This window comes from Mycobacteriales bacterium, from assembly GCA_035690485.1.
Classification (GTDB): domain Bacteria; phylum Actinomycetota; class Actinomycetes; order JAFAQI01; family DASSKL01; genus DASSKL01.
In genome coordinates this window covers 1-57,671 of record DASSKL010000043.1, presented here as the reverse complement: position 1 = coordinate 57,671, position 57,671 = coordinate 1, and the positions used below count along the sequence as shown (strand labels likewise).

The following is a 57,671-nucleotide window of genomic DNA, read 5'->3' as shown; positions in this document are numbered from 1 at the left end:
CGCGGCCTTCGCGGGTGCCTTGGCCGGACTCACGCCGGACGACTTCGCCGCCTTTGCCGCCTTTGCCGCCTTGGCGGGAGCCTTGCCCGCCGCCTTCGCGGTCTTGGCTGACGTGGCCGCCTTCGCCGCCGCGCTCGTGGCCGGCGCCTTCTTCGCAGCCTTGTTCGCAGCCTTGCCGGCCGGCGCCTTGACCGCCTTGGCGGCGCTCTTCCCGGCCGCGGCGGGCGTCTTGGCCGCGGACTTCGCCGGAGCCTTCGTCGCAACCTTCGCGGTGCCTGACGACGACGCGGCCGGCGCAGCGGCCTTGACCGCGGCCGGGCGGGCGGGCGCGCCGAGTTCGGGCGTCGCCTTGCGTGGCGCCGCGGGCGCGTCGTCCTTGCGGCGGCGTACCAACCGCCGGATCTTGCCGCCGATCCCGCTTTCCCCGGCCATGGCCCCTTCGCCCTCCTGCAGGCGCTCCGCATCGGCGGCGCCCGTGCTCGCGCCTCGTGATCTTGAGTCCGGAAAGGATAAGTGTGCCATCCGGAACCCACAACGACGACGTACGCCGCTCCGCGTGCACGGCGCGTCGATCACGGTTGCCGGACGCACTAGCGTGAAGGACGCCCGGAAACCGCCGACGGAGGACCCTCGTGACCCAGCCGCACCGGCCGATGCGGCCCCTTCCGCAGCAGGTCGACCTGCCCGCCATCGAGCACGAGGTGCTCGCCCGCTGGCGCGAGCGGAAGGTCTTCGAGCGGTCGCTGGAGCAGACCGCCGACGGCCCGTTGTGGACGTTCTACGAGGGGCCACCGACGGCCAACGGTAAGCCCGGCACCCACCACGTCGAGGCCCGCGCGTTCAAGGACCTCTTCCCCCGCTTCCAGACGATGCGGGGACGCCACGTGCCGCGCCGCGCGGGCTGGGACTGCCACGGCCTGCCGGTCGAGCTCGAAGTGGAGAAGGAGCTCGGCTTCAGCGGCAAGGGCGACATCGAGGCCTACGGCGTGGCGGAGTTCAACGCCCGGTGCCGAGAGTCCGTGCAACGCCACGTCGACGAGTTCGCCCGGATGACCGAGCGCATGGGCTACTGGGTCGACTTCGACGACGCCTACTGGACGATGAGCCCCGACTACATCGAGTCGGTCTGGTGGTCGCTCAAGCAGGTCTTCGACGCGGGGCTGCTCGTCCAAGACCATCGCGTCACGCCGTACTGCCCCCGCTGCGGCACCGGCCTGTCCGACCACGAGGTGTCGCAGGGCTACTACGACGTCAAGGACCCGTCGGTCTACGTGCGTTTCCCGCTGACGTCGGGGCCCTACGCCGGGCAGGCCGCGCTCCTCGTCTGGACGACGACGCCCTGGACGCTGATCTCCAACACCGCGGTCGCGGTGCACCCCGACGTCACCTACGTCGTCGCGACCGACGGCGCGGAGCGGCTGATCGTCGCCGAGCCGCTCGTCGCGACGGCGCTCGGCGAGGGCTGGGAGGCCGTCGAGCGCTTCCCGGGGTCGTCGATGGAGCGGTGGACATACCGCCCGCCGTTCGACTTCCTCGACATCCCCGGCGCGCACTTCGTGGGTCTCGCGTCCTACGTCACCGTCGACGACGGCACCGGGCTGGTCCACCAGGCGCCGGCCTTCGGCGCCGAGGACCTCGCGGTCGCCCGCAGCTACGACCTGCCGGTGGTCAACCCGGTGCGGCCCGACGGGCACTTCGAGGAGGGTCTCCCGCTGGTCGGCGGCCGGTTCTTCAAGGCCGCCGACCCGGGCATCGTCGAGGACCTGCGCGACCGCGGCCTGCTGCTACGGGTCGAGTCCTACGAGCACTCCTACCCGCACTGCTGGCGCTGCGACACGCCGCTGCTCTACTACGCGCTGCCGTCCTGGTACATCCGCACCACCGCGATCAAGGACCGGCTGCTCGAGGAGAACGAACGCACCGACTGGCACCCGGCGACGATCAAGCACGGCCGCTACGGCGACTGGCTGCACAACAACATCGACTGGGCGCTGTCGCGCAGCCGCTACTGGGGCACGCCGCTGCCGATCTGGCGCTGCCCCGAGGGCCACCTGACCGCGGTCGGCTCCCGCGCGGAGCTGGGCGAGCTGGCCGGCCGCGACCTGTCCGGCCTCGATCCGCACCGGCCCTACGTCGACGACGTGACGCTGCCCTGCGGTGAGTGCGGGGCCGAGTCCCGGCGGGTGCCCGAGGTCATCGACGGCTGGTACGACTCCGGGTCGATGCCGTTCGCGCAGCTCGGCTACCCGCATCTGCCCGGGTCCGCGGACGTGCTGCGGCGCAACTACCCGGCGCAGTTCATCTGCGAGGCGATCGACCAGACCCGCGGCTGGTTCTACACGCTGATGGCCGTCGGCACGCTGGTCTTCGACCGGTCGTCGTACGAGACCGTGCTCTGCCTCGGGCACATCCTCGACGCCGACGGCCGCAAGATGAGCAAGCACCTCGGCAACGTGCTCGACCCGTTCGAGCTGTTCGAGCGGCACGGCGCCGACGCCCTGCGCTGGTACATGCTCGCCGCGGGCAGCCCGTGGAGCGCCCGGCGGGTCGGTCACACCGCGTTGGAAGAGGTCGTCCGCAAGGTCCTGCTGACCTACTGGAACACCGCGTCGTTCCTCGTGCTCTACGCCGACGCCGCGGGTCACGAGCCCGGGGTGCCCGACGCCCGTCCCTGGACGCCGGCCGACGCGGTCGACGCACCGCCGCCCGGGCAGCGACCGCTCATCGACCGCTGGGTGCTCTCCGAGCTGCACGCGACCGCCGCCGAGGTCGGCGAGGCGCTCGAGCACTTCGACTCCGCCCGCGCCGGCCGGCGGTTGGCGGTCTTCGTCGACGACCTGTCCAACTGGTACGTCCGCCGCTCCCGCCGCCGGTTCTGGGCGGGCCCGCGTACGCCGGAGGGCGCGGCCGCCTTCGCGACGTTGCACGAGTGCCTCGACGTGCTCACCAGGCTGATGGCGCCGTTCACGCCGTTCCTCACCGACTACCTGTGGGACGTGCTCGCCGCCGACGGCGCCCCCGACTCCGTGCACCTCGCCCCCTGGCCGGAGCCGGAGGCAGCGCTGATCGACGAGGAGCTCTCGGCGCAGATGGCGCTGGTGCGCCGGTTGGTCGAGCTGGGCCGGGCGGCTCGCGCCGAGTCCGGGGTACGCACCCGTCAGCCCCTCGGGCGGGCACTCGTCGGCGCCGCAGGGTGGGCCGCCGTGCCGGAGGAGCTGCGCGCCGAGGTCGCCGACGAGCTCAACGTGGTGTCGGTCGCCCCGCTCGCGCAGGCCGAGGGGCTCGTCGACTCCACGGTGAAGCCGAACTTTCGCGCGCTGGGCAAGCGGTTCGGCAACCGCACGCCGGCGGTCGCCGCGGCGGTCGGGGCGGCCGACCCCGCGGTGCTTGCGGCCGCGCTGCGCGAGACGGGCAGTGCCACCGTCGAGGTCGACGGGTCGACGGTCGAGCTCGGTGCCGACGACGTCGTCGTCACCGAGACGCCGCGGGCCGGCTGGTCGGTCGCGACCGCAGCCGGGGAGACCGTGGCTCTCGACCTCGAGCTCACGCCCGAGTTGCGCCGCGCCGGGCTGCTGCGCGAGGTCGTGCGCCGGGTGCAGGAGGCCCGCAAGAACGCCGGGCTCGACGTCTCCGACCGCATCGAGCTGTGGTGGACGGCCACCGACGAGGAGACGGCCCGCGCCCTGCGCGAGGGCGGCGCGACGCTGGCCGACGAGGTGCTCGCGGCCTCGCGCGTCGAGGCCGAGCCGGAGGCGCCGGTCAGCCCGCACGCCGAGCCGGACCTCGGTCTCACGTTCTGGTTGCGCGCCGTCGGCTGACATGTCCGGCATGGCCCTTCTGGGTCAGGCCGGAGGGCGCAGTGGAGGAAGCACCCGTTCGGCCCAGCAAGGCTGGCGTACGGCCGAGCCGATACCGCATCCAAGATTCACGAGGCTGTGCGGCCCAGGCAGCCGGGCGAGTGTGGAGGTGCACATGTCCCTGACGCTGCTTCGGGAGCCGACGACGCCCGTGCGTCTCGTGCCCCACGCGGTGGCGGTGCCCGCGCTGACCAGCGCGGTGCGCCCGGCCCTGGTGCTGCCCGAGCGGCAGGCCCGGGCGCTGCTGGAGGCCGCGGACCGCGAGGACGTCGGCCGCGGCGGCTGCTTCGCCGCGGGCCCCGCGGGCGTGCAGGTCTGGAGCGCGCCGTTCGACGGCCCCGGCGGGTTGAAGGGGTCGGCGGTCCACCTCGGCTCCGTCGACTGGACCTACGACACCCCGGTCAAGCACTGGACGATGATCTACCGCGCCATGGTCACGCAGGACGGCGTCGCCCGCGGCGAGACGACCGCGTCGATCCTCGGCCGCGTGCTCGGCCTGACCGGCCTGACCGTCGAGGGTGACCGCGTCCAGCTGGCCGAGGCTCCCCGGCGCGACCCGTTCCACAGCCGCCACCGCGGCTGACGCCGTTCCCCTGGGGCGGCCTTCGCCGAGCCCGCCAAGGCCGCAGGAGTCGGCCCGACCGGGTCCTGACCGAGCATGGCAAGGCCGCAGGAGCCGCCGCGTGCCCGGAGGGCACGCAAGGCGACGAGAACGCAGCCAGGCGAAGGTCAGGAGTCGGCTAGGGCTTGCAGACTCCGCAGGCGGAGTACCCCTGGCGGCGGGCGCCCGTCTTGGTCATCTCACGGGCACCCTCGACGCCACGCACGTAGCGGCACTCCGGCCGGTGGTAGCGCCCGCGCTCGGGGATCACGACGACCGTCTCGCCGCGACTGCGGGCGGGCGCCGGCGCCGCTGCGTCGACCGCGCGCGCGGGCGCGGTCTGCGGCTCGTCGTCGTCGGGGGTCGCCTGACGTGCGGCCACCGCCTCGGCGCTGTCGACCTGCGCGGTGCGGGTCTGCGGCGCCCGGCGGCGCGGAGCAGCAGGAACGGGAGCCGGCGCGGCGGGCTCGGCGGCCGGCGACGCGACCGAGGATGCCTCGTCGGGGCGGCAGACCCCGCAGGCGGCGAAGCCTTCGGCCTGGGCCTCCGCGACCGACCGGGTCTCGGTCTCGCGCCCGCTCAGGTAGCGGCAGCCGGCCGCGTGGTAGCGCGGACGCCCCGGCACGACGAACACCTCACCGGCGGCGGCTTCACCGGGTTGCGACGCGCTGACCGGTGCCGGCTCGGCTGCCACCGGGTCGGCGCCGACGGGCACCGGCGCGGCCGGCTGGCGCGGCGGGACCGTCCGCACGCCCTCGTCCGACGAGGCCGGAGCCGCGGCGGGAGCGGCGGGAGCCGCGGCGACCGCAGGGGCGGCGCCGGCCGCGGCCAGACCCGGTGTCGCTGCGACCCGCGCGCCGTCGTCGTCGCCACGACGCTGGCGTACGCCGAGGAACAGGAACACCGCCGACAGCACGCTGACACCGATCGACGCGTAGACCAGCACCAGCCCGCTGGACACCACGAGCCCAGCGATGAGGAGCCCGAGGGCAACAATGACCAGGGCCCCGCTGATGACGATCACGTCAACTCCTGCCTATCGGTGAAAAGTCGCTGTCGGGCGTGCACCGGCGTACACGCGCCGGAATAGTAATCGGCCAGCCGCCGGCCCCCGACACCAAACGGCAGGAGACGGGTCGGTGACGACCGTCGCGCCGGCCTTGCGGGGGCTCAGCCCTCCCGACCGTAGCGACCGCGGTCGTCGACGTCGGACGAGGCCTCGCGAGGCGGGCCGTCGGCGACGTCGGCACCGGGAGCGAGGTCCTCCTCGAGCGTCGGCACGCCCGGTCGGGTGCCGCGGGCCGGCACCGGTCCGGGACCGGGCGGAGGCGGTCCTTGCGGGACGTTCGGCCCTCCCCCGCCGGGCGGGGCCAGGCCGGGCGTGCCCGCGCCCCCGGCCGGCTGGCCGGAGCCGGCCGGGCCGCCCGAAGCCGGACCACCCGCGGTCGGGCCGCCCGGCCGAGGGGCCGCCCCCGGGGGGGCGGGTGGAGCGAGCGGAGGTGCGGCCTGCAGGTCGCGGAGCTGGCTTTCGAGGTAGCTGCGCAGCCGGGTACGGAACTCCTGCTCGAACCCGCGCAGGCCCTCGACCTGGGCCTCGAGCTGCTGGCGCTCGCGCGACAGCGCGGACACCCGCGCGGCGTGCTGCTCCTGGGCCTGCCGCTCGAGGTCGCCGGCGCGTTGCTTCGCCTCGGACACGATCTGCTCGGCCTCGGACCGCGCCTGGGCGACCGCTTCGTCGGCGGTCTTCTGCGCGAGCAGCAAGGTGCGCAGCGCGGCCTCCTGACCCTCCTCGGGCCGGGCGGGTGCCGGTGCCGGCGGGGCGGCCGGCTGGGGCGCCGGGGCGGCGGGAGCCGGTGCCGGCGGGGCTGCGGGGGCGGACCCGGCGCTCAGCGCGGTCAGCCGCTGCAGCTCGCTGACGATCTCGTCGAGGAAGGCGTCGACCTCTTCCTCGTCGTAACCGGGCCGGAAGCGGGTGACCGTGAACCGCTTGTTCTGCACGTCCTCGGGCGTCAGCGGCATAGGAGCACCTCGTTCTCGGAAGGGTGGGGAGACGACGGGATCGGGCGCGCGGCGCGGGTCATGGGATCACCGACAGCAGGATGATCACGATCAGCAGCAGCACGGTGAAGGCGATGTCGATGCCGAACGACCCGAGCCGCAGCGGCGGGATCGCCCGGCGCAGCAGCCGGTAGGGCGGGTCGGTGACCGTGTAGGCGACCTCGAGCGCCATCGCCATGAACCCCCGCGGCCGGTAGTCGCGGGCGAAGACGAAGACCCACTCCATGACCAGCCGGAAGAGCAGGAACACGAGGAACAGGCCGAGGGCCGCTCGCACGGCCGTGTAGACGATCATCTCGTGGCTCCCCCCAGCACTAGCTCTGGTTGAAGAAGCCACCTTCGGCGATGCGGGACTTGTCCTCGGCGGTGATCTCGACGTTGGCGGGCGTCAGCAGGAAGACCTTGTTGGTCACCCGCTCGATGCTGCCGCGCAACCCGAAGATCAGCCCCGCCGCGAAGTCGACCAACCGCTTGGCGTCGGTGTCGTCCATCTCGGTGAGATTCATGATCACCGGGGTGCCTTCGCGGAAGTGCTCGCCGATCGTCCGCGCCTCGTTGTAGGTGCGGGGGTGCAGGGTCGTGATGCGGTAGATGTCGGCCGGCTCAGCGGCCGGCCCCCGGGCCTGCGGCGGGCTGTAACGCACCGCGCCCGACGGGGCCTCCGGCCGCGCGCTGACCCGGGTCTGGTCGGCCGCCGGGTGCCTCAGCACAGGTGCCTCCCGCTCCTCGTAGGCCTCGCCGTAGCCGCTGTCGTAGCCCTCGTAGCCGTAGTCGTAGTCCTGCCCGGCGTGCTCCTCGTCCTCGACGAGACCGAGGTAGACCGCCATCTTGCGCATCGCGCCGGCCATCGTCGTCCGTCCTCCGCCAGGTCGTGGATTTCTGCGCGCTGACACTACCGGACCTGACGCCCCCGATCCCCGAGCAACGCCGTACCGACACGTACGTGTGTCGCGCCGGCGGCGATCGCCGCTTCCAGGTCGCCGCTCATGCCGGCGGAGACGATCGCGGCGCCCGGGTGCTGCCGGCGTACGCCGGAGGCCACCTCGGCCAGCCGCGCGAACGCCCGGCGCGGGTCGGCGCCGAGCGGGGCCACCGCCATGACGCCCCGCAGCTCGAGACCCGGCGCCGCGGCCACCGCGTCGGCGAGCGACGGAACGTCAGCCGCGCGGGCGCCGCCCCGATCCGGGTCGTCGTCGAGCGCGACCTGCACGAGGCAGCCGAGCCGGTGTCCCGCCGACACGGCGGCGGACAGTGACGCGACCAGGCGCGGTCGGTCGACGGAGTGCACGAGGTGGGCGTAGCCCGCGACCGATCGGCACTTGTTGGTCTGCAGCTGCCCGACGAAGTGCCAACGCAGCGGGAGGTCGGCGAGCTCGTGTGCCTTCGGCGCGGCCTCCTGGTCGCGGTTCTCGCCGACGTCGAGCACGCCGAGGTCGGCGAGCAGCCGGACGTCCGCGGCCGGGAACGTCTTGGTGACCGCGACGATCGTCACCTCTGCGGGGTCGCGACCCGCGGCCGCACAGGCCTCGGCGACCCGCTGCCGGACGCGGGCGAGGTTGGCGGCGATGGCCTCGCGCCTGGTCACGGCTGCAACCACACGACGCCGGCGAACCGGCCGGTGCGCGGCCCGTCGCGGCGGTGCGAGTAGAGCCGCGGCGACTCGGCCGTGCACGCGGGGCTGACCGCCCACGCGCGCAGGCCGCACTGCGCGAGCTGGCCGGCCAGGCCGGCCCGGATGTCGAGGGCGGACCGGCCGTCGGGCGTCGTGGCTGCGGAACCGGGGGCGGCCGTCTCGACCTCGTCGCGCATCTGCGCCGGGACCTCGTAGTGGGCGGCGCAGATGCCGGGGCCGAGCAGCGCGTCGATGCGTTCGGGCCGTGCCCCCAGATCGGTCATGGCGGCGACGGCGGCCGGCAGGACGCCGGCGGCCAGGCCCTTGCGACCGGCGTGCACGGCGGCGACCACGCCGGCGTTGCGGTCCCAGAGCAGGACCGGCGTGCAGTCGGCCACGAGCACGGCGAGGGCGAGCCCGCGATGTCGGGTGACCAGCGCGTCGGCGACCGGTGGTGTGGCCGGGACGCGGTCGACGACGTCGACGTCGGCCCCGTGCACCTGCTGCATCGTGACGACGGGGAGCGGCCGGGCGTCGAGAGCGACGGCGAGGAGCCGCCGGTTCGCGGCGACCGCGGCCGGGTCGTCGCCGACGTGGTCGGCGAGGTTGAACCCGTCGTACGGCGGGGTGCTGGTGCCGCCGTGCCGGTCGGTGACCGCCGCGCCGACACCGTCGCGGATCTCCCGGTGGGCGAACACGCCCCAGGGTCCTACTTCAGGAAGTCGGGGACGTCGAGGTCGTCGTTGTCGTCGAAGACGATCGTGCGACGCGGCCGCTCGGGGGCGGGGGCGGGCCGACGCGCCGGCTCCTCCGCCACGGCCGGCTCGGGAGCCGCGGGAGCAGCGGCCGGCGCGGCAGCCGGCTCCTGGCCTCCGCGCTCGGCGGCGGCGAGATCGACCGTGCGCCGCTGCTCGTCGGTGACCTGCGGCCGGCGTGACGACGTCTCGCGGCGGGCCTTCGGCATGCCGCCGTCGAAGCCGGCGGCGATCACCGTCACGCGCACCTCGTCGCCGAGGGCGTCGTCGATGACCGCGCCGAAGATGATGTTGGCGTCGGGGTGGGCCGAGTCGGCGACCAGCTGCGCCGCCTCGTTGATCTCGAAGAGGCCGAGGTCGGAGCCGCCGGAGACGTTCATGAGGACGCCGTGGGCGCCCTCGATGCTGGCCTCGAGCAGCGGGCTGGCGATCGCCATCTCGGCGGCGACGACCGCGCGGTCCTCTCCGCGCGCCGAACCGATGCCCATCAGTGCCGAGCCGGCGTTGGTCAGCACGGACTTCACGTCGGCGAAGTCGAGGTTGATGAGGCCGGGCGTCGTGATGAGGTCGGTGATGCCCTGGACGCCGGAGAGCAGCACCTGGTCGGCGCTGCGGAAGGCGTCGAGCACGCTGACCTGGCGGTCGCTGATCGACAGCAGCCGGTCGTTGGGGATGACGATGAGGGTGTCGACCTCGTCGCGCAGCTCCTCGATGCCGGTGTCGGCCTGCCCGGCGCGCCGGCGGCCCTCGAACGAGAAGGGCCGGGTGACGACGCCGATGGTGAGCGCGCCGAGCGACTTGGCCATGTTGGCGACGACCGGCGCGCCGCCGGTGCCCGTGCCGCCGCCCTCGCCGGCGGTCACGAAGACCATGTCGGCGCCCTTGAGCACCTCCTCGATCTCCTCGCGGTGGTCCTCGGAGGCCTTGCGGCCGATCGCCGGGTCCGCGCCCGCGCCCAGACCCCGGGTCAGCTCGCGACCGATGTCGAGCTTCACGTCGGCGTCGCTCATCAGCAGCGCCTGGGCATCGGTGTTGACGGCGATGAACTCGACGCCCTTGAGACCGGCTTCGATCATCCGGTTGACGGCGTTGACGCCACCTCCCCCGATGCCGACGACCTTGATGACCGCGAGGTAGTTCTGCGGAGCTGCCACGTGCGCGGGCCTTCCCTGGCTGGTAGGCCGGTAACGCCCGGGCGCGCGCGTCACCGGAGTGGACGGTGTGGGGAAGTCTGCCGCAGGCGCCGGCGACTCGGGGAAGCAGCCACCGGCCCAGCGGGTGGGTGCGGACGGCGGTGGTGCGCCGCCGCTCGCAACCCTCACCCTCAACTAGACGCTTATAGTTATGTCAAGCTGAAGGCTGCAGCGGACAGTAGGCGCGCACCGAGGACGGGTCAAGCCGGTGCGCCGATTCTCGCGTGCGTGTCGCGAAAATGCGCTCGGTCGGGTCACGTCAGCGGGTGACCGCGACGCCCGGCGTGCTGACGTCGTAGACCGTCGGCCGGTGTCCCCCGGGCGGCACCGGCGCGGCGAGCAGGGCGGCCAGCACCGCCGCCTTGCGGGCACCGTGGCTGTCGTCCCCCCAGACCACCTGCACCCCGCCGGCCAGCTGCAGGGTGATGCCGGCGGGCGAGGGCGCGTTGACGGCCACGACGTCACGGCGTACGCCGTCGGGCAGGGTCGCCAGGACCCGCACGGCCGCCCGGACCGCGGCAGCTCCCTCCCCCGGCACCGGCGCGGCGGTGCGCACCGGGGTGAGCAGCAGCGGGCGGGGCGTGACGGTGGCGAAGGCCGTGCCGGTGCGATCGACCAGCCGGTCGGGACCACCGCCGGGGGGCACCAGCACCGCGACCGGCTGCCGCTCGGTCACCTCGATGCGCAGCGTGGACGGCCAGGACCGCAGCACCTGCACGGATGCCACGGGTCCGAGGCGCGCGATGCGCCGTTCGACCGCCCGGGTGTCCACCGTGATCATCGGCTCGTCGCGGTGGACGTCCGCGACAGCCCTGACCTCCCGCGCGGTGAGCCGCGAGACCCCGTCGACGGTGATGTGGCGCACCGCGAGCAGCCCCGACCAGAGCAGGACCCAGGCACCGAGCGCGGCGACGGTGACGACGGTGGCGCCGAGCACGAGACGGCGACGGCGGCGGTGATCGGCGCGTGTGCTGAAGCGCCGGGCGGCGGGGACGATCACGGGACGGGCGCCGGGGCTCAGGGCCGCCCCCCGTCGGCGGCCCGCCGGGCCAGCACGTCGAGAACCTCCGGGCCGATCATCGTCACGTCGCCCGCGCCCAGGGTCAGCAGCAGGTCGCCGGGCGCGGCCCGGTCGGCCAGCCGCTCGGCGACCGCCGACCAGGACGGCTCGTAGCAGACGCGCTCCGCGGGCAACGGCACGGCGGCGGCGACGATCGCGCCGGTCACCCCGGGCACTGGGTCCTCGCGGGCGGCGTAGACGTCCATGACCACGACCTCGTCGGCCAGGCCGAGCGCCTCCCCCAGCTCGGCGGCGAAGGCCTGGGTGCGGCTGTAGAGGTGCGGCTGGAAGGCGACGACCACGCGGCCGGCGCCGGCCACCTCGCGGGCGGCCCGCAGGTCCGCGGCGATCTCGGTCGGGTGGTGCGCGTAGCTGTCGTAGACCCGCACGCCGTCGCGCTCGCCCTTCGGCTCGAACCTGCGCCGGGCGCCGCGGAACCCGCCGAGGCCCTGCCGGATGGGCTCGAACGGCACCCCCAGCTCGAGCGCCGCGGTGATCGCGGCGCCGGCGTCGAGGGCGTAGTGCCGCCCGGGTACGACGAGGGTGACCGCGCCGAGGCGCCGTCCCGAGGCGACCAGCTCGAACGTGGAGCCGCCGTCGACCGCTTGCACGTCGACCAGCCGGACGTCGGCGTCGGCGTCGATGCCGTAGGTCACCGGCCGCAACCCGCGCTCGCGCGCGACGTCGACCAGCCGGGCGGCGCCGGGGTCGTCGGCGCAGGCGACCAGGACCCCGTCGGCCGCGACGCGCCCGACGAAGTCGCTGAAGGCGCGGGCGTAGGCGTCGGGGTCGCCGTAGTGGTCGAGGTGGTCGGCCTCGACGTTGGTGACGACCGCGAGGTGCGGCGCGAGCATGAGGAACGACCCGTCGCTCTCGTCGGCCTCGGCGACGAAGATCTCGCCGGTGCCGTGGTGGGCGTTGGAGCCGGGTTCGTTCAGGTCACCGCCGATCGCGTAGGACGGGTCGGCGCCGGCCTGCTGCAGGACCACCGTCAGCATCGACGTCGTCGTCGTCTTGCCGTGGGTGCCGGCGACGGCGACCGCTTGCCGCCCCGCCATCACGGCGGCCAGGGCCGCCGCGCGCGGCAGCACCCGCAGACCGCGCTCGTGCGCGCCGACGAGCTCGGGATTGCCGGCCCGGATCGCGCTGGAGACGACGACGGTGTCGGCGTCGCCGAGGTGCGCGACGTCGTGGCCGACGTGCACGGTCGCGCCCAGCGCGCGCAGCGCGGTCAGCGCCCGGGAGTCCTTCGCGTCGCTGCCGGACACGGGCAGGCCGCGGCCGAGCAGGATGCGGGCGATGCCGCTCATGCCGGCACCGCCGATGCCGATGAGGTGCACGCGGCCGAGCTCCTCGGCCGCCGGCACGACCGGAGCGGCGTCGGCGGCGGTCACGGGGTCGCCGTCCCCTCGGCACGGCGCGCGGCCGTTGCCGCTGCGCGACGAACGAGGTCGGCGAGCAGCCGGTCGGCGTCGCGCCGGCCGAAGCCGGCGGCGGCTCGCCCCATTGCCGCGAGCCGATCGGGGTCGTCCAGCAGCGGCAGCAGCTGCGCCTCGAGCGACGCGGGGGTGAGCGCCGCGTCGTCGACGAGCAGCCCCCCGCCGCCGCGCACGACGGGTTCGGCGTTGAGCCGCTGCTCGCCGTTGCCGACCGGCAGCGGGACGAAGATCGCTGGGAGGCCGAGCGCGGTCACCTCGCTCACCGTGTTGGCGCCGGCGCGGCAGACCACGACGTCGGCCACGGCGTAGGCGAGCTCCATCCGGTCGAGGTACTCCCGTACGACGTAGGGCGTGGCCACGGACTCCGGGGGCGGGGCGGCCACGGTCTTGCCGGTGCCGCACAGGTGTAGCACCTGGACGCCGCGGCTCGCGAGGGACGGCGCCAGGGCGGGCAGCACCTCGTTGAGGTGCTGCGCCCCGAGGGAGCCACCCATGACGACCAGAGTCCGGCGAGCGGGGTCGAGTCCGAGCGAGGCGCCGGCGCTGGGGCGCAGGGCCTGCCGGTCGAGGGCGAGGATCTCCGGGCGCAGCGGAAGCCCGGTGCGCACGGCGTGCGGCAACGGGGTGTCGGGGAACGTCACCGCGACCCACCGGGTGAGGCGCGCACCGAGCCGGTTGGCGAAGCCGGGGCGGCTGTTCTGCTCGTGCACGACGATGGGGACCCGGGCGCGCCGGGCGGCGAGGTAGGCCGGAGCGGCGACGTAGCCGCCGAACCCCACGACGACGTCGGCATCGACGCGGTCGATCGCGGCGCGAGCGGCGCGCACGGCGGCGCGCAGCCGGCCGGGCAGCCGCAGCACATCGACCGACGGCCGGCGCGGCAGCGGCACCCGCGGGATCTCGTGCAGCTCGTAGCCCCGGCCCGGCACCAGCCGGGCCTCGAGTCCGCTGGCGGTGCCCAGGGCCAGCACCCGGGTCGCCGGGTCGTCAGCGGTCAGCCGGTCGGCCAGCGCCAGCAACGGCGACACGTGCCCGGCGCTACCACCGCCGGCCAGCAGGACGCGCACGCCGGCTACCGCCGAGACCGGCGCCGCAGCAGCCCGGGCCGCGCGGCCAGCGCCTCGGCCGCACCGGGCTCGGCGCGGGCGAACGACGCCAGCATGCCGATCGCGAACAGCGTGGGCACCATCGCCGAGCCGCCGAACGACACCATCGGCAGCGGGATGCCGGTGACGGGCAGCACGCCCACGACGTAGCCGATGTTGACGATCGCCTGGCTGAGCAGCCACGCGGTGACGGCCGCCGCCGCGAGCTGGCTGAACCGGTCGGTGGCCCGCCGGGCGATCCGCAGGCCGCCGTAGCCGAGCAGGCCGAACAGGAGGAGGACGACGAACGCGCCGATGAGCCCTAGCTCCTCGCCGATGATCGCGAAGATGTAGTCGGTGTACTGGTTGGGCAGGTAGGCCCACTTCTCCCGGCTGGCGCCCAGGCCGAGCCCCCACCAGCCGCCGGAGGCGAGGGCGTAGATGCCCTGCACCGCTTGGTAGCCGGCGCCGAGTGGGTCGGCGAACGGGTTGGTGAACGACGTGAGACGGGCCAGCCGGTAGGGCTCGGCGACCGCGAGCACGCCGAGCGCGCCGCCCAGCCCGCCGAACGTGAAGCCGAAGATGCGCGCCGGGGCGCCGACGACCCAGAGCAGCGCGAGCATCACGGTCATCAGCACGATCGTCGTGCCCATGTCGGGCTCGAGCATGAGCAGCCCGCCGAGGAGCAGGCTGACGGGCACCAGGGGCATCACCAGGTGGCGCCAGTCGTCGAGCAGCTTCTCCTTGCGCGCCAGCAGGTCCGCGCCCCACAGGACGAGCGCCAGCTTGGCCGGCTCGCTGGGCTGGATCTGGATGCCGGCCGGCAGGTCGATCCAGCGTCGCGCGCCGTTGACGGTCACCCCGATGTGCGGCACCAGCACGGCCATCAGCCCGACGATGCTGATGATCATGAGGGGGTAGCCGAGGGCGCGGTAGAAGCGCACCGGCATCCGCGCCGCGAACACCATGATCGGCAGCCCGATCGCGACCCACATCGCCTGCTTGGCGACGATCGAGAACGACGAGCCGCTCGACGCGTAGGACTGCACGCTCGACGCCGACAGGACCATGATCAGGCCGAGCGCCACGAGCAGCGAGGCGCTGCCGACGACGAGGTAGTAGGAGGTCAGCGGCCGGTCGAGCCAGCCGCCCTGCGCCCGCGCACCGGCCTCCCGGGCGCGGGCCCGCCGTGCGGCGGCGGGGGTGTCTGCGACCGCCGTCACGGCACCCGGTCCTCGGCAACCTCACGGGCGGCTGCCGCGAACTGCGCGCCGCGGTCGGCGTAGTCGACGAACATGTCCATGCTCGCCGCGGCCGGCGCCATCAGCACGGTGTCGCCCGGCGTGGCCAGGCCCGCCGCCGTCCGCACCGCCGTCCGCATGGCCCCAGTCTCCGTCGCGGCGACCTCGACGACCGGCACATCGGGCGCGTGTCGCGCCAGTGCCGAGGCGAGCTGCGGCCTGTCCCGGCCGATCAGCACCACGGCGCGCAGCCGGCGCGCGTGGGCGGCGACGAGCTCGTCGACCGCCGCGCCCTTGAGCAGGCCGCCGGCGATCCAGACGACGCGGTCGTAGGCCGACAGGCTGGCGGCCGCTGCGTGCGGGTTGGTCGCCTTCGAGTCGTCGACGTACGCCACCCCGCCGGCCGTCGCGACGAGCTGGTTGCGGTGCTCCCCGGGGCGGAACACCCGCAGCCCCTCGCGGACCGCGGCCGGCGGCACCTCGAAGTCGGACCGCAGCGACAGCAGCCGGGCCAGCCCCGCGGCCGCGAGTGCGTTGGCGAGGTTGTGCGGCCCCGGCAGCGCGATGTCGTCGACGGCGGCGAGCTGATGGCCGCTGGTCGTGCGGTCGACGAGGACGCCGTCCTCGATGCAGAAGTCGGCCCGCCTGGTGATCGAGAAGCCGTGCGCGCAGCGGTCGTCACCGCGAGGCGGCAGCAGCGCCTCGGTGGCCGGGTCGTCGGCGTTGAACAGCTGCTCGCGGCTGCCGCGGTAGATCCGCGACTTGGCCGCGGCGTAGGCGTCGAGCGACCCGTGCCAGTCGAGGTGGTCGGGTGCCAGGTTGAGCACGACCGCGGAGTCGAACGACAGCTGCGACGACCAGTGCAGCTGGAAGCTCGACATCTCGACGGCGATGACGTCGTAGGCCGGATCCGCGAGCACCGCGTCGACGAGCGGCGCCCCCACGTTGCCGGCCGCGGTGGTCCGGTAACCCGCCGCCTGCAGGATCGAGGCGAGCATGCCGACGGTCGTCGTCTTGCCGTTGGTGCCGGTGACGCCCAGCCACTCGGTCCTGCGCGCGTCGGGCGTCCGCGGAGGTTCCGGCCGCAGCCGCCAGGCCAGCTCCGGCTCGCCGACGACCTCGATCCCGCGGTCGAGCGCGGCGCGCAGCAGCGGGGCGTCCGGCCGCCAGCCGGGCGAGGTAACGACGAGCTCGACCCCGTCGGGCAGGTCAGCGGTCGCCCCCTTGCCCAGTCGCACGCTCGCACCGAGACGTTCGAGCGCCGCGGCCGCCTCCTGCTCGCGGGGGCCGTCGCGCTCGTCGACGACGGTCACCCGCGCGCTGCCCTCGGCCAGGGCCCGCGCCGCGGCCGCGCCGGAGACGGCGATCCCGGCGACGCAGATCGCGCGGCCGGCGTAGGACTCGGTCATCGCAGCGGGCCGGCCGACAGGAACTCCGCGTAGAAGACGCCCAGGCCGAACGCCACCGCCAACCCGGCGATGATCCAGAACCGCACGATGACGGTGTTCTCGTTCCACCCGGCGAGCTCGAAGTGGTGGTGGATCGGGGCCATGTTGAACACCCGACGCTTCACGCCCTTGAACGCCGCGACCTGGATCATCACCGACAGCGTCTCGATGACGAACAGCCCGCCGAGGATGACCAGCAGCAGCTCGGTGCGGGTGGTCATGGCCAGCCCGGCGAGCGTGCCGCCCAGGGCCAGCGACCCGGTGTCGCCCATGAAGATGCGCGCCGGCGAGGCGTTCCACCACAGGAACCCGAAGCAGGCGCCCATGGCCGCCGCGGCAACCAGCGCGAGGTCGAGTGGATCGCGCACGAGGTAGCAGTTGCCGGCGTGCTGGCCCACCCGGGCGCACTCGTTGCCGAACTGCCAGAAGGCGATGATCACGTAGGCGCCGAAGACCATCACCGCGGCTCCGCTGGCCAGGCCGTCGAGGCCGTCGGTGAGGTTCACGCCGTTGGAGGCTGCCGCGACCATGAAGAACGACCACACGACGAACCCGGCCGCGCCGAACGTGATGGCGTGGTAGTCGCGGACGAACGACAGGTGTTCCGAGGCCGGCGCGAGCCCCTCCGGGTCGGCGAACTGCAGGGCGAGCACGCCGAAGGTCACCGCGACGATCGCCTGGCCGAGGAACTTGGCCTTGCTGTTGAGGCCGAGGCTGCGCTGCTTGCTGATCTTGATGAAGTCGTCGACGAATCCGACGATGCCGAGGCCGGTCATGAGGAACAGCACGAGCAGCCCGGAGGCGGTCGGGCCGCGCCAGAACGCCGCGTGCGCGACGAAGTAGCCGGTCAGCGTCGCCAGGATGATGACCGTGCCACCCATGGTCGGGGTGCCCCGCTTGGTGTGGTGGCTCGTCGGCCCGTCGTCGCGGATCAGCTGCCCGTAGCCGCGGGCCCGGAAGATCCGGATGGCGACCGGGGTGAACAGCAGCGACACGACCAGCGACGTCAGGCTGGCCAGCAGGACGTTCCTCACGAGGCGGCCTCCCGTGCGCCGTCGTCGGCGTCGGCGAGTAGGGCGGCGGCGATGCGTTCGAGACCGGCGGCCCGCGACGCCTTGACCAGCACGACGTCGCCGGGCCGCAGCTCCCGGCGGAGCAGGCGAACGGCGGCCGCGACGTCGTCGACGAGGACGGCAGCAGGCCCGGCACCGGTGCGAATGCCGGCGGCTTCCTGGCCCACCGCAACCACCCGGTCGACACCGGCGCGAGCGGCGTGGTCACCGACGGCGCGGTGCGCCTCGGCCGCGGCCTCGCCGAGCTCGGCCATCAGCCCGAGCACCGCCCAGCTGCGCCGCGACTCGCCGGCGATCGCCACGAGCGCATCGACCGCCGCCCGCGCCGACTCCGGGTTGGCGTTGTAGGCGTCGTTGATCACGGTGACGCCGTCGGGGCGGTCGCTGACCTCCATGCGCCACCGGCTCGCGGGTCGCGCCGCGCTCAGCGCCTGGGCAACGTCACCGAGGGGCATCCCGCAGCGCCGCGCCACCGCGGCGGTGGCGAGGGCGTTGGCGACCATGTGCCGGCCGGACAGCTGCAGCGCGACGTCGGCCGAGTCGCCGTCGACGTGGAGCCGGAACCGGGGGCGGGCGAGAGCATCGAGCTCGACGGCGTCGGCGCGGACGTCGGCGGTCGCCGCCTCCCCGAACGTCGTGACCGGCGCCCGCGTGCGCGTCGCCATGCCGGCGACCAGCGGGTCGTCGGCGGACAGGACGGCGACGCCGTCGGCGGGCAGCGCCTCGACCAGCTCGCCCTTGGCCTCGGCGATCGCCTCGCGGCTGCCGAACTCGCCGAGGTGGGCGCTGCCGACGTTGAGGACCGCTGCCACCCGAGGCGGGGCGATGCCGGTGAGGTAGCGGATGTGGCCGACGCCGCGGGCGCTGTACTCGAGCACGAGGTGTCGCGTGGTCTCGTCGGCGCGCAGAACGGTGAGCGGTAGGCCGATCTCGTTGTTGAACGACCCGGGCGGGGCGATCACCGGCCCGAGGCGGCCGAGCACCTGGGCGACCAGGTCCTTGGTGGTGGTCTTGCCGGCCGAGCCGGTGATCCCGACGACGGTGAGGTCGGGCAGGCGGTCGAGCAGGGCGCGGGCGAGCGAGCCCAGCGCGGCGGTGACGTCGGCCACGACGACGGTCGGCGCGCCCTCGACGGCCCGGGTGCCGAGGACCGCGACCGCGCCGGCGTCGACGGCCGCCGCGGCGAAGTCGTGGCCGTCGGCGTGCTCACCGGCGTAGGCCGCGAAGAGCCCGCCCGGCGTCACCTCGCGGGAGTCGACGGTGACCGGCGCGGTCACCGTGCGGTCCGCGGCCGCCCCGGCCAGCCGCCCGTCGACGAGAGTCGCGAGCTCTCCCAGCGTCAGCCGGATCACGAAGGGGCTCCCGCCCCCGTGAGCAGGTCACGCAGCACCGCGCGGTCGTCGAAGGGAAGCGTGCGGTCGGCGTACTCCTGGCCCTGCTCGTGTCCCTTGCCCGCCACGACGACCGTGTCGCCGGCCCGCGCGGCTCGCACCGCGACGGCGATGGCCTCGCGCCGGTCGGCGACCTCCACGACCTCGCCGCGCACGTCCGGCGGCACGCCACGGGCCCCGGCGAGCACGGCGGCGCGGACCGCGGCGGGGTCCTCGGAGCGCGGGTTGTCGTCGGTGACGACGAGCAGGTCCGCGGCCCGGGCGGCGACCTCGCCCATGAGCGAGCGCTTGGACCGGTCGCGGTCCCCGCCGCACCCGAGCACCGCGATCAGCCGGGCCGGCGGCGCCGGGCGAAGAGCCGCGAGCAGGCTCGCGACGGCGTCGGGGGTGTGCGCGTAGTCGACGACGGCGAGGAAGTCCTGACCGGAGCGCACGCGTTCCATCCGGCCCGGCACCGTCGTGCACTCCGCCACGCCGCGTGCCGCGGCGGCCGGGTCGAGCCCGGCGGTGGCCAGCGCGGCGATCGCGAGCAGCGCGTTGTCGACGTTGAACCGCCCGGGCAGCCGCACCAGCGCCTCGATCTCGACTCCGTCGGGGCCACTCAGGTGGAAGCCCGTCGCCCCGGTCGGTCTCGGCTCGACCGCGCTCGCCCGCCAGTCGGCGGCGGGGTCGCCCGAGGGCGAGACGGTGACGATCGGGACGCCGGCCTCCCGGACCAGCCGCGCGCCGTGGGCGTCGTCGACGTTGACCACTCCTCGCCGCGCCCGGTGGCTGGTGAACAGCGACGCCTTCGCGGCGAAGTAGTCGGCCATGTCGGCGTGGAAGTCGAGGTGGTCCTGGGAGAAGTTCGTGAAGCCGGCGACGTCGAAGACCGTCCCGTCGACGCGGCCCATCGCCAGGGCGATGCTCGACACCTCCATCGCGACCGCGTCGACGCCGCGCTCACGCATCACCGCGAACAGCGACTGCAGGTCCGTGGCCTCGGGCGTGGTGTGCGCGCTCGGCAGCACCTCGTCGCCGATGCGGGTCTCGATCGTGCCGATGAGACCCGTGCGCCGGCCGGCCGCGCGCAGCCCGGCCTCCAGCAGGTAGGCAGTGGTCGTCTTGCCGTTGGTGCCGGTGACGCCGACGAGCAGCAGGTCACGCGCGGGCTCCCCGTAGACCCAGGCGGCCGCAGTCCCGAGCACCGCGCGCGGCAGGTCGACCGCCAGCACCGCGAGCCCCGCGGCCCGGCAATCCTCGGCGCCGGCGGGGTCGGTCAGCGCGGCGACGGCACCGGCCGAGGCGGCCGCCGGCGCGAACTGCGCGCCGTGGGCGTGCGACCCCGGCAGCGCGGCGTAGAGGTCGCCGGGACGGACCGCGCGGGAGTCGTGCGTGATGCCGGTGACCTCGACGTCGTCGAGCCCGTCATCAACCGCGACGACCCGCTCGCCGAGCAGCCCGACGAGCTGCGCGAGGGGCCGCCGGAGCACCCGCTGCGGGCGCGGCGGCGACGGCGGAGGGGGCGCTGGCACGGTGGCTCAGGCTAGCGCTCTCGCTACCACGTCAACTTGGCCGTGGGAGGCGTGGTGCCGGTCGGCGGGATGCGCAGCGATTGCAGCGCGAAGGCCATGACGTCGTGGAAAACCGGCGCGGCGACCTCGCCGCCGAAGTGGCCTTTGACCGGCTTCTGCAGCACCACCTCGACGACCAGCTGGGGATCGTCGGCGGGCGCGAAGCCGACGAATGTGGCGGTGTAGCCGGAGTAGCCGCCGTGCCCGTCGGCGCGGTTGGCGGTGCCGGTCTTGCCCGCGACGCGGTAGCCGGCGATCCGCGCGGCCGGCGCGGTGCCCTGGTCGGAGGTGACCGCCTCGAGCATGTCGCGGATCTCCTGCGCCGTCTGCGGGCTGACCACCCGCACCGGTTTGGGCAGTGGGCGGGCGGTGAAGTGGCCGGAGGGGTCGGTGGTGCCGTCGATGATCGTGGGCTCCATGCGGATGCCGCCGTCGGCGATCGTCGAGTAGACGCTGGCCACCTGCAGAGCGGTCACGGAGATGCCCTGGCCGAACGCCACGGTCGGCAGCGTGGTCGACCACCACTTGTTGACCGGCGGCAGGATGCCCGCGCTCTCGCCGGGCAGCCCGATGCCGGTCCTGGCACCGAAGCCGAAGTTGCGCAGGGCGTCGTACAGGCCCGTCTCACCGAGCCGCTGGGCGACCTGGATCGTGCCGATGTTGCTGGACTGGGCGAGGATGCCGGCGGTCGTGAGGTGCTCGGTGCCGTGGTTCTCCGCGTCGTGGAAGACGTGGTTGGCGACCGTGTAGGTGTTGGGCACGACGAACGGCGTGGTCGGGGTGACCAGGCCGCGCTCGATGGCCGCGGCCATCGTGATGACCTTGTTGACGCTGCCGGGCTCGTAGGGGTCGCTGACCGCCGGGTTGCCGAGCGCCTCCGGGGGCGAGTCACCCGGATGGTTGGGGTCGAATGTCGGCGCGGTGGCGAGGGCGAGGACCCGGCCGGTCTTGGGCTGCATCACGATGACCGTGCCGGACATCGCGCCGGTCTTCTGCACCTGCGCGGCGATGGCCTGCTGCGCCTGCCACTGGATGTCGCGGTCGAGGGTCAGCCGCAGCGACTCCCCCGGCACCGGCGGCTGGTCGACGTGCTGGCCGTCGGGGATCGGCTCCCCGTCGCGGCCGGTCTCGAACGTCCGCTTGCCGTTGGTGCCCGACAGCGACTTGTCGAAGGTGTACTCGAGCCCACCGAGGCCGGTGCCGTCGGTGCCAACGAACCCGAGCACGTTGGCGGCCAGCGCCCCGTCGGGGTAGGACCGCTTCGTGGTCGGCAACGTGCCGAGACCCGCCAGGCCGAGGTCCATCACCTTCGTGCCGACCCGCGGGCTGGCGCCGCGCTGCAGGTAGACGAACGGAGTGTTCTTGGTGCTGAGCTTGCGGACCAGGTCGTCCTGGCTCATGCCGAGGATCGGTGCGAGCTTGGCCGCCGCCGCCTCCGGGTCGACGACCTCGCGCGGGTCGGCGTAAATGTCGCGCGCGTCGACGGTGATCGCGAGCGGGTAGCCGTCGCGGTCGGTGATCGTGCCCCGGGGCGCGGTGAGGGTGACCGTGCGCATCCGCTGCTTCTCGGCCATCTTCGCGTAGGTGCCGCCGTCGAGCCCCTGCAGCTGGATCAGCCGGCCGGCGATCACCAGCAGCCCCACGGCGACCGCCGCCATCGCCAGCCGGAGCCGGCGCTGGGAGGACCCGAGCCTCAGCCGGCGGCGTGGCGCAGGTCGCGGCGGCGCGGGGCGGCGGGGCGGCGGGGTACGCCGGCCGCCACCCGCCGCCTGGCGCGGCGGGGCGCCCGCGGGCCGGGCACGGTAGGCCGGCCGGTGAGTGCCGGCTCGAGGCCCGGCACCGTGCGGGCCGGGCACGCGGGAACCGGTGCCGGGAGGCGACGTACGGGGCACCGGTCCAGGGTGCCGTCGCGGCGCCCCGATGTCCGGGTGCCGCGCCGTCACTCGCCAGGTCTCCCGCGCCCGTCGGCTCACCGGTGCCTCTTCTGCCGCCGTGTGGGGGTCAAACGATCTCCAATCACCCCCACACCGCGGCAGTAGTGCCGGCGGGTGAGAGCTGCGGGAACGGCCGCGCGGCTACGGATGCGTCGGAGCGGCTCAACGCCGCGCGGCTACGGATGCGTCGGAGCGGCCCAGCGCCGCGCGGCTACGGATGGGTCGGGGCGGCGTGCAGTACCACCGGCGCGGGCGCCGGGTGGGTCGCAGGCTTGCTCGCGGTCGTGGCGGCGGCCGTCCCCGGCTTGGCCGCGGCGGCCGGCTTGGTGACCGCCGGTTTGGTGACCGCCGGCTTGCCGACGGCCGCGGGCTTCGGTGCCGGCGGCGGCGGTACGGCGTTGACGGCGCCGATCAGCCGACCGTCGGGCAACCGCAGGAAAGCCGGGACCGAGCCGGGCAGCATGCCGAGCGCGCGAGCACGGGCGGCCAGCGTCGTGGGCGACTGCTCGTGGGCGACCGCCACCTCCAGCGCCTGCTGCTCGTCGGACAGGTGTGCGGACTGCACCTGCAGGTGATGCAACCGGAACGCGTCCTGCGCGGCCAGGGTGTTCAGCAGCAGCAGGCCGAGCAGGCCGGTGACGAGCAGCCCGACGACGACGCCGACGAACGGCAGCCGCCGGGCGCTCCGCGGGATCGGTGCGACCAGGCGCAGCGCCGGCCGGTGCGGGCGGCGCTGCGGCGCAGGGGTGGCGCGTGGGGCCCGGGCGGTCGCCGTACGCGCACTCATGCCGCCTCCCGGATCCGCTCGGCGGCGCGCAACCGGGCGGAGGCGGCACGGGGGTTATCGGCCAGCTCGGCGTCGGACGGCGTCTCGGCCCCGCGGGTGAGCAGCCGCAGTTGCGGGGCGGCCCACTCCGGCTCGACCGGGAGGTCCGCGGGGGCGGTGCTCGTCGAGCCCGCCCTGAGCACCCGCTTGACCAGCCGGTCCTCCAGCGACTGGTAGGACAGCACCACGATCCGGCCCCCGACCCGCAGCGCGGCGACGGCGGCGGGCAGCGCCCGGGCCAGCGCGCCCAGCTCGTCGTTGACCTCGACGCGCAGCGCCTGGAACGTCCGCTTGGCCGGATGGCCGCCGGTGCGCCGGGTGGCCGCGGGCACGGCCTCGCGCACGAGCTCGGCGAGGCGCTGCGAGGAGTGCAGCGGCGTCCGGTCGCGCTCGCGGACGATCGCCTCGGCGATGCGGCGGGCGAACCGCTCCTCGCCGTAGTCGCGCAGCACCGCGGTCAACCGCTCCACGGTGTAGCCGTTGACGACATCAGCGGCGGTGCGCCCGCGAGTCGGGTCCATCCGCATGTCGAGCGGAGCCTCGACGGCATAGGCGAAACCGCGTTCCGCCTCGTCGAGCTGCAGCGAGGAGACGCCGAGGTCGAACAGCACCCCGTCGACGCGCTCGAGGCCGAGGCGGGACAGCACCGCGGGCAGCTCGTCGTAGACCGCGTGCACGAGGGTGATGCGCTCCTCGTAGGGCGAGAGCCGGTCACCGCTGAGCTGCAGGGCCTGCGGATCCCGGTCGAGACCGACCAGCCGCAGGGCGGGGTGGCGGGACAGCAGCGCCTCCGCGTGGCCACCGAGGCCGAGGGTCGCGTCGACGACCACCGCCGGACGGCCCTCGAGTGCGGGGGCGAGCAACGCGACGACCCGGTCGAGCATCACGGGTACGTGGCGCGGCATCGCAGGCCTTTCTCGCGGCGCGGACGGAGGAGGTCGCGGGACGTGCGGCCGGGTCTCCGGCCGCTTCGCGCCTGGCGCCGGGGAAGGTGCGTCAGGAGCGAAGCGGGCGGAGGCCGGGCTCCACGTCGGGCGGGCGGAGCAGTCGGTCGAGAAGGTCAGAAGACGCCGGGCAGCACCTCCTCCTCGAGCTGGGAGAACGCGTCCTCCTGCGACGCGAGGTAGCGGGCCCAGGCGGCGGCGTCCCAGATCTCGACGCGGGTGTTGGCGCCGACGACGGCGAGCTCGCGGTCGAGCCCGGCGTAGTCGCGCAGCGGCGAGGGGATCGTCACCCGTCCCTGCTTGTCGGGCACCTCGTCGGTCGCGCCGGAGAAGAAGACGCGGTTGTAGTCACGGGCCGCCTTGGCGGTGAGCGGCGCGGTGCGCAGCTGCTCGGTGAGCCGGGTGAACTCGGGCATCGCGAAGACGTAGAGGCACCGCTCCTGCCCCTTCGTGATCACGAGTCCCTCCGCCAGCTCGTCCCGGAACTTCGCCGGCAGGATCAGCCGGCCCTTGTCGTCGAGACGGGGCGCGTAGGTGCCGAGGAACACCGGCTTCCTCCACTCCCCGACCACGGTGCGGCGTACGCCGGCGCCCTGCGACACCATCGTCCACCACTGTGCGCCACTTTACTCCACATCACTCCACCGTCAACCATTTCGCGGTGCCCACCGCGAAGCCGCGTCCGCCTGACACACTGGCCAGGAGGCACCCGCCCGGAACGGTGAACCGGGCAGCGTGCGTCGTACGTAGCAAGGCCGACGCCAGCAGCGACCGTGGGAGGACGACGTGACGGTGACCCGCCGGTCGCGCGCCGCCGTCCCCGAGATGCGGCCGGGCGACGTCGCCGGGGCCGCCGGTGAGATCTGCGCCGCCGTGGAGCGGGTGATCGAGGGCAAGCCCGAGGTCGTCCGGCTGGCGGTCACGGCGCTGCTCGCCGAGGGGCATCTGCTGATCGAGGACGTGCCCGGCGTCGGCAAGACGATGCTCGCCAAGGCCCTGGCCCGGTCGATCGACTGCACGGTGCGCCGGATCCAGTTCACCCCCGACCTGCTGCCCAGCGACATCACCGGCGTCTCGGTGTTCAACCAGGAGCGGCGCGACTTCGAGTTCAAGCCGGGCGCGGTCTTCGCCAACATCGTCGTCGGCGACGAGATCAACCGTGCCTCGCCGAAGACCCAGTCCGCGCTGCTCGAGTGCATGGAGGAGCGCCAGGTCACCGTCGACGGTGTGACCTACCTGCTCGACGCGCCGTTCATGGTCGTCGCGACGCAGAACCCGATCGAGATGGAGGGCACCTACCCCCTCCCCGAGGCCCAGCGCGACCGGTTCACCGCGCGGCTCGCCATGGGCTACCCGGCGGCCGACGCCGAGCTCGCCATGCTCGACGCCCACGGCCAGGTGAACCCGCTGCACGACCTCGAGCCGGTCTCCGACGCGGCCGCCGTCGTCGCGATGATCGACGCCGTGCGCGCCGTGCACGTGGCCGACACGGTGCGTCGCTACGCCATCGACCTCGTCACCGCCACCCGCCAATCCCCCGACCTGCGGCTCGGCGCGTCGCCGCGGGCGACCCTGCACCTGCTGCGCACCGCGCGCGCCGCGGCGGCGCTGGAGGACCGCGACTTCGTGCTGCCCGACGACCTGCAAGGGCTGGCCGGCCCGGTGCTCACCCACCGGCTGCTGCCCACCGCCGAGGCCCAGATCAGCGGCCGTACGCCGGAGGCCGTGGTCGCCGAGATCGTCGCCCGCGTCCCGGTGCCCGACAGCGCCCCCCGACGGAGGGCGTCGGGAGCCTGATGGGTGCCGCGCTGTCGGGGCTGACCCTGCGGGGACGGTGCCTGCTGGCGGCGGGCATCGCGGCGTCGCTGAGCGCCGCGGTGCTCGGCGAGGAGGACCTGCTGCGCATCGGGATCTTCCTGGTGGCGCTACCGCTGGTCGCCGTCGCCGCGGTCGCCCGCACCCGCTACCGGCTGACCTGCGAGCGCCGCCTCGACCCGGCGCGGGTCGCGGCCGGCATCCCCGCGACGGTGCGGCTCCGCCTGCACAACGTCTCGCGGCTGCCCACCGGCGTGCTGCTCGTCGAGGACACCCTGCCGTGGGCGCTCGGCGAGCGGCCGCGTTTCGTCGTCGACCGGATGGAGCCGGAAGGGGTTCGCGAGGTCTCCTACCCGGTGCTGTCGCACAGCCGCGGCCGGTTCCGGATCGGCCCGCTGACCGTGCGCCTGACCGACCCGTTCGGCCTGTGCGAGCTGAGCCGGTCGTTCCGCGCGCACGACACGCTGATGGTGACCCCGGCCGTGGTCGCACTGCCCGTCGTACGCATCGGCGGCGACCGGGCCGGCGGCGGCGACGGGCGGGAGCGGTCGGTCGCCGTGCACGGCGAGGACGACGTCGCGGTGCGCGACTACCGGCAGGGCGACGACCTGCGCCGGGTGCACTGGCGGTCGACCGCCCGCACCGGTGAGCTGATGGTGCGGCGCGAGGAGCAGCCGTGGCTGCGCAGCGGTGCGGTGCTGCTCGACACCAGGGCCCACGCGCACCTGGGCGACGGGCCGGGGTCGTCGTTCGAGTGGGCGATCTCGGCCGCGGCATCGGCCGCCGTGCACCTCGCCCGGGGCGGCTACCGGCTGCGGATGGTCACCGACAGCGGCGTCGACGTCGAGGGTGGCGTGGGCTTCGAGGGGCGCGGCGAAGCCGGCCTGCTCGACGCGCTCGCGGTCGTCGAGCCATCGGGCAACCCGACGGTTGAGCCGGCCGTCCGGGCCCTGCGCCGCGCCTCGGTCGAGGGCGTCGTGGTCGCCGTCCTCGGCGCCATGGACTCCGCCGACCTCGACGCCGTCACCCGGTTGCGCAGCGGCCGGCTGACCGGGGTGGCCGTACTGCTCGACACGATCAGCTGGGCCGCCGGCCCCTCGGGGCGCACCCGCGGCGAGGCGGCCTACGACGAGAACGTGTCGGTGCTGCGCCGCGCCGGCTGGCGGGTGCTCGCCGTGCGCCACGGCGACGATCTCGCGCGCATCTGGCCGCAGGCGGCCGGCGGGCGCCGGGCGGGGGTGGGGGTGTGAACGCCCGCCCGAAGATGACGGCCCTCGCCGCGCTGGCGACGCTGCTCGCGACGCTGAGCCTGGCCCCGCTGTTCTCCGACGCCGGCTGGTTCCCCCCGACCCTGATCGTCATCCTGCTGGTCGCGCTCGCCGGCGCCCTGACGCGCCAGTTCCGGCTGCCGGCCCCCGGGGAGGCGCTGCTCGCCGCGGTGTTCGTCCTCGACTTCGTGACGGTCTGGTTCGCACCGCAGCACGCCCAGTGGGGGGTGCTCCCGAGCCGCGACACGTTGCACGACCTGCACGTGCTGCTGCGGGATGCCGGCTCGACGTTCGCGACGATCACCGCACCTGCGCCGAGCCACGACGGGCTGGTCCTGCTGACCGTGCTGTGCGTGGCCGCGCTGGCGTTCGTGGTGGACCTGGCGGCGGTGACGGCGCGGGTGCCGGCGCTCACCGGGTTGCCGTTCATCGCGGCGTACGCCGTCGCCTCGGGCCTCGCCCCGCACGGAGTCGGCGCGTTGCCGTTCCTGGCCGGGGCCGCGGGTTGGCTGACACTGCTGCTGGCCGACCACCGCGACCGGCTGAGCCGCTGGGGTCGGCCGCTACGGCCCGGGGGCACGGAAACGCTGACCGGGCTGGGCCCCGCCGAGGGCGCGCCGCTGTCGGCGGCCGGCCGGCGGATCGGGGCGGCCGCGCTGGGCATCGCCGTCATCGTGCCGCTCGTCCTGCCCGGGATGACGCACGTGCGGTTCGGCCACGGCAACGGGCTCGGCAACGGGGGCTCGAGCAGCGTCACGACGTTCAACCCGTTGGTGAGCATCCGCGACGAGCTCAACCGCAGCAGCACGCAGCGGCTCCTGGTGGTCGGCACCGACGACGCGACGCCCGACTACCTGCGGATGACGACGCTCGACCGCTTCGACGGCACGGTGTGGTCGTCGTCGCAGCTGAAGGAGGGGCCGAAGGCGCGGGTCAGCAACGGGATCCCGGTGTCGAGCGACACCACCGGCACGCCGAGCCGCACGGTCGACACCCACGTCCACGTCGTCGCGCTCGCGGTGCACTGGCTGCCCCTGCCGGCCCCGCCGTCGTCGGTCTCGATCGCGGGCGACTGGCGCTACGACCCGCGCAGCGGCACGGTCTTCTCGGCCCGCGAGGACACCCAGGGCGCGGACTACACCGTCGTCAGCGACCGGCTGATCCCCGACGTCACCGCGCTGCGCGATGCGCCGCCGCCCGGGCCGAACATGCGCGACTACCTGCAGCTGCCCAAGTCGTTGTCGCCCGCGGTCGCGCGGATCGCCCGGCAGCAGACGGCCGGGGCGCACACGGCCTTCGACAAGGCGGTCGCACTGCAGGACTGGCTGCGCGGCCCGCAGTTCACCTACGACACGACGGTCGCGCCGGGCAACAGTGACGACGCGATCCTGGAGTTCCTCGACCGCAGGCACGGATTCTGCGAGCAGTTCGCCGCGACGATGGCCGTGATGGCACGCACGCTGGGCATCCCGGCGCGGGTTGCGGTCGGCTTCACTCCGGGCCAGCTCAACCCCGACGGCACGCGCACGGTCACGACCGACGACGCGCACGCCTGGCCGGAGCTCTACTTCCCGCGGACCGGCTGGTTGCGCTTCGAGCCGACGCCGCGGTCCGACGGGCAGGCCACGACGCCGGCGTACACGCTGCCCGCCTCGGCCGGCGGCCAGGGCAACCAAGAGGACGTCATCCCGACCCCCGGCCCGTCGAGCGGTCCCCAGCCGAGCACGAGCGCCCCGCCGATCACCCTGCCGACCGATCCCGCGGCCGTTTCCACGCGCGGCGGCGGGCTGCCGTGGCGGGCGCTCGCCCTGCTCGCGCTGCTCGGCGTCGTCCTTGCCGTCCCGGGCGCGACGCGCGAGGCCGTACGCCGCCGCCGCTGGCTCGCCGCGGCCGATCCTCGCCGGCGGGCGCACGCCGCCTGGGCCGAGCTACGTGACGACGTCGTGGACCTCGGGTTCCCGTGGTGGCCGTCGGACTCGCCGCGGGGCACCGGGCGGCGGCTCGCCGACCGGGTCGACCTGTCAGCCGCCGGCGCCGCTGCGCTGAGTCGCGTGGTGCGGGCCGAGGAACGCGCCCGTTACGCGCCGGCCGGGCCGGACGCCGACGCGGACGGGTTGGCCACCGACGTGCGGGCCGTGCGGCACGACCTGCGGGCGGCCGTCAGCCGGCGCCGGCGGGTGCTGGCCGTCGTACTTCCGGTGTCGACGCTGCGGCGGGCCGGCTCGGCCGTGGGCGCTGCGGTGGAGCGGGTGTTCGAGGCCTTCGATGCGTTCTGGCCCGCGGTCCTGCGTTGGGGCCGGGCCCGCCTGCGCACCCGCCCGCAGTAACCCGTCGGCGCGATGCCGCCGGCGTGGGCTCGCGGCGGGACCGTCCGTGGCTGCCGGAGGTTCCGCTACCGGCCGCGGTCCTCCCAGCGGCGTTCCCAGCGCTCCTCGAGCCGGTGCCGCCAGGAGCCGTGGTGGTAGCTCGCGGTGGGAACCGGCTTGGGCTCTCGCACGGGTCGGTATCGCCGCCAGATGCCGACGGCGAGTCCGAGTGCGATGAGCGCGACCGCCCCGCCCCCGGCCATCATCGGGACGATCTCGAGGACGGCACCGGCGACCGCCACGCCGACCGCGATGGCGAGAAGGACGCCGGCACGGATCATCCGGCGGCGTTGCAGCGTGCGCAGATCGGTGGTGCGGTAGGCGTTGGCGAACTTGGGGTCCTCGGCATAGAAGGCCTGCTCGATCTGCTCGAGCAGTCGCTGCTCATGATCAGAGAGCGGCACGTGAGCCTCCCGTGGACGCATCCGCAGGAACGGTCCGTCGGCGGGTGCATCGGGGCCGTGACTGCGCAAGTTGAGGATACGAGTCTGCCCCGCCGCGCGGGAAGCCGTGCGGCAAAGTCCAACGGCCCCTCCTGACCGGGACTTCTTGCCGGTCGCCGGTCACGACCCGGAACCGGTCGACGGAGGCTCACCCTCGGGAGCCTCGACGAGAGTCGCGGGTCGCACCGCGCCGGCGCCGAACCGGCGCGAGGCCCGGTCGACGGCGAGCTCGGCCTCGCGCCAACCGGCGGGGCGCTCGTCGAGCAGCAGCTGGCGGGGCGTCGCGTCGGCATCGGCGAGGCCCTCGGCGCGTACGCCGACCAACCGGATGCGGGCGCGTTCGAGCCCGAGCGCGAGGTAGAGGCCGCGGGCAGTGTCGTAGATGTCGCGCGCGACGTCGGTGGGGATCGGGACGGTGCGCGACCGGGTGATGGTCGAGAAGTCGGCGAACCTCACCTTGATGCTGACCGTGCGGGAGACCTGCCCGGCAGAGCGCAGCCGGGCGGCGGTGCGCTCGGCGAGCCGCAGCAGCTCCCGCAGCACGACCTCGGGATCGTCAACGTCGCGCGGGAAGGTCTCCTCCGCACCGATGCTCTTGTCGGGCTCGTGCGGCACGACCCGGCGTTCGTCGCGGCCCCACGCGAGTGCGGCGAGGTGCGTGCCGACCGCGGCGCCGAGGGCCCGCTGCAACGTCGCCACCGGCGTGTGGGCGATGTCGCCGATCGTGCGCAGGCCGAGCCGGGCCAGGACCTCTTCGGTGCGCTCCCCCACACCCCACAGGGCCGCGACCGGCAGCGGGTGCAGGAACGAGACGACGTCGTCGGGCGGCACGACCAGCAGGCCGTCGGGCTTTGCCTGGGTGGTGGCGAGCTTGGCGACGAACTTGGTGCTCGCCACCCCCACCGAGCAGGTGATGCCCTGCTCGTCGGCGACCCGGGCGCGGATCAGCTCGCCGATGTGGAGTGGGGACCCGAGCCGCCGGACGGCGCCGGCGACGTCGAGGAACGCCTCGTCCAGCGCGATCGGCTCCACCAGCGGCGTGACCGAGCGGAAGATCTCCATGACCCCGGCGCTCGTCGCGGCGTAGGCGGCGTGGTCGGGCGGGATCACCGTCGCCTGGGGGCACAGGCGACGGGCCCGGCTCATCGGCATCGCGCTGTGCACACCGCTGGCCCGCGCCTCGTAGGTGGCCGACAGCACGACCGCTCGCGAGCCGAGGCCGCCGACGATGACCGGGCGGCCACGCAGCTCGGGCTGCCGGCGGATCTCGACGCTGGCGTAGAACGCATCCATGTCGACGTGCAGGACGTGCGCCCCGGTGTCGTCGAGGGCTCGACCCTGGACCGCTGGCGCCGCAGAACGCCGAAGCTGGTTGCGGCTCACCGTCGAGCACCGGGCACACAAGGCGACGAGAACGCCGCGAGGCGACGCGGCCGACTCGCCCGACTCGACCGGGCGGCCCTGACCGAGCCTCGCAAGGCCGCAGGAGCCGCCGTGTGCCCGGAGGGCACACAAGGCGACGAGAACGCCGCGAGGCGACGCGTCAGGGACGCCCGGTCAGTGCGGGTGGGCAAGGACATGGAACTGCGTGGCCACGTCGCGGTAGACGGGGATCTCGGCGACCTGCTCCTCCAGCCGCGCCAACCGTTCCGCGGCATCGGGGTCGTCGTCGAGCAGCCCGCCGGGCACGAGGTCGCTGAACACCCGGATGCCGTGCACCCGGTCCGGGTGCAGGCCCGCAGTGGCGACCAGCGAGAGCAGCTGGTCGAGGGTGAACCGGCGGACGAGCGGATCGCCGGGACCGGCGCGGCCGGCGGGGTCGGCGTACAGGGCGGCGGCCTCGTCGATGCGGCCGGCGACCGCGCGGGCGAGGACGGCGGCGGCGCGGTTGGCGGCGAGGATGCTGATGACCCCGTGCGGGCGCAGCGCCCCCGCCAGCGTGGTGAGTGCGAGCAGTGGGTCGTCGACGACCTCGAGGACGCTGTGGCAAAGCACCGCGTCGTAGTTGGCGGAGGGTACGACGTCGAGGATGCCTGCGGCGTCGCCCTGCAGGCCGCGCACGAGGTGGGAGACGCCGGACTCGGCGGCCCGGCGCTCGAGCGCGGCGAGCGAGTCGGGGCTCGGGTCGACAACGGTGACCGTGTGGCCGAGCTCGGCCAACGGCACCGCGAACCCGCCGGTGCCGCCACCCGCGTCGAGGACGTCGAGGCGGCCGGTGCCGTCGCCGCCGGCGCGTTGGCCGAGCTCGACGAACGCCGTGCGCAGCAGCTCGCGAACCACGGCGGTACGCAGGAAGGCGCGGGAACGCACCCTGTCCGGCATAGGGCCCAGCCTAGGGCGTGCCTCTCTATCCCCGGCCGTAACGCAACAGGCCGCGGGCGCAGGAGGACACCCCGTGGGGTGACGCGTCGAAGCGCGGCGCGGGGTTGCCCGGTCATGGACCGGAACTTCCCGGGCTGGCGTGCCACAGCTTGCGCGGCGGGGTGCCGCGGCCGCGGCCGATGCCGGGGCCGGCCGGGCGGATGTCGGCGTAGGGCGAGAGCTGGAACCCGCTGGCAAAGGAGCGCACGGGGACGCCGGTCATCACGGGCCGGGTCGACCGGCTGCCGGCCGCTCCGTGGACCGCCGCCTCGCGGGTCTCCTCGGTGAGCACACCGGGCCGGCGCATCAGCTCGTCGACCGCGACCATGCCCCCGGACTCCCACGCGGCCCGCAGCCCGGTCAGCTCCCAGCAGGCGAGGGCGTTGAGCGAGATCCCGCGCGGGCCGGTGCGTCGCACGAGCCCGCGGATGACGAGCAGCCAGGAGTGGAACAGCGTCGCGGCGTGCCCGGCCTGGGCGTCCTCGAAGAACGTCGCGTCGACCGGGCCGGTCGCGTCGTCGAGGGTCACGAACACCACGCGGCGGCCGGACCGCACCGGCGGGGTCTGCGTCGCGACCTTCACCCCGGCAACGAGCACCTCGGCCTGGCTCCGGCAGCCGAGCAGGTCGCGGGCTCGCGTGACACCGAGCGCGGCGAGGAACGGCTCGTAGCCGGCGAGGACGTGGGCGGTCGCGTCGAGGCCGAGCACGTCGAGCTCGGCCTGCACCCGGTCGAGCAGGGTCATCTCCGGCAGCCCGGCTGCGGGCGCCGAGCCGATCTCCTCGAGGTCGAACGCGAGCTGCACGTCGACCGCCCCCACCGGCTTGGCGGCCTGCGACTGGCTCTTGGCCCGCTCCCGCACGTCATCGCTACCCCGGTCGGCCGGCGGCTTCGTCGCGAAGCCGCTGCGGCGGCGGCCCGGCGTCTGCGACGCGAGCTCAGCCGCCTGGAGCAGCAGGTCGCGGCGGGTGACGCGGCCGCGGCGGCGTAGGGGGATCGTCGAGTCGAGCCCGTAGATCGCGTCGAATGCGCCGGCGACGACGAGCCGCTCGACCACCGGGCGGGAGACCGCCGCCCGGTGCCAGAAGTCGGACAGCGTGGCGAACGGCCGGCCGGCGAGGATGCGGGCGACCTCGGCGTCGGTGATGCCGCGGACGTCGGCGAGCCCCAGCCGGATGCCGTAGCCGGCGGCCGGTCGCGGTGGTTGGTCGAGGATGCCGGGCGGCGGTTCGTCGTAGACGGAGAGCTTCTCGACGCGATAACCGGAGTCGGAGCGGTTGACGTCGAGCGGTAGCACGGTGAGGCCGAACTGGCGGGCGTCGTCGAGGATCAGCCGCTTGGGATACATGCCGGGGTCGTGGGTGAGGACACCGGCGAGGAACGCCGCTGGATGGTGCGCCTTCAGCCACGCCGACTGGTAGGTCGGCACCGCGAACGCCGCGGCGTGCGCCTTGCAGAAACCGAACGACGCGAACGCCCGCAGCACCTCCCACGCCCGCTCCACGGTGGCGCCGTCGTAGCCGTGCGCGAGCGCGGTGGGGATGAACCACGCCTGCGCCTCCGGCTGGCCGTCGGGGTCGCCGAGCGCGCGGCGCACCTCGTCGGCCTCGGCGAGCGAGCAGCCGGTCAGCGTGGCGATGATCTGCAGCACCTGCTCGTGGAAGACGACGACGCCGCCGGTCTCGGCGAGGAACGGCCGCAGGTCGTCGTGCAGGTAGGACGCGGGGCGCCAGCCCTGCCGGGCCTCGAGGAACGGCGTGACCATGTCGCTCTTGACCGGCCCCGGCCGGAACAGCGAGATGTCGATGATGATGTCGCCGAACGTCTCGGGCGCGAACTTGCCGACGAGCTCGCGCTGACCGGGCGACTCGATCTGGAAGCAGCCGAGCGTGCGGGTCGACTGGATCAGCGCGAACGTCTCGGAGTCGTCCCGCGGGACCGCGTCGATGTCGACCTCGACGCCGTCGACCCGGCGGATCTCGTCGAGGGCGTAGGCGATCGAGGACTGCATGCGTACGCCGAGGACGTCGAGCTTGAGCAGGCCCAGCTCCTCGACGTCGTCCTTGTCGAACTGGCTCATCGGAAAGCCGAGCCAGCTGGCCTCGACCGGAGTGCGGTCGAGCAGCGTGCGGTCGGACAGCAGCACACCGCACGGGTGCAGCGCCACGTGGCGCGGCAGCCCGTCGAGCCGCTCGACCAGCCGGAACAGCAGGTCGAACGGGCCGCCGTCGCCGTCGCGACCGGCCAGGCCACTGGCCCGCAGCTCCGGCAGGTCGCGCAGCGCAGCGCGCACCTGGCCGGCCCGGATGTGCGGGAACGCCTTGGCCACCGCGTCGATCTCGCCGGGCGGCAGGCCCAGCGCCGCGCCGACGTCGCGGATGGCGTGGCGCACCCGGTAGGTGTCCATCATCGACACGCAGGTGCAGCGGTCGCCGCCGTAGCGGTCGAGGATCGCCTCGTAGACCTCGGTGCGGCGGGCCGACTCGACGTCGAGGTCGATGTCGGGCAGCGCCTCGCGCAGCGGGGAGAGGAACCGCTCCATGAGCAGGTCGTAGCGCATCGGGTCGACGTCGGAGATGCCGAGCAGGTAGTTGACCAGGCTGCCGGCACCGGAGCCACGGGCGGCGCAGCGCACGCCCATGCCGCGGACGATGTCGACGACGTCGGCGACGGTGAGGAAGTAGGCCGGGTAGCCGAGCTGACGGACGACCCCGAGCTCGTCGTCGAGCCGGCGGCGGGCCGCCGCGTCGGCCGGCATGGCCCGCCGGGCGAACCCTGCCTCGCAGCGGGCCCGCAGCACCGCGTCGGCGTCGGCGGTCGCAGTGTCGAGCTCCGGGAAGTGGACCCGCCCGATGCCGAGGTCGGCCCGCGGGTCGAGCGCGCACCGCTCGGCGACCGCCCGCGTGCGGGCCAGCAACCGCCGGCCCGCGGTCTCGTCGAGGCCCGCGAACCGGGCGATGTCGGCGGCGACCTCCGCCATCTCCTTGCCGGACTTGAGGTAGCCGTCGGCATTGGCCCGGTCGACGTGCCGCGGGTCGAGAGCGACCAGCCGCCGGGCGGCGTCGAGCACGTCGGCGGTCGGCGCGTCGGCGCGGTCGGCGTAGCGGACGGCGTTGGTGAGCACCGCCGGCGCGCCCGCTTCGGCGGCGAACCCCAGCAGCCGGGCCGCCCGCTCGGACTCGCCCGGCCCACGGTGGCTGACCACCTCGACGACCACGTCGGCCGGCTCGACGACCTCGCGCCAGCGGGCGAGCTCGGCGCGGGCGAGGTCGGGCCGGCGGCGGGCGAGCGCCTGGCCGAGCCCGGACTGCGGGCCGAGCAGCACGAACACCGCTCCACCGGACTCGTCGACCGCCCGCGCGACGAGCTCGGGGCTCGTCACCGGCCGGCCCCGCTCACCGGCCAGGTGGGTGGCGCTGATCAGCCGGCAGATCGCGGCCCAGCCACGGGCGTCCCGGGCGAGGAACGTGACCCGGTGGCGTGCGGCCGGGTCGGGTGGCTCGACGAACGCCCCGCCTCGCGCCGGGCTGCGCCGCGGTCGCCGCGGACCACCCTCCCGGCCGGTGGGCGCGACCACCGCGAGATCGACCCCGAGCAACGGGCGGATGCCGGCGGCCGCGCATGCCTTGACGAACTTGACTGCGCCGTAGGCACCGTCGCGATCGGTCAGCGCGAGCGCGTCCATGCCGTGGTCGGCGGCCCGCTCGACCAGCACGTGCGGGTGCGAAGCGCCGTGCCGCAAGGAGTAGCCCGACGCCACGTGCAAGTGCACGAACGGATCGCTCACGCGGCTTCCAGGTGGATGCATCGCAAGGCGGAAGGGAGCGAAGCGTGCCCGGAGGGCACGTGAGCGACCGACAACGCAGCAAGGCGCCGCCTGGGAGCCGCGTTCACGCGGCGGGCACCAGGCCGAGCGCATCCTCCACGACGGCGAGGAACCGGGTCGCGTCACGGAGCAGGTCGTCGGCCTCGCGAGCGGTCACCGCGTGCCGGATGCCCGCCTCGGCCGCGGCGCGCTTGGTCGCCCCGGCGGCGAAGAACGCCGCCCACTCCCCCAGCTCGGGAGCCACCGTGGCGAGCAGCACCCAGGCGCTCGTCGGCCGGCGCCGGGCGTGCTGCTCGTCGGGCCGGGCCCGCGCGGCGAGCACCGCCGCCGCCGTGCGCAACGCGGCCAGGTGCGCGGCGGCGTAGCGGTCGATCGGCACGGTCGCCTCGACGGCGTCGGCGAGCCCGAGCCGTGCCTGCTCGAGCAACGAGAGCGAGGACATCGGTCACCTCCCACGGAGTCAGTCGAGGACCCGGGCGAGCGTCCAGCCGCCGGCCGCCCAGTCGAAGGACAGGTCGTAGAGCCCGGTGCCGGCCGCCGAACCCGCCCCGGCCTCCACACGCCACACCTCGCGCTCCCGGTCGTCGGGCCCGGCGAACCCCGCCGCGCCACCCGATCCGGCCGACCCGACAGCCGCCTCCGCCGGTCCGGCCTGCCACCAGCCGCCGGCCTCCCACCAGCGGGCGAGGACGGCGCGCACGAGATAGAGCCGGCCACGCCACAGGAACTCCGCCGGCTCGTCGTCGCGCCGCCGCACGTCGACCGGCTCGCCGTAACGCCGCCCCACCGCAACGCTCACGCCCGCCTCCCCGGAATCGAACATCTGTTCGAACACCGTAGGCGCGCCGCCCCACCCCGTCAACCGGGTGGAGCCACCCCTGGGGACGGAGCGGGACCTACCCCAGGGGATAGGTCGAGTGGCGGTTCCAACGACCGGTGCCGTCGAGGGCCAGCAGGGTCACCGTCTCCACGCGGGTCGCGATCGGCAGCGCGGGCGCCACCTCGGTCACCACGTGGGCCAGCGAGTCGACGTCGACGTCGTCGGCGACCGTCAGGTGCGGGATGACGCTGTCGAACTCCCCGCCGTAGGGCGGGCACTCCGGCCAGCGCGCACACACCGCCCACGTCAGCGTGATGAACGGGTCGGGTGGCTCCGGCGCCACCCACAGCGTCTGCGGAAAGCGCTGCAGCGACGCGAACCGCACGTCGAACGACGACACGGCGGCCAACACGTCGGCGAGGTCGCGCAGGGTCGCGTCGTCGAGCGCCCCGGTCGGCAGCCACGGGTAGAGCACGGTCACGTGCGCCGGCACACCCTGACCGGCCGACGGGTCGTAGGACGCCCGAAACCGGCCGACGACGGGCTCGGCAGCGGGCACCTCGACGACGAGTGCCGTGCGGGGCCCGGACTGCTGCAGAAGGCGCGACACCCGGACCACCCTAACGATCCGGTTAGATCGGGTAGGCGCATCGTCGAAGGGTAGGAGCCGCGCATGCTCCGTCGTACGACTGTTTCCGCTCGCTCTCTGCTCGCCCGTCGTGCCGGGCGGTTGGCCGCTGCTGCCGGGCTCGCCGCGCTCGCGGTCGCGACCGGCTGCGCCCAGGACATGCCGGCCGAGACCCCCAACCTGTCGACACCGGGCCCGCCGCTGCCTCCGGTCTCCTCGGCACCGAGCAGCCCCGCGACGGTCCCCACCACTCCCCCCGCGTCACCGACGGGCTGACGCGGCACGGATCGCCCGACACGCACCGCCGACGCGCCGCACCGACCACCCGGCACGCGGGGTAGCGTCCGGCGCGATTGGAGGTCCCATGGAGGTCTGGTACAACCCGTCGTGCTCCAAGTGCCGCATCGCCACCGAGGCGCTCGACGAGGCCGGCGTGACCTACACGCTGCGCCGCTACCTCGACGACCCACCGACCGCCGCGGAGATCGAGCAGGCGCTCGACGCGCTGAGCCTGCAGCCCTGGGACATCACCCGCCTCGGCGAGCCGCTGGCCAAGGAGCTCGGGCTCGCCGACCGGCCGCACGACCGGGCCGACTGGATCGACGTGCTCACGACGCACCCGCAGCTGATCCAGCGGCCGATCCTGCTGGCCTCCGACGGCACGGCCTACGTCGGCCGCACACCCGACGCTCTCGACCGGGCGGTCGAGCACGAGCGCTGAGCCGGCGCCCGCCGTGGTGACGTTGCACGTCTGGCAGCTTCCCCTGCCGCGGGTGCCGCGGGCGTTGGTGCGGGTGACCCGTGACCGGGCGGCGCTGCGGCGGCTGCCCGGAGTGCAGTTCGCCAAGGTGCTGGGCACCGGTGACGGCGCGACGATGCGGTTGCGTGACGCGACCCCCGACCGCTGGGCGTTGCTGCTGTCGTGGGAGCGCGCGAGCGATGCCGCCGCATTCGACGGCACCACGGTCGCGCGTCGCTGGGCGTCGCTCGCCACCGGCGGCTGGTCGGCAACGCTGAAACCCTTGTCCAGCAAGGGAATGTGGTCGCGCGGCCTGCCGTTCGGCCGGCCGGTGGCGGATTCGGTTCACACCGGTCCGGTCGCGTCGATCACGCGCGCGCGGCTTCGGCCGCGTACCGCCCCGCGCTTCTGGCGGTCGCTGCCGGCGGTGGCGGGCGAGCTACGTGCGGCACCCGGGCTGCGCTACGCGATGGGCATCGGCGAGGCACCCGTCGGCCTGCAGGGCACGTTCAGCCTCTGGGAGGAGGTCGGCGCGCTGCAGGACTTCGCCTACCGCCGCGACGCGCATCGCGACGTGGTCGCCCGCACCCGCGCCGAAGGCTGGTACGCCGAGGAGCTGTTCGCCCGTTTCGCCGTCCTCGACGTTGCGGGGCTGCCGGGCTGGGGAGAGACTCGCGCATGAGGCTGGAGGTACTCGACGCGGAAGGGTTCGCGGCCTACGCCGACGAGGCGATCGCCGTCTACGCCGAGGCCATGCAACGCCCCCCGCAGATGGCGAGCCAGCGCAAGGCGATGCTGCAGCAGCACCTGAGATACGGCGGTGTCATCGCGGTCCTCGCCGTCGAAGACGACGGCCGGCTGATCGGGTTCGGCTACGGCTACCCTGGACGCAGCGGGCAGTGGTGGCACGACGCGGTCGCGGTCGCGCTCGGTGCCGACGGCGCCGACTGGGTCGCCGACTCCTTCGAGGTCGTCGAGCTGCACGTGCGGCCGGCGTACCAGGCGCAGGGCATCGGCCGGCAACTGCTGTCGACGATGCTCGACCAGGCTCGCCAGCCGACCGCACTTCTGTCGACGCACGACCGCGAGTCGCCGGCCCGGCGGCTCTACCGGTCGCTCGGGTTCGTCGACCTGCTCTGCGACTACCGCTTCCCCGGCGGCGTCGAGCAGTTCTGCATCATGGGCGCGCCGCTGCCCGTCGAGGCACGCTCCCAGGCGGGCTAGTGCGCGACGTCGTCGTCGTGGGCGCCGGGCACAACGCACTGGTCGCCGCCTGCTACCTCGCCCGCGCCGGGCTCGACGTCGAGGTCGTGGAACGCGACACGGTCGTCGGCGGCGCGGTCTCGACCGTCGAGCGCTTTGCCGGATACCGGATGGACCGGGGGTCCAGCGCGCACATCATGATCCGGCAGACCGGCATCGTCGAGGACCTGGCGCTCGACGACTGCGGGCTGGTCTACCAGGACCTCGACCCGTGGGGTTTCGCGCCGTTCGGTCCGCCGGGCGAGCAGCAGGCGCTCACCTTCTGGGCCGACGTCGACCGCACCTGCGCGTCGATCGAGGCGATGTGCGGGCTGCGCGACGCCGATGCCTACGCGCGGTTCGTCGCCGACTGGGGTGCGCGCAACGAGCGCATCTTCGCCGCCTTCGCCGAGCCGCCGACCGGTCGCAACCTCGGCCGCCGGCTCTGGGGCGTCGGCCGTGACACCGGCCTGCCCGGACTGGAGCTGGCGCGGCAGTTCCTCCAGCCGGCCGACGCCCTGCTCGACGCGTGGTTCACCGACGAGCGCCTCAAGACCGCGCTGGCCTGGTTGGGTGCGCAGTCCGGACCGCCGACGCACGAGGTCGCGACCGCCGACCTCGTCGGGTGGGGCACGATGCTGCACCGCTGCCCGCCCGGCCACCCGGTCGGCGGCAGCGGACGGCTGTCGGAGGCGCTGGCGCGGCGCTTCGCGTCGTACGGCGGGGCGCTTCGGCTCGGCGACGGCGCGGCGCGCATCCTGCAGTACGACGGCAGGGTGACCGGCGTGCAGACCGAGTCGGGCGACCTCGTCGCCGCACGCCGGGTCGTCGCCGGCTGCCACGTGCTGACGACGCTGGCGCTGCTCGGCGACCCGCACCTGCTGCGGCACAAGGCGCCGCAGGTGCGCGTGGGCAACGGCATCGGGATGGTCGTGCGGCTGGCCTGCCGCGACCTGCCCCGCTACCCCGCGGCGAGCGACGACAGCTATCGCGCGCTGCAGCTCGTGTGCGGCTCGCGGCAGCAGCTGCGGCGTGCCCACGGCGAGTTCTCCGCCGGCCTGCCGCCGAGCGAGCCGGCAGTGCTGGCCATGACGTTCTCCGCCTTCGACGACACGATCGCGCCGGCCGGGCGGCACAACGTGACCATCTGGGGGCAGTGGCACCCCTACGCCCTGTCCACCGGGGAGCAGTGGGACACGATCGGCCGGCGCGAGGGCGAGAAGCTGGTCGCCGCACTCGACGCGGCCGCCCCCGGGTTCGCCGGCGGGGTCGAGCAGATGCACGTGCAGACCCCTCTCGATCTCGAGCGGGAGCTCGGTCTGCTGCACGGCAACGTCATGCACGTGGAGATGGCGCTCGACGCGATGTTCGCCTGGCGGCCGCTGCCCGAGTGGTCGGGTTACCGCGGCCCCTGCGAGGGGTTGTACCTGTGCGGCGCGTCGACCCATCCCGGCGGCGGCGTGTTCGGCGCCAGCGGCCGCTCGGCGGCGCACGTGCTGCTGCGCGACCTCGGACGCCGTCACCGTCGCTAGGTTGACGTTCGTGAATCCTCGGCTTCCATGGGCGCTCGCCGGTGCGGCGGTGCTGCTGGAAGTGCCCTACCCGCTGGTCGACGGCGAGCTGCGCGACGTGCTCACCATCGCCGCCGTCGTCGCGTTCTTCCTCGCCGTGATCACCCACGCCGTCGCCTGGCGGGGTGCGGCGTACGCCGTGCTGCTGGTGCTCGTCACCGCCGGGGGCGGGCTGCTGGTCGAGGCGATCGGCACCCGCACCGGCCGGCCGTTCGGGCGCTACACCTACAGCGGGACGCTCGGTCCGGCGGTGCTCGGCGTCCCCGCGGTCATCCCGCTGGCCTGGACGATGATGGGCTACCCGGCGCTGCTCGCCGCGCGGCGGATCGCCGCCGGCCGGACCGCCCGGCTGCTGCTGGGTGCGGTCGCGCTGGCGTCCTGGGACCTGTTCCTCGATCCGCAGATGGTGACTGCCGGGCACTGGCGATGGGATGCCGTCGGCGTCGTCCTGCCCGGAGTAGCCGAGATCCCGCTGACGAACTTCGCCGGCTGGGCAGTGGTCGCGCTGGCCATGATGGCGGCGCTGTCACGCCTGCCCGACCGCCCGGACGTCGACGACCGGCCGATGCACGCGCTCTACCTGTGGACCTACGGCTCGTCGGTGCTGCTCAACCTGGCGTGGTTGCGGCGGCGCACGGTCGCCGCATGGGGCGGGGCGGCGATGGGCACGGTGGCGCTGCCGCTTGCCTTCTCGCTGCGGCGCCGATGAGGGTCCTGCTGCGCACCGCTGCGGCAGCCGCTGCGGCCCTGTCGCTGCACAGCGCGGTCAACACGTTGCTGCTGCGCCGGCTGCCACCGGCGTCGGACGTCGACGAACGCGTGTCACTGCTGCTGCCCCTGCGCAACGAGGCGCACCGGCTGCAGCCCTGCCTGCAGTCCCTGCTGCGGCAGGCGCATCTGGCCGACGTCGAGCTGCTGGTGCTCGACGACTGCTCGACCGACGCAACCGCGGCAGCGGTGCAGCAGCTGGCCGGTCGCGCGCCGCTACCGGGTCGACCGCTGCCGCCCGGTTGGCTCGGCAAGCCCCATGCCTGCCGGCAGCTCGCCGACGCGGCGACCGGCAGCGTCCTCGTCTTCGTCGACGCCGACGTCGTGCTGCAGGCGGACGCCGTGGCCCGCGCGGTCGCACTGCTGCGCCGGGCGAACCTCGGCTTCGTCTCGCCGTACCCGCAGCAGCAGGCAGGGTCCGTCGCGGAACGTCTCGTGCAGCCGCTGCTGCAGTGGTCGTGGCTGACGTTCCTCCCGCTACGGCTGTCGGAGTCGTCGCCCCGCCCCTCGCTGTGCGCGGCCAACGGCCAGTTTCTCGTGGTCGATGCAGCCGGCTACCGGCAAGCGGGCGGGCATGCCGCCGTGCGTGACGCGGTGGTCGAGGACGTCGCACTTGCTCGCGTGCTGAGACGGCACGGCGCCCGCGGCGGCTTCGCCGACGGGAGCGACGTCGCGACCTGCCGGATGTACGACGGCGCCGCCGATCTCGTCGACGGCTACGGCAAGTCGCTGTGGGCGGCGTTCGGCTCACCTGCCGGTGCGCTCGGTGTCTGCGCACTGCTGCTCGGGCTCTACGTCGTACCTCCTGCCGCCGCACTGCGCGGGTCGCGCATCGGGCTCGCCGGCTATCTGGCCGCTGTCGCAGGCCGGGTCGTGACCGGCCGGTGCACGGCGTCGCAGGTGCTGCCGGACGCGTTCGCCCACCCACTGTCGGTGCTCACGCTGGTGGCACTCACCGCACGGTCGCTGCAGCAGCACGCCGCGGGGCGGCTGCAGTGGAAGGGCCGGCCGCTGCCGTGAGCCGGGTCGTCGTGGTGGGCGCCGGAGTCGGCGGGCTCGCCGCCGCCGCGCGGCTGGCGGCGCTCGGGCACGACGTCGAGCTGGTGGAGCAGGCGGAGACGGTCGGCGGCAAGCTCGGCCGCTACGAACGTGACGGGTTCGTCTTCGACACGGGACCGTCGCTGCTGACGTTGCCCGCGACGTTCCGGGACCTGTTCATGAAGACCCGCAAGCACCGGCGCGATCCCGCATTCGACGACGCCGTCGAGCTGGTGCCGCTGGACCCGGTGGCACGCTACCGGTTCGCCGACGGCACGCTGCTCGACCTGCCGGGCGGTGACCTGCCGCAGATCCGTGCCGCGATCGACGCCGCGCTCGGCGCCGGCGCGGGCGACGACTGGCTGCACCTCCTGGCCCACGCGGAGAGAGTCTGGGACGTCACCCGCCGACCGTTCGTCGAGTCGGCGCTCGACGGCCCGTCGACGCTGCTGCGGCTGGCCGCCCGGCAACCCGGCGACCTGCTGACCGTCGCGCCCTGGCGGTCGCTGCGCGACGTCGGCCGGCGGCATCTGCGCGACCCGCGGCTGCGTCTGCTGCTCGATCGCTACGCCACCTACACCGGCTCCGACCCGCGACGCGCCCCGGCTGCGCTCGCGGTCGTGCCCTACGTCGAGCAGCGCTTCGGCGCGTGGTACGTCCGCGGTGGCCTGCACCGCATCACCGACGCCCTGCACGAACGTGCGGTGTCCTGCGGCGTACGCATCCGCACCGGCGCCACCGTCACCGTCATCACGACCGCCGGCGGCCGGGTCGACGGCGTGCGGCTCGGCGACCGGGAGCACCTCCCCGCCGATGTCGTGGTGTCGGACGTGGATGCGCGCCGGCTCTACGCCGAGCTGCTGCCGCGGACCGACCAGCTGCGCCGGCTGTCGCGCGCAACCCCCTCGCTGTCGGGCTTCGTGCTGCTGCTGGGCATCCGCGGCCGCACCCCCGGCACGGCACACCACACCGTGCTGTTCCCGGCCGACTACGACGCGGAGTTCGACGCGATCTTCGGCCGGGAGCCGCGCCCCGTCGACGACCCGACCATCTACGTCAGCGCGCCCGACGACGCGTCGCTCGCGCCGCCCGGCGCGCAGGCGTGGTTCGTGCTCGTCAACGCGCCGCGGCACGACCCCGCGCGCGGCGTCGACTGGGACGCGCCCGGCCTGGCCGCCGGCTACGCCGACAGGCTGCTGGCGCTGATGGCCGACCGCGGCCTGGACGTGCGCGACCGGCTGGCCTGCTACGAGTGGCGCACGCCCGCCGACCTGGAGCGCGCCACCTGCTCCCCCGGCGGCTCGATCTACGGCACGTCGTCGAACGGCGCCCGGGCGGCGTTCCTGCGGCCGGCCAACAGATCTCCGGTGCCCGGGCTCTTCCTCGTCGGCGGGTCCGCGCACCCGGGCGGCGGCCTGCCGCTCGTCGCACAGTCCGCGGCGATCGTGGCCGGCCTGATCGGCCCCGCCTGAGGCTGCGAGGCGTCAGCGCAGGGTGCGGCGTACGACGGGGAGCAGCTGTGCCAGCCCGGCGAGGCAGGCGGCGAGGGTTGCGCCCGCGCCCGCGGCAGCGACCGCCTCGTGACCGGGCACGAGGCCGCACACCAGGAATGTCATTGCCGCAAGGACGAGCCGGGTCGGCCGCTCCCCCACCGTCACGATCCCGATCTCGCTCATGCCGGCGAAGCCGGCGCGGGCGCGGGTGTACTCCAGCAGCACCAGCGCGGCACCCGCTCCTATCGCCAGGCCGCCGGGCGCACCGAGCAGCCACAGCGACATCAGGAGCAGGCCGTCGACCACCCGATCGGCCAGCGAGTCGAGCACGAAACCGAACCGGGTGCTCCGGTCGGTCATCGCCGCGACCGCACCGTCGACCCCGTCGAGCACGCCGCCGGCCACGACGAGGAACGCGCCGAGGATCGGCCAGCGCCCTCCGGCGTACGCCGTCGCGACCGCCGCAGCAGCCGGCACCAGGGACGACCACGTCACGGCGTCGGGCGAGACCCGCCGGGCTGCCAGTGGCGTTGCGACTCGGTGGACGACCCGCAGCCAGGCGCCGGTCAGCCGGGCTGCGCGCGGGTCGTAGCCGCCGTGCAGCGCCTGCCAGCGCGCCAGGTAGTCGTCGAGGTCCACCTCAACCGGCGCGCGCGGAGACGCCGGCGACGTCCGGGCGGCCCGGCCCGAGCCCCAGCCGCAGGTAGATCTCCCGGGTCGCGGTCGACCGGTTGAGGGTGATGAAGTGCAGCCCCGGCGCACCTTCGGCGAGCAGCACGTCGCAGAGCTCCGTCGCGAGGTCGATGCCGACCGCGCGCATGGCGGCCGGGTCGTCCTCGACCGCACGCACGCGGTCGACCACGGCAGCGGGCAGCGCCGCACCCGAGAGCTGCGCCATCCGCGCGACCTGACGGATGTTGGTCACCGGCATGACGCCGGGGATGATCGGCACGCTGCAGCCCAGCGCGTCGACCCGGTCGCGCAGCCGCAGGTAGTCGCTCGCGTCGAAGAAGAACTGCGTGATGGCGAAGTCGGCGCCGGCACGGCACTTGGCGACGAAGTGGCGCACGTCGGTGTCGAGGTCGGTCGCCCGCGGGTGCTTCTCCGGGAACGCCGCGACCCCCACGCAGAAGTCGCCGATCGAGCGCACCAGCTCGACCAGCTCGGCCGCGTAGGAGACCCCCTCGGGGTGCGCCTGCCAGTCCGCCTGCGGATCCCCCGGCGGGTCGCCGCGCAAGGCGAGGACGTTGCGTACGCCGGCGTCGGCGTACTGGCCGACGACCCGGCGCAGCTCGGCGACCGAGTGGTTGACCGCGGTCAGGTGCCCGACCGGGGTGAGCGTCGTTTCCGTCGCGATGCGTCCGGTCATCCGCACGGTGCCGTCGCGGGTGGACCCGCCGGCACCGTAGGTCACCGAGACGAAGGTCGGGTGCAGCGCCTCGACCTCGCGGATCGCCTGCCACAGCTGCCGCTCGCCGTCAGGCGTCTTCGGCGGGAAGAACTCGAAGGAGAACGAGCGGGTGCCGCCGGCGAGCAGCTCGCGGATCGTCGGCACGCTGGACATCGGACCAGGCTAACCCGCCCGGACGGTCAACGATCTCTGCATGATCGCCGGCGAAGCGGCTCCGGGCCGCTCGCTCACGCGCTCGCTCCCCTGCTGTGGTCCGTTGCCCCGCTGCTGCCCGCCTCGCACCGGGCTGACCCGATAGCGTCGGCCGCGTGGAGCTGGCCGGCGCAACCGTCCTCGTCACCGGGGGCTCCAGCGGCATCGGCCGGATGACCGCCGAGCGGTTCACGGCGGCCGGCGCGCACGTCGTCGTCACCGGGCGCGACGAGGCTGCACTGCAGGGCGCCTGTGAGCGCACCGGTGGGCGCGCCATCGTCGCGGACCTGGCCGATCCGGCCGGTGCGCAGCGGGTCGCCGAGCAGGCCGGCGACATCGACGTGCTGGTCAACAACGCCGGCATCGGGCACGCCGGCGCCTTCGCCGACATGGACCCGGGCCGCGTCGACGCACTGCTCGACGTCGACCTGCGAGCGGTGCTGCACCTGACCCGGCTGCTGCTGCCCGGCATGCTGACCCGCCGCCGCGGTGCGCTGGTCTTCGTCACCTCGATCGCCGGCCTGACGGGGGTCAAGGACGAAGCGGTCTACGCCGCCACCAAGGCGGCCGTGCACACCTTCGCCGACTCGCTGCGGCCCGAGGTGTCCGGTCACGGCGTCTCGGTGTCGACGGTGGCGCCGGGCGTCATCGACACGCCGTTCTTCGCCCGTCGCGGTGCGGCGTACACCCGCAGCTTCCCCCGGCCGATCGCGGCCGGACGCGTCGCCGACGCGATCGTGCTGGCCGCCCGCACCGGCCGGCCGCACCAGGTGGTGCCGCGCTGGCTCGGCCTGCCGGCGCGGCTGCGCGGTGGGGCGCCCGGCGTCTACCGGTCGCTCGAGCGGCGCTTCGGCCCGTGACCGGCCGGCACGCTTCGCCCGTGACCGGCAGAGGTCGGGCGACCCGGCGGCGAGCTACGCCACGTCGATCATGGCCCGAATCGACTCGCGCAGCGAGCTCATCGTCGCCATCACCGCGGTCGGCTCGTAGCCGCAGTGCGCCATGCAGTTGGCGCAGCGCGGGTCCTTGCCGCGGCCGTAGGCGTCCCAGTCGGTGTCCTCGATGAGCTCCTTGTACGACGACACGTAGCCGTCGTTCATCAGGTAGCACGGCTTCTGCCAGCCGAGCAGCGAGTAGGACGGGATCGCCCAGGCGGTGCAGTCGTAGTCGACCTTGCCCTCGAGGAAGTCGAGGAACAGCGGCGAGTGGTTGAGCCGCCACTTCTTGCGCCGGCCGTTGTCGAACGCCTTGCGGAACAGCTCGCGGGTTTCCTGCACGCCGAGGAAGTGCTCCTGATCGGGCGCCTTCTCGTAGGCGTAGCCGGGCGAGATCTGCATGTGGTCGACGCCGAGCTCGTCGTTGAGGTAGTCGAGCACGTCGATGACGTCCTGCGGCGTGTCGGTGTTGAAGAACGTCGTGTTGGTCATCACGCGGAAGCCGCGCGCCTGCGCCATCTTGATGGCCTCGACCGCCTGGTCGAAGACGCCGTCCTTGCAGACCGACTCGTCGTGCCGCTCGCGCAGCCCGTCGATGTGCACCATCCAGGCGAAGTACGGCGACGGCTCGAACTTGTGCAGGTGCTTGGGCAGCAGCACCGCGTTGGTGCAGAGGAACACGAACTTCTTGCGCGCGATCAGCTGCCGCACGATCTCGTCGATCTGCGGGTGCATGAGCGGCTCACCGCCGGCGATCGAGACCATCGGCGCGCCGCACTCCTCGATGGCACCGACGGCCTGCTCGACCGGCATCCGCTGCTTGAGCACGTCGTGCGGCTGCTGGATCTTGCCGCAGCCGGCGCAGTGCAGGTTGCAGGCGAACAGTGGCTCGAGCTCCACGAGCAGCGGGAACTTGTCGCGCCGCAGCACCTTTTGCTTGAGCAGATATCCCCCGAGTCGCAGGTTCTGCCGAAGAGGCATGCCCACGCTCAGCTCACCTCCTTGGGCAGGTTGAACTTCACGGTCTCGACCGCGACCGAACGTTCGGTGACGGTCACCGGGCCGAGCCCGGACAGCGCCCCGACGACGGCGTCGACGAGGTGCGGTGGTGCGGATGCGCCGGCGGTCACGCCGATGGTGCGTACGCCGTGCAGCCAGGCCGGATCGATGTGGCTGGTGTCGTCGACGAGGTAGGCCGGCACCCCCTCGCGACGCGCGACCTCCGCCAACCGCTGGGAGTTGGAGGAGTTCTCCGAACCCACGACGAGGACGAGGTCGGCGTCGCGGGCCACCTCGCGCACCGCCTGCTGCCGGTTGGACGTCGCGTAGCAGATGTCGTCGGACCGCGGCGCCTGCAGTTGCGGGAACCGCGAGCGCAGGACGTCGGCGACCTCGCTGGCCTCGTCGACGGCCAGCGTGGTCTGCATCAGGTAGGACATGCCGCCGGTCGACGGTGCGTCGACCGTCGCGGCGGCCGCGGCGTCCTCGACGAGCACGACCCGGTCGGGCGCCTCGCCGAGGGTGCCCTCGACCTCCTCGTGGCCGGCATGGCCGATGAGGAAGACCGTGTCGCCCCGGGCGGCGAACCGCCGGGCCTCGCTGTGCACCTTCGTCACCAGCGGGCAGGTGGCGTCGATGACCGACAGGCCGCGCGAGTCGGCCGTGTCGCGCACCGCCGGTGCGACGCCGTGCGCGCTGAACACGACGTTCGCCCCGGCCGGCACGTCCTCGAGCTCGTCGACGAACACCGCGCCGCGGCTCTCGAGGTCGGCGACGACGTGCGCGTTGTGCACGATCTGCTTGCGCACGTAGACCGGTGCGCCGTAGCGCTCCAGCGCGCGCTCCACGATCTGGATGGCCCGCTCGACCCCGGCGCAGAACGACCGCGGCCCGGCGAGCAGCACGGTGCGCTCGGCGGCGGCGTCGGCCCAGTCGACCAGTGCGGCGCCGACCTCCCGCAGGCTGCGCAGCGCGGCCAGGCTGGTGCGCACGGTGTCGCGGCTGACCAGCGGGTGCGCGCCGTTGTCGACGACCGCGCGTACGACGGCGACCGGCCGGCCGCCCGCACCGAGGGCCAGCTCGTAGGACTCCATGTCGACCGCGAGCGCGTCGCGGCCCAGCCGCACTCGCTCCGCACCGGTGACCACATGGTCGGCGGTGAGGATCGGGCCGACGTGCACCCGCAGCCCGCGCCGGCGCAGCGCACCGGCCAGCAGGTCGGCCGACGGGCAGGCGAGCGCCTCCCCCGACTCGCTGCGCACCTCGCTCGCCACGACGAGGTCGCCCGGCTCGAGCTCGTCGCGCAGCCCGCCGCACAGGCCGGTGATGGCCAGCGCGTCGAAGCGGGAGGCGCCGAGGGTGCGGGCGAGCTTCGCGGCCTTGCGCACGCCCATGCCGCTCTTGAGCACCTGGGAGCCCTGGAGGCCGCGGCGTACGGCACGTGCCTCCAACGACAGCGCGGTGGCGACGACCAGCGACGACGGCTCGGGCGCCGAGCGGCGCAGGAGCCGCGACGGCTTGGCTACCGATCGCCGGGACGGGCGCATCATCGGCCCTTCCTCTCCTCGTCGAGCCGCACGCTCTGTTCCTTCGTTCGCGCGCCAAGCCGCACGCTCTGTTCCTTCGTTCGCGCGCCGAGCCGCACGAACCGGCCGAGGGCGTTGATGGGGAAGACCAGCCGGTACAGGTGGTAGTTGATGTAGAAGTCGCCGGGGAACCCGGTGCCGGTGAACTGCGGCTCGTCCCAGGTGCCCTCGCGGGTCTGGTGGTCCGCAAGCCAGCGGATGCCTCGATCGGTCGCCTCGTCGTCGTGCGCACCCGCGGCGAGCAGTGCCAGCAGCGCCCACGCGGTCTGCGAGGCGGTCGAGTCGCCGCGCCCGATCCAGTCGGGGTCGACGTAGGAGCGCATGTCCTCGCCCCAGCCGCCGTCGTCGTTCTGGTGCCGCACCAGCCACTCGACGGCGCGGCGGATCTGCGGCGCGTCGCCGGGCAGGCCCGCGGCGACGAGCGCGGGCACGACTGCGCCGGTGCCGTAGACGTAGTTGGCGCCCCAGCGGCCGAACCACGAGCCGTCGGGCTCCTGGTGGTCGAGCAACCACGCGACGCCGCGGCGTGCCGCCTGGCTGCCGGCGCGCCCTTCGGCCGCGAGCATCTCGACGATGTGCGCGGTGACGTCGGCCGACGGCGGGTCGATGACCTCACCGAAGTCGCAGAACGGCAGCCGGGTCGCGACCTTGCGGGTGTTGTCGGCGTCGAAGGCGCCCCAGCCGCCGTCGCGCGACTGCATGCCGACGGTCCAGCCGATCCCGCGGTCGATGGCGGGACGCAGGTCGGGCGCGTCGACCTGGCGCAGCGCGAGGACGACCTCGGCGGTGTCGTCGGTGTCGGGGTAGAGGTCGTTGGCGAACTCGAACGCCCACCCGCCCGGTGCGAGATCCGGACGCTTGACCGCCCAGTCGCCCGCGACGGTGATCTCCTCGTCGAGGATCCATCGCGCCGCCCGGACCATCGCCGGGTCGTCTCCCGGGACGCCGGCGTCGGCCAGCGCGTTGATCGCCAGCGCGGTGTCCCACACCGGGGACTGGCACGCCTCGAGCCGGACTACCCAGCCCTCGGGCGTTTGCTCGCGGATCGTGAACCCGTCGAGGCCGGCCAGCCCGGCCCGCATCGCCGGGTGGTCGAGCGAGTAGCCCATGAGGTGCAGCGCGAGCAGGGAGTAGACCCACGGCGGCTGGATGCCGCCCCACCCGCCGTCGGCTTCCTGCCGGGCGAGGATCCACTCGGTGGCGCGGCGCATCGCGAGCCGGCGGAACGGGTGCACCGGCAGCCGGTGGTAGGCGTGCAGCAGCCGGTCGAGCGTGCCGAAGGGCCCGGTGGCCGCCGGCCGCTCCTCGCCGGTGAGCAGCTCGTCGATGTCGAACGGCAGCGGCCGCTGGGGGCGCAGTGCGTTGACGATCGTGAGCGGCACGATCGTCTGCCGCGCCCAGCAGGCGAAGTCGTAGACATTGAGCGGGAACCATGACGGCAGGAAGATCATCTCCGGCGGGAGCACCGGCAGGTCGGCCCAGTCCCACCGGCCGACGGTCGCGAGCCAGATGCGGGTGAAGACCCGGCTGCGTTCGACACCGCCGTTGGCCCGGACCCACGACGAGGCCGCCAGCATGTGCGGCTCCTGCGGGCCGTCGCCGGCGAGGCGCAGCGCCACGTAGGCCTCGATCGTCGTCGAGAGCTCGGCCGGCCCGCCGTAGAACGACGCCCAGGTGCCGTCGGGTCGCTGCTGCGAACGGATCCAGCGCGCCGACTCCTCGGTGCGCTGCGGCTCGAGGATGCCGAGGAAGTGGCGCAGCAGCATGTCCTCGGCGTCCATCGTGACGTTGGTCTCGAGCTCGCCCTTCCACCAGCCGGCGGCGTCCTGCAGCGACAGCAGGTGGTCGCGGGCTCGCTCGAGCGTCATCCGCGCGACGTCGAGGGTGTCGGCCTCGACGCGCAGGTCGTCACGGGTGCGCTGCGGTGCGGGGCGGTCTGCAGCGAGGGTCAATTCAGGACTCCCGGGTGGTCACGAATCGGGCGACTGCGCCGAGCTCGTCGCGCACGGGATCGGGCATGTCGAGCAGCCGCAGCCGGGACAGCGCCTCGTCCAGCTGCCGCCGCGCCTCCGTCACGGTCCAGGCGCGACCGCCGGCCTCCTCGACCAGGCCGGCCATGCGCACGAGGTCGTCCTCGTCGTGCGGCCGCTCGTCGCCGAGCATCCGGGCCAGCTCCTGGGCCGCGCTGCCGCCGGCGTTGACGGCGACGACGACCGGCACCGACTTCTTGCGCGAGCGCAGGTCGGACAGCACCGGCTTCCCGGTCACCGACGGGTCACCCCAGATGCCGAGCAGGTCGTCGACCAGCTGGAAGGCGAGGCCGAGGTGCGCGCCGTAGGCCGCCAGCCCGTCGACCAGCGCGGCCGGGGCGCCGGCGAGCTCGGCGCCGATCGACGCGGCGCAGGCGAGCAGGGCGCCGGTCTTGCCGGCCGCCATCGCGAGCACCTCGTCGACGCCGACGTGGCTGCGGCTCTCGAAGGCCAGGTCGTCGACCTGGCCGGTGATGAGGTCCTGGGTGGCGATGCCGAGCCGCCGGGCAGCGGCGAGGCCTCGGTCGTTGCCGACCTCGAGCAGCGCCTGTTGTGCGAGGGCGAGCAGCGCGTCACCGGCGAGGATCGCGAGTGACGGGGAGAACGCCGTCCACGCCGTCGCGCGGTGCCGCCGCTCGGTGTCACCGTCCATCAGGTCGTCGTGCAGCAGCGAGAAGTTGTGCACCAGCTCGACGGCGACACCACCAGGTACGCCGACCTCACCGGGCGCACCGGCGGCCTCGGCCGAGAGCACGGCGAGGGCCGGGCGGACCGCCTTGCCGCCCGAGCCCGGCATCGCACTGCCGTCGGCGGCGAGCCAGCCGAGGTGGTAGCCGCTGACCAGCCGCATCTGCGGCGACAGCCCGTCGACCGCCGCGCGCAGGGCCGGCGTGGTCAGCTCCCGGCCGCGGGCCAGCGACGCCGGGACCTGAGACGGAGCGGGTAGGCCTGGGCCTTCGGAGGACATCGTCGCGGCGGTCATGACGCGACCCGGGCCGGTTCGCGGCGCCGCTGCGCGGCGAGGTGAGCGCGGGCGGCGGCGTGACCGCTGCGCACCGCGCCCTCCATCGTCGCGGGCCAGCCGGTCGCGGTCCATGCGCCCGCCAGGTAGAGGCCGGGCAGCGCGGTGGCCGGACCCGGGCGCAGCGCCGCGCTGCCCGGCGCCTGCCGGAACGTCGCGGCGCGCTCCCGGGTGACGAGGAACGACAACACACGGGCCTCCCGTGCTCGGGGGAACATCTGCTGCAGGGCCGGCTCGAACGCCTCGCGCACCTGCGCGGCCGGCCGGCCGATCCAGTCGTCGGCGGCGGACACCGACACGGCGACGTACTGCCCGGTGGCCGGGTCGAGCCCGGACGCCGCGGTGCGGTCGAACGCCCACTGCACCGGCGTACCGACACCGGCCACGAACGGCGCGTCCATGACCGGGCGGTCGTAGACGACGTGCACGTTGACGATCGGCGAGCTGCCGAGCCGCCGCAGCGCCTCGGGGTCGGGCAACGCGCCGGCGGGCGCGAGGTCGGCGACGCTGTCCGAGGGGACCGCGAGCACGACACCGTCGGCCTCGACCGGGCCCGCGTCGGTGCCGACGACCCAGCCGGCGCCACCGAGGCCGATGCCGGTGACCCGGCGGCGCAGGTAGACGTCGACCCCTGCGGCCTCGAGCGCGCTGGTGGCCGCGTCGCCGTGCAGCCGTTGCAGGGGTACGGCGGCGTAGCCGATGTCGCCGTTGTCCGGCGACTCCAGCAGGCCGATCTGGAAGACCGTCGCGGCGAGCGCCAGCGACGCGCGGTCGGCCCGCGCGTTGAGGGTCGCGACGGTGACCAGCTCCCAGAGCGCGGCCACCGCCTGCGGGCTCTGCCTGCGCGAGGTCAGCCAGTCGCCGAACGACCGCGCGTCGACGGCCGGGTCGGTCGGGTCGACCTTGCCCAGCGCGAGCGCGGCGCGGGCGGCGCTGACCCGCTGGGCCGGCGAGAGCATCCGGTAGCGCAGCAGCGCCGGCGCGAGGTGCAGCGGTGCGGGCAGGTTGCTGCGGGTGAGCCGCCCGGTGCGACCGCGAGCCGGTTCGACGACGGGGATGTCGAGGCGCGGCTGCAGGGTCGTCAGGTGCTCGACGCCGAGCCGCTGCAGCAGCCCGCGGTAGTCGGTGCAGCAGCGCAGGAACACGTGCTGGCCGTTGTCGACGTCGATGCCGCCGAGCTCGGCGCGGCGGAACGAGTGGGTCGCTCCCCCGAGCCGCGGGCGGCCTTCGAGCAGCGTGACCGCGTGGCCGGCGTCGGCGAGGTCCAGCGCGGCGGTGATGCCGGCGAGGCCTCCCCCGACGACGACGACGCGGCTCTGGGGCTGCGCGCCGAGCTGCGGGCTCACGTGCGTGCCCCGGCGAGGCTGCGCGCAGCGACCGTCATCTTCTCCCACGCGGACAGGGACATGCGCTCGCGCAGCACGACCTCCGGGGTCTCCTCGATACGGGCCAGCAGCCGGCGGTAGATGCCGGACATCGCGGCGCAGCACGCGGCGCTGCGCCGGTCGAGCATCGGCAGGAGGCGCAGCCCGTCGGCGTACCAGGTCTCCGCCCGCGCCGCGGCGTCCTCGATGAGGTCGACGAGCCGGTCGCGAGGTCCCTCGACGGTGCCGTCGGCGGCGAGCTGCAGGTCGACGCCGAACCGGCGCAGGTCCTGCTGCGGCAGGTAGATCCGGCCGTTGCCGAGGTCCTCGCGGATGTCGCGCAGGATGTTGGTCTGCTGCAGCGCGACGCCGAGCGCATCGGCGAGCGGCGCGGCCTCGTCGTAGCGGTCGGCGCCGAAGATGGCCAGGCACAGCCGGCCGATGGAGCCGGCGACGCAGCGGCAGTAGTGCACGAGATCGTCGAACGACTCGTAGCGCACGCCGCGCACGTCCATCTCGACGCCCTCGATCAGCTCGCCGAAGGCGGGGAGCGGGATCGGGAAGCGCTTCGCCGCGTCGGCGAGCGCGACGAGCACGAGGTCGTCGGTGCGCTCGCCGACGGTGGCGAGAGCGGCCCGGGCGTCGGCGAGCAGGCGCAGCTTCTCGTCGGCCGGCAGGTCGCCGTCGCCGATGTCGTCGATGCGGCGGGCGAACGCGTAGACCGCGCTCATCGCCTGCCGCTTGTCGGTCGGCAGCAACCGGATGCCGTAGGAGAAGTTGCGCGCCTCGCGGCGGGTGACCTCCTCGCAGTGCCGGTAGGCGGCGGCGAGGTCGACGGTCGGTGCGATAGCGGTCATGCGCCGCTCCTCGCGGGCCGGTGGCGGAGGAGTACGCCGAGGGTCTCGGTCGCCACGACCCGCTTGCGCGGGCTGCGGGTGGCCGACAGCACCTCGTGGTCGGCCCGCCGGATGGCCGCGATCGCCGCGCGCCCGCCGGCGACGAATCCGGCGACGGCCAACCGGGCGGTGCCGGTGAGCGTCGCGACCAGCGGGGTCCCCTCGTCGAGCAGCGCGCCGGCGCGGTCGACCTCGAAGGCCAGGGCGGCACGCAGCCGCGGCCCGGCGACGGCGGCGGTCAGGTCGTCGTCGCTCACCCCGAAGCGGCGCAGGTCCTCCTGCGGCAGGTAGACGCGGCCGTTGCGGCGGTCCTCGCCGACGTCCTGGCAGTGCTCGACGATCTGCAACGCGGTGCACACGCGGTCGGACAGCGCGATGCGCGACGGCGTGGAAACACCGAAGATCTCGAGCACGATGTGGCCCACGGGGTCGGCCGACAGCGCGCAGTAGCCGCGCAGGTCGTCGTAGGTCTCGTAGCGGTGCACGGTGAGGTCGCGCCGGTTTGCCTCGACCAGGCGCAGGAACGGCTCGCGGGACAGGCCGCACTCGCGGACGGTGGGCTGCAGCGCCCGCAGCAACGGGGTCTCCGGCTGGGCGTCCCAGACGCGGATCAGGTCCGCCTCGAACGCGTCGAGCAAGGCGGCCCGGTCGCCGCGGGCCTCGTCGCCGAGGTCGTCGACGAGGCGGGCGAAGCCGTAGACGGCGGTCAGGTGCCGGCGATAGGTCCGGGGCAGGAACCACGGTGCGACCGGGAAGTTCTCCGCACCTGCCTGCTGCAGGATCTCGGCCGGAGTGAACGGCGCCGGGTGGGCCACTCCGGCCTGTCTACTGGGAGGTTGGTCGGCCGCCGGGTCGTCGGCACCGGGCGGGGTGCACGCGGGGTCGTGGGCGACGCACGCCGTGCTGCCCGAGGCGGCCGTCGCGAGCCCGGCCGAGGACCGGTAGGGGTCGGCGGGGGGTTGCACGTGCGTGGACCTCCGATCGCTGCGGCGCCGACGGACCCTCGGCTGTGCGCCGTCTTCTAGTGACGCCATCGGCGGGGAACCCCGATATCGGGGCACGCTAGTAGTGATTCGACCCGAATGCCAAGCCTTTCGTTCGGGTGTCATCACTAGACGCGGCCGTACCCGGCGTCGGAGGGACCAATCGCCATGCGAGAGGTTTTTCGGGTCTGCGGGCCTCGGAGGCCGGCTGCCGGCCCCGGTCATTAGGGTTTCAGGCGTGCGCACGGTCGTCGGCCCGACCGGCCGCGTGGTCGTCGTGGGCGCCGGTCTCGGCGGGCTGTCCGCGGCCCTCCGGCTGCTCGGCGCGGGTCGCGAGGTGACGATCCTCGAGCGCGGCGAGGCGCCGGGCGGGCGGGCCGGTCGGCTGGAGATCGACGGCTACCGGTTCGACACCGGACCGACCGTGTTGACGATGCCGGGGCTCGTCGCCGACGCGCTCGGCTGCGTCGGCGAGCGGCTCGACGACTGGCTGGAGCTGCGCCGGCTGGACCCGGCCTACCGGGCGCACTACCCCGACGGCAGCACGCTCGACGTCCGGGCATCGGTCGAGGAGACGGCCGCCGAGATCGCGCAGCTCTGCGGCCCGAGCGAGGCAAACGGCTTCCGCCGGTTCGTCGACTTCACCCGCCGGCTGTACGACGTGGAGATGCGGACGTTCATCGACCGCAATCTCGACTCGCCGCTGTCCCTGCTGGTGCCGGACCTGGCGCGGCTGGTGGCGCTGGGCGGCTTCCGGCGGCTGGCGCCGAAGGTGGCGTCGTACCTGCACGATCCACGGACCCGGCGGCTGTTCTCGTTCCAGGCGCTGTACGCCGGGGTGTCGCCGTTCGAGGCGCTCGCCCTCTACGCGGTCATCTCCTACATGGACACCGTCGAGGGCGTCTGGTTTCCCGCCGGCGGGATCCACGCGGTGCCCGAGGCGCTGGCCGGTGCGGCGGCCAAGCACGGGGCCGACCTGCACTTCGGCTGTGCCGTGACGCAGGTCGAGGTGCGCGGCGGGCGGGCGGTCGCCGTGCACACGACCGACGGGCGGCGCTTCCCGGCCGACGTCGTGGTGCTGGCGGGCGACCGGCCGGCCGCGGTGCGCGACCTGTTGCCGGCGGCCGCCGAGCGGCCGCGGCGGCTGCGCCACTCCCCCTCCTGCTTCCTGCTGCACGTCGGCTCGTCCGCGGCCTACTCCCGCATCGCGCACCACAACGTGCACTTCGGTCGCGCCTGGCGCTCGACGTTCGACGAGCTCATCCGGCGGCGCCGGCTGCCGGCGGACCCGTCGCTGCTGGTCACCAACCCGACCCGCACCGACCCGTCACTCGCGCCCGCGGGCAGGCAGGCCTACTACGTGCTGGTGCCAGTACCGCACCTCGACGGGCAGGTCGACTGGGACGTCATCGGGCCGCGGTTCCGCGAGGAGGTCGTGGGCCGGCTCGGGGCGCTGGGCTACGTGGGTTTTTCCGACGCCGTCGAGGTTTCTCGTGCGGTGACGCCGGCCGACTGGCAGCGGCAGGGGCTTGCGGCGGGCTCGCCGTTCGGGGCAGCGCACACGTTCCGCCAGACCGGGCCGTTCCGGCCGGGCAACCTGCTGCTCGACAACGTGGTGCTGGCCGGGTCGGGGACCCAGCCGGGCATCGGCGTACCGATGGTGCTCGTCAGCGGCCGGCTCGCCGCCGAGCGGATCGTCGGCGGATGAGCATCTTTCGCTCGACGCGGCCGCGCACGTGAACGCGCTGGACGCGGCCGGCATCGTCGATCCGGCCCTGCGGGCGTCGTACCTCGCCTGCCGGCGCC

51 protein-coding genes and 1 pseudogene (1 of these 52 running past the window's edge) are annotated in these 57,671 nt (G+C 74.4%); 15 read left to right on the top strand and 37 right to left on the bottom strand.

The features are described 5' to 3' along the window. A protein-coding gene (locus VFJ21_05645; GenBank protein HET7406607.1) for a TraR/DksA family transcriptional regulator crosses the window boundary here: on the bottom strand, window positions 1-432 show its 5' end (the start). It extends 774 nt beyond the left edge of the window; 432 of the gene's 1,206 nt are visible here — the first part of the coding sequence; its start codon is at window positions 430-432; its stop codon lies beyond the left edge, outside the window. Between the two features lie 200 nt (window positions 433-632). Between VFJ21_05645 and ileS the strand changes: the two genes are divergently transcribed. Further along, a complete protein-coding gene (ileS, locus tag VFJ21_05640; protein ID HET7406606.1) occupies window positions 633-3,818 on the top strand; it encodes an isoleucine--tRNA ligase in 3,186 nt (1,061 codons plus the stop codon). Between the two features lie 154 nt (window positions 3,819-3,972). Further along, on the top strand, window positions 3,973-4,440 hold the full coding sequence (locus VFJ21_05635) for a hypothetical protein (protein ID HET7406605.1): 468 nt from the start codon (window positions 3,973-3,975) through the stop codon (window positions 4,438-4,440). Window positions 4,441-4,597: 157 nt separating this feature from the next. Here the strand turns inward: VFJ21_05635 and VFJ21_05630 are convergent, their stop codons facing one another. The 19 genes from VFJ21_05630 to mraZ all read right to left on the bottom strand — a co-directional run bounded on the left by VFJ21_05630 (window position 4,598) and on the right by mraZ (window position 24,618). Next, a complete protein-coding gene (locus VFJ21_05630) occupies window positions 4,598-5,482 on the bottom strand; it encodes a hypothetical protein (protein ID HET7406604.1) in 885 nt (294 codons plus the stop codon). A gap of 146 nt (window positions 5,483-5,628) precedes the next feature. Continuing rightward, entirely contained in the window at window positions 5,629-6,477 is an 849-nt protein-coding gene (locus tag VFJ21_05625) for a DivIVA domain-containing protein (protein HET7406603.1), read from the bottom strand. A 58-nt stretch (window positions 6,478-6,535) separates the two neighbouring features. Continuing rightward, window positions 6,536-6,811, bottom strand: a complete 276-nt coding sequence (locus tag VFJ21_05620; protein HET7406602.1) for a YggT family protein — start codon at window positions 6,809-6,811, stop codon at window positions 6,536-6,538. A gap of 19 nt (window positions 6,812-6,830) precedes the next feature. After that, window positions 6,831-7,364, bottom strand: coding sequence for a cell division protein SepF (locus tag VFJ21_05615; protein ID HET7406601.1), 534 nt, complete (start codon window positions 7,362-7,364; stop codon window positions 6,831-6,833). A 44-nt stretch (window positions 7,365-7,408) separates the two neighbouring features. Then, window positions 7,409-8,101: a YggS family pyridoxal phosphate-dependent enzyme gene (locus VFJ21_05610; GenBank protein ID HET7406600.1), complete on the bottom strand. Its 693-nt coding sequence runs from the start codon at window positions 8,099-8,101 to the stop codon at window positions 7,409-7,411. Beyond that, window positions 8,098-8,826 carry a peptidoglycan editing factor PgeF gene (pgeF, locus tag VFJ21_05605; GenBank protein HET7406599.1) on the bottom strand — a complete coding sequence of 243 codons (729 nt, stop codon included), beginning with the start codon at window positions 8,824-8,826 and terminating at the stop codon, window positions 8,098-8,100. Before pgeF ends, VFJ21_05610 begins: the two co-directional genes overlap by 4 nt. Window positions 8,827-8,837: 11 nt before the next feature. Continuing rightward, window positions 8,838-10,037: a cell division protein FtsZ gene (gene ftsZ, locus VFJ21_05600; protein HET7406598.1), complete on the bottom strand. Its 1,200-nt coding sequence runs from the start codon at window positions 10,035-10,037 to the stop codon at window positions 8,838-8,840. Between the two features lie 298 nt (window positions 10,038-10,335). Then, window positions 10,336-11,013, bottom strand: a complete 678-nt coding sequence (locus tag VFJ21_05595; protein HET7406597.1) for an FtsQ-type POTRA domain-containing protein — start codon at window positions 11,011-11,013, stop codon at window positions 10,336-10,338. Window positions 11,014-11,093: 80 nt separating this feature from the next. Continuing rightward, window positions 11,094-12,530, bottom strand: a complete 1,437-nt coding sequence (gene murC, locus VFJ21_05590) for a UDP-N-acetylmuramate--L-alanine ligase (protein ID HET7406596.1) — start codon at window positions 12,528-12,530, stop codon at window positions 11,094-11,096. Further along, on the bottom strand, window positions 12,527-13,642 hold the full coding sequence (murG, locus tag VFJ21_05585) for an undecaprenyldiphospho-muramoylpentapeptide beta-N-acetylglucosaminyltransferase (GenBank protein ID HET7406595.1): 1,116 nt from the start codon (window positions 13,640-13,642) through the stop codon (window positions 12,527-12,529). The genes murC and murG overlap by 4 nt, the downstream gene beginning before the upstream one ends. A 5-nt stretch (window positions 13,643-13,647) precedes the next feature. Continuing rightward, the gene (gene ftsW, locus VFJ21_05580; GenBank protein HET7406594.1) at window positions 13,648-14,883 is read right to left on the bottom strand and encodes a putative lipid II flippase FtsW; all 1,236 of its coding nucleotides are present in this window, start codon (window positions 14,881-14,883) and stop codon (window positions 13,648-13,650) included. Continuing rightward, on the bottom strand, window positions 14,880-16,310 hold the full coding sequence (gene murD, locus VFJ21_05575; GenBank protein ID HET7406593.1) for a UDP-N-acetylmuramoyl-L-alanine--D-glutamate ligase: 1,431 nt from the start codon (window positions 16,308-16,310) through the stop codon (window positions 14,880-14,882). Before murD ends, ftsW begins: the two co-directional genes overlap by 4 nt. Beyond that, window positions 16,307-17,383 (bottom strand): phospho-N-acetylmuramoyl-pentapeptide-transferase, encoded by a 1,077-nt coding sequence (mraY, locus tag VFJ21_05570; protein HET7406592.1) that lies wholly within the window; start codon window positions 17,381-17,383, stop codon window positions 16,307-16,309. Before mraY ends, murD begins: the two co-directional genes overlap by 4 nt. Next, window positions 17,380-18,774, bottom strand: a complete 1,395-nt coding sequence (gene murF, locus VFJ21_05565; GenBank protein HET7406591.1) for a UDP-N-acetylmuramoyl-tripeptide--D-alanyl-D-alanine ligase — start codon at window positions 18,772-18,774, stop codon at window positions 17,380-17,382. Before murF ends, mraY begins: the two co-directional genes overlap by 4 nt. Beyond that, complete coding sequence (locus VFJ21_05560; protein ID HET7406590.1) at window positions 18,771-20,327, bottom strand: UDP-N-acetylmuramoyl-L-alanyl-D-glutamate--2,6-diaminopimelate ligase; 1,557 nt, start codon at window positions 20,325-20,327, stop codon at window positions 18,771-18,773. Before VFJ21_05560 ends, murF begins: the two co-directional genes overlap by 4 nt. Before the next feature lie 23 nt (window positions 20,328-20,350). Beyond that, window positions 20,351-22,024 carry a penicillin-binding protein 2 gene (locus VFJ21_05555; protein ID HET7406589.1) on the bottom strand — a complete coding sequence of 558 codons (1,674 nt, stop codon included), beginning with the start codon at window positions 22,022-22,024 and terminating at the stop codon, window positions 20,351-20,353. A 487-nt stretch (window positions 22,025-22,511) separates the two neighbouring features. Then, window positions 22,512-23,087, bottom strand: coding sequence for a hypothetical protein (locus VFJ21_05550; protein HET7406588.1), 576 nt, complete (start codon window positions 23,085-23,087; stop codon window positions 22,512-22,514). Beyond that, window positions 23,084-24,031, bottom strand: coding sequence for a 16S rRNA (cytosine(1402)-N(4))-methyltransferase RsmH (gene rsmH, locus VFJ21_05545; protein ID HET7406587.1), 948 nt, complete (start codon window positions 24,029-24,031; stop codon window positions 23,084-23,086). Before rsmH ends, VFJ21_05550 begins: the two co-directional genes overlap by 4 nt. A 155-nt stretch (window positions 24,032-24,186) precedes the next feature. Then, window positions 24,187-24,618, bottom strand: coding sequence for a division/cell wall cluster transcriptional repressor MraZ (mraZ, locus tag VFJ21_05540; GenBank protein ID HET7406586.1), 432 nt, complete (start codon window positions 24,616-24,618; stop codon window positions 24,187-24,189). A gap of 238 nt (window positions 24,619-24,856) precedes the next feature. On the opposite strand from mraZ, the gene VFJ21_05535 reads away from it, so the two are divergent. From VFJ21_05535 to VFJ21_05525, 3 genes are read left to right on the top strand one after another with little or no spacing between them, the layout of a single operon-like run. After that, window positions 24,857-25,867 carry an AAA family ATPase gene (locus VFJ21_05535; GenBank protein HET7406585.1) on the top strand — a complete coding sequence of 337 codons (1,011 nt, stop codon included), beginning with the start codon at window positions 24,857-24,859 and terminating at the stop codon, window positions 25,865-25,867. After that, on the top strand, window positions 25,867-27,135 hold the full coding sequence (locus VFJ21_05530) for a DUF58 domain-containing protein (GenBank protein HET7406584.1): 1,269 nt from the start codon (window positions 25,867-25,869) through the stop codon (window positions 27,133-27,135). Before VFJ21_05535 ends, VFJ21_05530 begins: the two co-directional genes overlap by 1 nt. Next, window positions 27,132-29,480 carry a DUF3488 and transglutaminase-like domain-containing protein gene (locus tag VFJ21_05525; GenBank protein HET7406583.1) on the top strand — a complete coding sequence of 783 codons (2,349 nt, stop codon included), beginning with the start codon at window positions 27,132-27,134 and terminating at the stop codon, window positions 29,478-29,480. The genes VFJ21_05530 and VFJ21_05525 overlap by 4 nt, the downstream gene beginning before the upstream one ends. Before the next feature lie 65 nt (window positions 29,481-29,545). Here the strand turns inward: VFJ21_05525 and VFJ21_05520 are convergent, their stop codons facing one another. The 7 genes from VFJ21_05520 to VFJ21_05490 all read right to left on the bottom strand — a co-directional run bounded on the left by VFJ21_05520 (window position 29,546) and on the right by VFJ21_05490 (window position 37,579). After that, window positions 29,546-29,923, bottom strand: coding sequence for a DUF3040 domain-containing protein (locus VFJ21_05520; GenBank protein ID HET7406582.1), 378 nt, complete (start codon window positions 29,921-29,923; stop codon window positions 29,546-29,548). A gap of 159 nt (window positions 29,924-30,082) precedes the next feature. Then, window positions 30,083-31,345, bottom strand: coding sequence for a DNA polymerase IV (dinB, locus tag VFJ21_05515; GenBank protein HET7406581.1), 1,263 nt, complete (start codon window positions 31,343-31,345; stop codon window positions 30,083-30,085). Window positions 31,346-31,519: 174 nt separating this feature from the next. Beyond that, window positions 31,520-32,284: a methyltransferase domain-containing protein gene (locus VFJ21_05510; GenBank protein ID HET7406580.1), complete on the bottom strand. Its 765-nt coding sequence runs from the start codon at window positions 32,282-32,284 to the stop codon at window positions 31,520-31,522. Between the two features lie 112 nt (window positions 32,285-32,396). Next, window positions 32,397-36,110 (bottom strand): DNA polymerase III subunit alpha, encoded by a 3,714-nt coding sequence (locus tag VFJ21_05505; GenBank protein ID HET7406579.1) that lies wholly within the window; start codon window positions 36,108-36,110, stop codon window positions 32,397-32,399. 103 nt (window positions 36,111-36,213) lie between these two features. After that, window positions 36,214-36,591, bottom strand: coding sequence for an SAV_6107 family HEPN domain-containing protein (locus VFJ21_05500; GenBank protein ID HET7406578.1), 378 nt, complete (start codon window positions 36,589-36,591; stop codon window positions 36,214-36,216). 18 nt (window positions 36,592-36,609) lie between these two features. Next, entirely contained in the window at window positions 36,610-36,948 is a 339-nt protein-coding gene (locus tag VFJ21_05495; GenBank protein ID HET7406577.1) for a DUF6504 family protein, read from the bottom strand. Between the two features lie 97 nt (window positions 36,949-37,045). After that, window positions 37,046-37,579, bottom strand: a complete 534-nt coding sequence (locus VFJ21_05490) for a 2'-5' RNA ligase family protein (GenBank protein HET7406576.1) — start codon at window positions 37,577-37,579, stop codon at window positions 37,046-37,048. Window positions 37,580-37,642: 63 nt separating this feature from the next. Here VFJ21_05490 and VFJ21_05485 point away from each other — a divergent pair, with 63 nt between their 5' ends. From VFJ21_05485 to crtI (VFJ21_05450), 8 genes are all read left to right on the top strand, one after another. Next, complete coding sequence (locus VFJ21_05485) at window positions 37,643-37,873, top strand: hypothetical protein (GenBank protein HET7406575.1); 231 nt, start codon at window positions 37,643-37,645, stop codon at window positions 37,871-37,873. Window positions 37,874-37,961: 88 nt separating this feature from the next. Next, window positions 37,962-38,318, top strand: coding sequence for an ArsC/Spx/MgsR family protein (locus tag VFJ21_05480; GenBank protein ID HET7406574.1), 357 nt, complete (start codon window positions 37,962-37,964; stop codon window positions 38,316-38,318). 13 nt (window positions 38,319-38,331) lie between these two features. Then, complete coding sequence (locus VFJ21_05475) at window positions 38,332-39,018, top strand: monooxygenase (GenBank protein HET7406573.1); 687 nt, start codon at window positions 38,332-38,334, stop codon at window positions 39,016-39,018. Continuing rightward, the gene (locus VFJ21_05470) at window positions 39,015-39,560 is read left to right on the top strand and encodes a GNAT family N-acetyltransferase (GenBank protein HET7406572.1); all 546 of its coding nucleotides are present in this window, start codon (window positions 39,015-39,017) and stop codon (window positions 39,558-39,560) included. Before VFJ21_05475 ends, VFJ21_05470 begins: the two co-directional genes overlap by 4 nt. Continuing rightward, the gene (locus VFJ21_05465; protein HET7406571.1) at window positions 39,560-41,110 is read left to right on the top strand and encodes an NAD(P)/FAD-dependent oxidoreductase; all 1,551 of its coding nucleotides are present in this window, start codon (window positions 39,560-39,562) and stop codon (window positions 41,108-41,110) included. Before VFJ21_05470 ends, VFJ21_05465 begins: the two co-directional genes overlap by 1 nt. Window positions 41,111-41,120: 10 nt before the next feature. Next, window positions 41,121-41,858: a carotenoid biosynthesis protein gene (locus VFJ21_05460; protein HET7406570.1), complete on the top strand. Its 738-nt coding sequence runs from the start codon at window positions 41,121-41,123 to the stop codon at window positions 41,856-41,858. Further along, window positions 41,855-42,937 carry a glycosyltransferase family 2 protein gene (locus VFJ21_05455; protein HET7406569.1) on the top strand — a complete coding sequence of 361 codons (1,083 nt, stop codon included), beginning with the start codon at window positions 41,855-41,857 and terminating at the stop codon, window positions 42,935-42,937. Before VFJ21_05460 ends, VFJ21_05455 begins: the two co-directional genes overlap by 4 nt. Beyond that, window positions 42,934-44,427 carry a phytoene desaturase family protein gene (crtI, locus tag VFJ21_05450; GenBank protein HET7406568.1) on the top strand — a complete coding sequence of 498 codons (1,494 nt, stop codon included), beginning with the start codon at window positions 42,934-42,936 and terminating at the stop codon, window positions 44,425-44,427. Before VFJ21_05455 ends, crtI (VFJ21_05450) begins: the two co-directional genes overlap by 4 nt. A 12-nt stretch (window positions 44,428-44,439) precedes the next feature. Here the strand turns inward: crtI (VFJ21_05450) and VFJ21_05445 are convergent, their stop codons facing one another. Next, complete coding sequence (locus tag VFJ21_05445) at window positions 44,440-45,087, bottom strand: CDP-alcohol phosphatidyltransferase family protein (GenBank protein HET7406567.1); 648 nt, start codon at window positions 45,085-45,087, stop codon at window positions 44,440-44,442. Window position 45,088: 1 nt separating this feature from the next. Further along, a complete protein-coding gene (metF, locus tag VFJ21_05440; GenBank protein HET7406566.1) occupies window positions 45,089-46,012 on the bottom strand; it encodes a methylenetetrahydrofolate reductase [NAD(P)H] in 924 nt (307 codons plus the stop codon). Window positions 46,013-46,167: 155 nt separating this feature from the next. Here metF and VFJ21_05435 point away from each other — a divergent pair, with 155 nt between their 5' ends. Beyond that, complete coding sequence (locus VFJ21_05435; protein ID HET7406565.1) at window positions 46,168-46,911, top strand: SDR family NAD(P)-dependent oxidoreductase; 744 nt, start codon at window positions 46,168-46,170, stop codon at window positions 46,909-46,911. Window positions 46,912-46,965: 54 nt separating this feature from the next. Here the strand turns inward: VFJ21_05435 and hpnH are convergent, their stop codons facing one another. From hpnH to hpnC, 8 genes and pseudogenes are all read right to left on the bottom strand, one after another. Continuing rightward, a complete protein-coding gene (hpnH, locus tag VFJ21_05430) occupies window positions 46,966-47,967 on the bottom strand; it encodes an adenosyl-hopene transferase HpnH (protein ID HET7406564.1) in 1,002 nt (333 codons plus the stop codon). A gap of 8 nt (window positions 47,968-47,975) precedes the next feature. Then, window positions 47,976-48,947, bottom strand: coding sequence for a 4-hydroxy-3-methylbut-2-enyl diphosphate reductase (ispH, locus tag VFJ21_05425; GenBank protein ID HET7406563.1), 972 nt, complete (start codon window positions 48,945-48,947; stop codon window positions 47,976-47,978). A gap of 54 nt (window positions 48,948-49,001) precedes the next feature. Then, window positions 49,002-49,532, bottom strand: a pseudogene (locus VFJ21_05420) (hypothetical protein). Next, window positions 49,532-51,523, bottom strand: coding sequence for a squalene--hopene cyclase (gene shc / locus VFJ21_05415; protein HET7406562.1), 1,992 nt, complete (start codon window positions 51,521-51,523; stop codon window positions 49,532-49,534). The pseudogene VFJ21_05420 and the gene shc overlap by 1 nt, the downstream one beginning before the upstream one ends. 1 nt (window position 51,524) lies before the next feature. Next, window positions 51,525-52,583 carry a polyprenyl synthetase family protein gene (locus tag VFJ21_05410; protein HET7406561.1) on the bottom strand — a complete coding sequence of 353 codons (1,059 nt, stop codon included), beginning with the start codon at window positions 52,581-52,583 and terminating at the stop codon, window positions 51,525-51,527. Further along, window positions 52,580-53,968 (bottom strand): hydroxysqualene dehydroxylase HpnE, encoded by a 1,389-nt coding sequence (gene hpnE / locus VFJ21_05405; protein HET7406560.1) that lies wholly within the window; start codon window positions 53,966-53,968, stop codon window positions 52,580-52,582. Before hpnE ends, VFJ21_05410 begins: the two co-directional genes overlap by 4 nt. Beyond that, entirely contained in the window at window positions 53,965-54,843 is an 879-nt protein-coding gene (gene hpnD / locus VFJ21_05400) for a presqualene diphosphate synthase HpnD (GenBank protein HET7406559.1), read from the bottom strand. Before hpnD ends, hpnE begins: the two co-directional genes overlap by 4 nt. Next, window positions 54,840-55,847 carry a squalene synthase HpnC gene (gene hpnC, locus VFJ21_05395; protein HET7406558.1) on the bottom strand — a complete coding sequence of 336 codons (1,008 nt, stop codon included), beginning with the start codon at window positions 55,845-55,847 and terminating at the stop codon, window positions 54,840-54,842. Before hpnC ends, hpnD begins: the two co-directional genes overlap by 4 nt. A gap of 256 nt (window positions 55,848-56,103) precedes the next feature. On the opposite strand from hpnC, the gene crtI (VFJ21_05390) reads away from it, so the two are divergent. Further along, window positions 56,104-57,573: a phytoene desaturase family protein gene (gene crtI, locus VFJ21_05390; GenBank protein HET7406557.1), complete on the top strand. Its 1,470-nt coding sequence runs from the start codon at window positions 56,104-56,106 to the stop codon at window positions 57,571-57,573. The last annotated feature ends 98 nt before the right edge of the window (window positions 57,574-57,671 follow it).

Bases quoted from the DNA above. Each gene is read 5' to 3' on its own strand.
- VFJ21_05485 (HET7406575.1), top strand. From the start codon at position 37,643: ATGCTCCGTCGTACGACTGTTTCCGCTCGCTCTCTGCTCGCCCGTCGT.
- hpnD (HET7406559.1), bottom strand. From the start codon at position 54,843: ATGACCGCTATCGCACCGACCGTCGACCTCGCCGCCGCCTACCGGCAC.
- VFJ21_05625 (HET7406603.1), bottom strand. From the start codon at position 6,477: ATGCCGCTGACGCCCGAGGACGTGCAGAACAAGCGGTTCACGGTCACC.
- VFJ21_05620 (HET7406602.1), bottom strand. From the start codon at position 6,811: ATGATCGTCTACACGGCCGTGCGAGCGGCCCTCGGCCTGTTCCTCGTG.
- metF (HET7406566.1), bottom strand. From the start codon at position 46,012: ATGTCCAGCGTGCCGACGATCCGCGAGCTGCTCGCCGGCGGCACCCGC.
- VFJ21_05555 (HET7406589.1), bottom strand. From the start codon at position 22,024: ATGGCGGCGGTCGCCGTGGGGCTGCTGGTGATCGCCGGCCGGCTGATC.
- VFJ21_05615 (HET7406601.1), bottom strand. From the start codon at position 7,364: ATGGCCGGCGCGATGCGCAAGATGGCGGTCTACCTCGGTCTCGTCGAG.
- VFJ21_05455 (HET7406569.1), top strand. From the start codon at position 41,855: ATGAGGGTCCTGCTGCGCACCGCTGCGGCAGCCGCTGCGGCCCTGTCG.
- VFJ21_05480 (HET7406574.1), top strand. From the start codon at position 37,962: ATGGAGGTCTGGTACAACCCGTCGTGCTCCAAGTGCCGCATCGCCACC.
- VFJ21_05530 (HET7406584.1), top strand. From the start codon at position 25,867: ATGGGTGCCGCGCTGTCGGGGCTGACCCTGCGGGGACGGTGCCTGCTG.
- VFJ21_05550 (HET7406588.1), bottom strand. From the start codon at position 23,087: ATGAGTGCGCGTACGGCGACCGCCCGGGCCCCACGCGCCACCCCTGCG.
- VFJ21_05635 (HET7406605.1), top strand. From the start codon at position 3,973: ATGTCCCTGACGCTGCTTCGGGAGCCGACGACGCCCGTGCGTCTCGTG.
- VFJ21_05470 (HET7406572.1), top strand. From the start codon at position 39,015: ATGAGGCTGGAGGTACTCGACGCGGAAGGGTTCGCGGCCTACGCCGAC.
- VFJ21_05410 (HET7406561.1), bottom strand. From the start codon at position 52,583: ATGACCGCCGCGACGATGTCCTCCGAAGGCCCAGGCCTACCCGCTCCG.
- VFJ21_05500 (HET7406578.1), bottom strand. From the start codon at position 36,591: ATGTCCTCGCTCTCGTTGCTCGAGCAGGCACGGCTCGGGCTCGCCGAC.
- hpnH (HET7406564.1), bottom strand. From the start codon at position 47,967: ATGCCTCTTCGGCAGAACCTGCGACTCGGGGGATATCTGCTCAAGCAA.
- rsmH (HET7406587.1), bottom strand. From the start codon at position 24,031: ATGCCGCGCCACGTACCCGTGATGCTCGACCGGGTCGTCGCGTTGCTC.
- VFJ21_05510 (HET7406580.1), bottom strand. From the start codon at position 32,284: ATGCCGGACAGGGTGCGTTCCCGCGCCTTCCTGCGTACCGCCGTGGTT.
- murD (HET7406593.1), bottom strand. From the start codon at position 16,310: ATGACCGAGTCCTACGCCGGCCGCGCGATCTGCGTCGCCGGGATCGCC.